This window comes from Azospira oryzae (assembly GCF_004217225.1).
Taxonomy (GTDB): domain Bacteria; phylum Pseudomonadota; class Gammaproteobacteria; order Burkholderiales; family Rhodocyclaceae; genus Azospira; species Azospira oryzae.
On sequence record NZ_SHKM01000001.1, the window covers coordinates 840112 to 897782 of the forward strand.

Below are 57671 nucleotides of genomic sequence, written 5' to 3' on the forward strand. Positions count from 1 at the left end.
TCATCGGCCCCAACGGTGCCGGTAAATCCACCCTGTTCCGCATGATCACCGGCAAGGAAGCCCCGGACAGCGGCGAAGTGAAGATCGGCAGCACGGTGAAGATGGCCTTCGTGGACCAGAGCCGGGAAAACCTTTCCGCCAACAAGACCGTCTTCGAGGAAATCGCCAACGGCGCCGACATCCTCACCGTGGGCAAGTTCGAAATGCCCAGCCGGGCCTACATCGGCCGCTTCAACTTCAAGGGCGGCGACCAGCAGAAGCAGGTCGGCACCCTCTCCGGCGGCGAGCGTGGCCGCCTGCACCTGGCCAAGACCCTGCTGGAGGGCGGCAACGTCCTGCTGCTGGACGAACCTTCCAACGACCTGGACGTGGAAACCCTGCGGGCCCTGGAAGACGCCCTGCTGGAATTCCCCGGCTCGGCCCTCATCATCTCCCACGACCGCTGGTTCCTGGACCGGATCTGTACCCACATCCTGGCGGCCGAAGGCGATTCCCAATGGACCTTCTTCGACGGCAACTACCAGGAATACGAAGCCGACAAGAAGAAGCGCCTGGGCGAAGAAGGCGCCAAGCCCAAGCGCATCCGCTACAAGCCCATCAGCCGTTGAGGGCTCAGGCAGCCCCCCCGCGACGTTGCCGTCCGGAATGGCCGCCTGTCAGCACGACCCCAAGCCCGCCTTTGGCGGGCTTTTTCCATCTAGATAACTTTCATGCCCCTTTACGCCACCTTGCGCCGCCTCGACCTGCACCTGGAAAACCGGCAGGAACGCCCCGCCCTGAGCGGCTGGCGGCGTTTTGTGGCGGAATTCTGGTGGTTCGGCATCAAGGAAGCCCGGGCCTGCATCTTCGCCGGACTGTTCTTTCTCGCCCTCTTCGTCGTGCCGCGGGGGGGCTGGCTGGGCATCGCCCGCTACGACCTGCTCCTGCTGATCGCCCTGGCCTTGCAGGCATGGCTGCTGTGGCGGCGCATTGAAACCTGGGATGAAGCCCGGACCATCCTGCTCTTCCACCTGGCAGGATTCGCCCTAGAGGTCTTCAAGGTATCCGCTCCCATCGCCTCCTGGAGCTACCCGGACCCCGCCTTGACCAAGGTGTTGGGCGTACCACTGTTCTCCGGCTTCATGTACGCAGCTGTCGGCAGCTATGTCATGCAGGCGTGGCGCATCCTCCATCTGCGAATCGAACGCCACCCGCCTTACTGGATGAGCGGCGGCCTGGCCCTGCTGCTCTATCTCAACCTGTTTACCCACCACTTCATCGGCGACTACCGCTGGTATCTGGCCGCCCTCGCCCTGGGGCTTTACGCCCGCAGCAGCATCGTTTTCACCCCCCTGGACCGGGAACGTTCCATGCCCTTCCTGCTCGGCTTCATCCTGGTGGGCTTTTTTATCTGGCTGGCAGAGAACATGGGCACCTTTCTCGGCGTCTGGCGCTATCCCAACCAGTTGGGTGCCTGGGCCACCGTGCATCTGGGCAAATGGTCATCCTGGACCATGCTGGCCCTGATGAGTTTTTCCCTGATCAGCGGCCTCAAGCAGGTCAAAGCCCGAATTCAGATTTCGCCCTAGCCATCCCTGTCGGGATGGCCGGCAAAAAAATACCCGCCTCAAGGACGGGTATTTTTGGGAATCTTTGGTGGCCCTTTACCTAGGCGGCCCGCTTAGTGGCGGGGACGCAGGCTGGCTTCGAACGCGGCTTCGTACTGCTCGGGAAACTGGTAGGCGCTGAAGGCGTTGCGCACCACATCCAGATTCTGGCTGGCGCCCTGATCTTCAAAGCGGATACCGATGGAACGGCCATTGTTGGCCAGGGTCATGAAAGCGTAACGCCAGCTTTGGGCTTCGGCCAGGCGCTCGCGCAGTTCATCTTCGCGGGTGATGGTGATTCCGGCCCGTTTCAGGGAATCCAGGAATTCTTCGAAGGATTCGTTGCTCAGACTGCCCATTTGATACTCTCCTTTGAATGACCGGGACAATTTCTTGCCCCATGAGGCCAATAACGCAGGAGAGATTTAATCGGTTGACTTAAAGTTTCACTTTAATTGCCAGGCCCGGAATCAGGCCTTGGCAGTGCGCCGCCACAGGGTTTGCAGCATTCCGGAGAGGTTCCACTGGCGGCTTTCCACATAGAAATGGAAGGCCGTGCCCGCCACGATGCTGCCCAGCCAGGCCAGGACCATGCCCGTCAGCTGCAGGGCAGGCTCCGCCGGGACGAAGCGGTCAAAAGCGCCATTGACCAGCAGGCAGACCGGGAAATGCACCAGGAAAACGGAATAGGAAACCCGGGAGAGGAAGGTGATGGCCGTCTGGCCCGGCAAACCCAGGGGCCAGCGTTCCATCCAGCCGCTGCGCCGGGCCAGGCCCAGGGCCAGGGCAGCGCACAGGGCCACGGCGATGCGCAGGCGGAAATCCAGAAACAGGGCCACCAGGGCCACCGAGGCGATGATGGCCAGCCAGACGGGGGACTGCCCCCGCTCGGAAGCCCAGTAGGCCATCACACCCATGCCGTAGGCGCCGAAGAAATAGACGGCCCAGATATCCAAGCTGGCGTCCCGGTTGAAATGGAACAGGGAAGCCAGCACCAGGGAAAACACCAGAATCATGCCCAGGCTGTGCACGCCGCGGCTGCGACCGCCGGCCATGGCGGGAATGCGTTCCCGGCCCCAGCGCCCCAGCCAGAGCAGGCCGACCAGCAGGGCGAAGAGCTGGAAGTCGATGGCGATATACCAGACCCCGGCGGAGAGGGCATCGAAATCCAGGATGTTGTGCAGCAGGAAGGCGTGGGCCAGCACCTGCAGGGCCACGGGCTTGTCCGGGATGGAGTCGTGATCCATCCACAGGCGGGCCACATGGGCGCAGACCACGGCGATGGCCATGGCGGCGAGGAACGGCGGCACCAGGCGCAGGTAACGCCGCACCAGCATATTGACCGGCTGCCGCGTCAGCAGTTGGCCCTGGGGCGCCAGGGCGCGAATGGCGAGAAAGCCGCCCACCACCAGGAACACCTGGACGGCGATACGGGCATATTCGCTGAGCCAGCCGATGAGGCCGGGAACCAGCTCCTGGGCGGCATCGGACATGGGGCCGTAGAAGGCCAGGTGGTGCAGAACGATCAGTTGGGAAGCAAACGCCTTGAGGACGTCGATGAATACCAGGCGGGATGGTCCGGAGGACATGGCAGCTTGAGCAGGGGGTCGCCATCGCCGCGGGCGATGGTGGCACGGATTCCAGGTTGTAAATTGCGGTTGAGAGAACGGCCCGGGGACAACGTCCGGGGCCCGCCGTCAGGCAAACCCCGGAATTGTAGCAAAATCAAGCCTCTTTGACGCGCTTGGCAATATGCTCCAGGGCTTCATCCACCTGATCCACCAGGATCAGGCACAGGTCGCCCGGGCTCAGCCGGGCCAGGGCCGTGTCGATGGCCAGGAACTCGCCCCGCACCTCCTCCACGTTCCGGGTGCGGCTGGCGCCCTGCAGGCCTTCCCGCAACAGGCCCAGCACTTCACCGTCGGCGCGGCCGCGTTGGCAGGCATCCTGGTACAGGATGACCTCGTCGAAGGCACCGCCGAGGATGCGGGTCTGCTGGCGGATATCCTCGTCGCGGCGGTCGCCGGCACCGCTGATGACCACGGAACGGCGCTTGGCCGTCATGGTGGCGATGGCGTTGGTCAGGGCCTGGATGGCATCCGGATTGTGGCCGTAGTCGGCGATCAGGGTGGCGCCCTTGTAGTCGAACAGGTTGAAACGGCCGGGAGCGGTGGAGGCGTCGCTGACGAAGGTGGCCAGGCCCTGGCGGATCACCTCCCAGGAGATGCCGATGGCCCAGGCGGCACCGGTGGCCGCCATGACGTTTTCCACCTGGAAGCCGATGCTGCCGTTACGGGTCAGGGGCACGCCGGAGAGGGGAATGCGATGGACCACGGTGGAACCTTCGGCGGCCACGATGTCGCCGCCTTCCACATAGAGGCCGCGACGGCCCTGGGCGAACTGGGTGGCCATCACCGGATGGTGCGGATCGGCGGCGAAGAAGGTGACGCTGCCCGGGCAGGACTCGGCCATGCGGGCGACGATGGGGTCGGTGGCATTGAGCACGGCGGTGCCGTTGTTGGCCACGTTCTCGACGATGACCCGCTTCACCACCGCCAGGTCTTCCACGGTATTGATGTAGGCCAGGCCCAGGTGGTCGCCCATGCCGATATTGGTGACCACGGCCACGTTGCAACGATCGAACCCCAGGCCCTCGCGCAACACGCCGCCCCGGGCGGTTTCCAGCACGGCCGCATCCACATCCGGGTGCAGCAGGACGTTGCGGGCGCTCTTCGGACCGGAGCAGTCGCCGGTGTCGATGCGCTTGCCCTGGATATAGACACCGTCGGTGCCGGTCATGCCGGTGCGCTGGCCATTGCAGGTGAACAGGTGGGAAATCAGGCGCACCGTGGTGGTCTTGCCGTTGGTGCCGGCCACGGCCACCACCGGGATGCGGCCGTCGTCGCCGTCCGGATACATGGTGGAGATGACCGCCTCGCCCACCGCCCGGCCCTTGCCGAAGGAAGGCTGCAGGTGCATGCGCAGGCCGGGGGCCGCATTGACCTCAACGATGCCGCCGCCCTGCTCTTCCAGGGGGCGCTGCACGGTCTCGCACACCACGTCCACACCGCAGATGTCCAGGCCCACCATCTGGGCCGCGGCCACGGCCTTGGCCGCCAGTTCGGGATGGACGTCGTCGGTGACGTCGGTGGCCGAGCCGCCGGTGGACAGGTTGGCGTTGTTGCGCAGGGGCACCCGGGCGCCACGGGGCGGCACCGAGTCGGCGTTGTAGTTCTGCCGGGCCAGGGTGGCCAGGGCGATTTCATCGAAACGGATCTTGGTCAGGGAGGTGGCATGGCCCTCGCCCCGGCGCGGGTCCGCATTCACCTGGTCCACCAGTTGGCGGATGGTATGCACGCCGTCGCCGATGACCTGGGGCGGATCGCGGCGGGCGGCCGCCACCAGCTGCTTGCCCACCACCAGGACGCGGAAGTCCTGGCCGGGCAGATAGCGCTCCACCATGACGTCGTCGCGGAACTCGGAAGCCACATCGAAGGCTTGGCGCACTTCCGCCTCGCTCTTCAGGTTGACCGCCACGCCCTTGCCCTGATTACCGTCCCGGGGTTTGACCACCACCGGCAGGCCGATTTCCTGGGCGGCCGCCCAGGCATCGTCGGCATCGGCCACGGTCCGGCCCCAGGGCACCGGCACGCCAGCGGCGCGCAGCAGTTCCTTGGTCAGTTCCTTGTCCTGGGCGATGGATTCGGCAATGGCGCTGGTGCAATCCATTTCGGCCGCCTGGATGCGGCGCTGCTTGCTGCCCCAGCCGAACTGCACCAGGCTGCCCTCGGTCAGACGGCGGAAGGGGATGTTGCGGGCAATGGCCGCATCGACGATGGAACCGGTGGAAGGACCGAGACGCACGTCCTCGTCCAGTTCCCGCAGGCGGGCCAGCACATTGTCCAGGTCGAAGGGCGTGTTCTCCAGGGCCGCCTGGCACAGGGACACGGCCAGGTCGAAGGCCAGGCGCCCGACGGGCTCCTCGGTGTATTCCACCACCACCTGGTAAACCCCGGGGTCCAGGGTTTCGGAAGTGCGGCTGAAGGTCACCGGGCAGCCGGCGGAAGCCTGCAGGCCCAGGGCCGCAAATTGCAGGGCATGGGCCACGGACGGCAGGGCAGCGGCACCGGCCGGCATGACCAGGCCGATTTCCGGGAAGCGCTCCAGCAGCCGGTCGAGGAAACTTTCCAGCAGGGCGGAAGAGGCGGGGGAAAAGCGCTCGGCCTCGCTACAGGTAACGATGGCTTCGATGGAGGTGTGGCGGCTCCACAGGTTGGGGCCGCGCAGGGCTCGGATGCGGGAGACTTCCATAAAAAATCCTGTTGTGACCGTTTAGTCGGGCCTGCCCGGGAAAGCCCGGGACAGGCGTCTCGTCAGTCGGCAATCATCAAATGGCGGGTGCGGCGTCCAGCACGAAGGTTTCCAGGCCGGCGCGGATCACCTCGGGGGCAATGTCCAGGGCCCGGGCCGTGGCCACGGCGGCCAGCACGTTCTCGGCCTGGAAGGCTTCGCCGCCGGCAGCCATGGGCACCTGGGCCAGGTCCAGCAGCTTGGTTTCCTCCCAGCCCTTGGCCAGGACCACGGCACCTTCCCGCAGCAGCACGGCACGACCGCCCTTGGAGCGGTGCTCGGCCAGTACCGGCAGGCTCGGATCGGCGGCGAAATAGATCACCTCGCCGTCGCACAGCTCGGCCATCTCCACCAGCTGGGGTTCCCGGGCATTGAGCACGGCGACGCCGGTGGGCAGCACCACGTCCACCTGGGTACGCAGGGTGGTGAAGCGCTTCTCCGGGGAGTCCATGTAGTACTTGCTGAGGTCCTCGATGGGCTCGAAATTGGTCAGCACCCCCACCTGGCAACGGTCGTAGGCCAGGCCTTCGGTGACGATGGAAGTGGCGCTGTTCTCGATCACGGCAGCCTGCACCGAACGGTTCATCAGGACGCGGCGGGCCGTATCCCACTGGGCCCGGTCCCCGGCTTCCACCAGGCGGCGGTCCAGGTACAGACCGGTGCTGCAGGCCAGGCCGGTGTAGTGGCCGGACAATTCGAGCAGGCGGGTGACGACGCGGGCCACGGTGGTCTTGCCCTTGCCGCCGCTGATGCCCACCACGGGGATGCGGCCGCTGTCGCCGTTGGGGAACAGGTGTTCGACGATGGCCTTGCCCACAGGCTGGGGCTCGCCGGCAGCGGGCTTGATGTGCATCAGCAGGCCGGGACCGGCATTGACCTCGACGATGGCGCCGCCCTGGTCGGCCAGGGGCTTGGACACGTCCTCCACCACCAGGTCCACCCCGGCGATGTCCAGACCGACGATGCGGGCCGCCAGGGCCACGGTCTCGGCCGTATCCGGATGCACTTCGGCGGTACAGTCGATGGAGACGTTGCCGTTGCGCTGGATCACCACCACCTTGCCTTCCGGCGGCACGCCGTCGGGCTCGAAGCCCTGACGCCGGACCTCCAGGCGGGCGGCGGAATCCAGGCGGACCCGGTTGAGCGGATGATCTTCGCTGTTGCCGCGGCGGGGATCGGAATTCAGTTGCAGCTCGATCAGTTCCAGCACGGTGGATTTGCCGTCCCCCACCACCTGGGCAGTCTCGCCCCGGGAGGCGGCCACCATGCGGCCGCCCACCACCAGCAGGCGATGTTCGTTGCCTGGAATAAAACGTTCGACGATGACTTCGCTGCCTTCGTCCTGGGCCACGCTGAAGGCGGTCTCGATCTCTTCCCGGGTGGTCAGGTTGGTGAACACGCCGCGGCCATGGTTGCCGTCGCTGGGCTTGACCACCACCGGCAGGCCGATGTCCTCGGCCGCTTCCCAGGCATCTTCCGGCGACTTGACGGTGACGCCCTCGGGGACCGGCACGCCACAGGAGGCCAGCAGGCTCTTGGTCAGGTCCTTGTCCCGGGAAATGCTTTCGGCAATGGCGCTGGTGCGGTCCGTCTCGGCCGTCCAGATGCGGCGCTGGCGGGAACCGTAACCCAGCTGCACCAGGTTGCCGGTGGACAGGCGGATGAAGGGCAGATGCCGGCTCTCGGCGGCTTCCACGATACAGCCGGTGGAGGGGCCGAGGCAGTAGTCGTCCACCAGCTCCCGCAGGTGGCTCACCGCCGCCGCCACGTCGAAGGGCTTGTCCTCGATCCCGGCCATGACCAGGTCCCGGGCCGCTTCCAGGGCGTAGCGGGTGACCATCTCGTGCCAGGCCGTCACCACTACCTTGTAGACGCCGCGGATCGGCACTTCCCGGGCGCGGCCGAAGCCGCCGGGCATGCCGGCCAGGGCCTGCAGCTCCAGGGAGACGTGCTCCATGATGTGGCCGGGCCAGGTCCCCTCTTCCACCCGGCGCAGGAAGCCGCCGCGCTCGTCATAGCTGCAGCGGTGTTCCACCAGGCCGGGCAGCCAGGATGAGAGGCGCTCGTAGAAACCGGGGATGGTGTTGGACGGACAGTCCTCCAGATCGCCGATGTCGATCAGGGCTTCGAGGACGGGGGTGTAGGTCCAGACGTTGGGACCCTTGAGATGGGTAATGCTCAGAAATTTGATTGTCTTGTGGCTCATACCTTGTGCCGGAACCGGGGAACCTGCAGGCTCAGGTCAACTCCTTGGGGAAAACTGCGTTTAGCTTAGCTTCCGCGCAATTTCCGATGTAGCCCAAGAAGGGATCAACCTGGCCCGTTTTTCCGGGGGACTCTCCTTTGTAAGGTAAAATCAACGCGCAACTTTTCTTTTGGTTCACCGGCGGGTGCAAAAATTATTTCACAAAACGTAGAACCCTTACGGGAAATTTCCAAGCTGTCCTCCCAATCCGCATCCCTCACCACCACTCTGGAAGAGCTTCCCGGTGCCTGGCTGACGGAGTTGTCCGCCCTCCTGGGGCCGGACGAAACCATCCTGGCCCACCTGGAACTGGACCTGGACAAGACCCTGCGCTTTGCCCGGGGCCTGGTCCTGGTCACCGACCGCCAGCTCATCGCCCGCAGCGGCGAAGAGCCTGCCTGGCAGGCCTTTCCCTACCGGGCCGGCCTCCACCTGCAGCGTCGGGATCATGCCGGCGTGGCCAGCCTGGAGCTGGTGGACGAGCAGCGCCAGCTGGCCCGCTGGCGCCACACCCTGGGCAAGGACACCAACGCCCGCCAGGTGCTGGACCACTTCGAGCAGCAGCGCGACGCCGCCGTCAGCGGCCAGCCCGTGGAAGCCCCGCCCGCCGCCATCTGCGCCCGCTGCGGCGCCCCCCTGGTGCCAGGCCAAGACGACTGCCCGAGCTGCGCCAAGGAGCTGTACACCCCGCCCTCCACCTGGACCCTGTTCCGCCTGTGGCGCTTCGCCCGGCCCTACCGGGGCCAGCTGCTGGCCGGCTTCATCCTGACCCTGATCTCCACCGCCGCCACCCTGGTGGCGCCCTACATGACCATGCCCCTCATGGACGAGGTGCTGATCCCCTACCAGAACGGCCAGCCCCTGGACACCGGCAAGGTCTACTTCTATCTGGGCGGCCTGCTGGGTTCGGCCCTGCTGGCCTGGGGCCTGGGCTGGGCCAAGACCTACATCCTGGCCCTGGTGTCGGAGCGCCTCGGCGCCGACCTGCGCAGCCAGACCTACGAACACCTGCTCAAGCTGTCCCTGGAATACTTCGGCGGCAAGCGCACCGGCGACCTGATGGCCCGCATCGGCAGCGAGTCGGACCGCATCTGCGTCTTCCTCTCCCTGTACCTGCTGGACTTCTTCACCGACGTGCTGATGATCACCATGACGGCGGTGATCCTGGTCTCCATCAATCCCTGGCTGGCGGCGGTGACCCTCATTCCCCTGCCCTTCATCGTCTGGCTCATCCATGTGGTGCGGGACAAGCTGCGCCACGGCTTCGAGCAGATCGACCGGGTCTGGTCCGGCGTCACCAGCGTGCTGGCCGACACCATCCCGGGCATCCGGGTGGTCAAGGCCTTCGCCCAGGAAAAGCGGGAAACCAGCCGTTTCAAGGACGCCAACCAGCGCAACCTGGAGGCCAATGACCGGGTGAACCGGCTGTGGTCCCTCTTCTCCCCCACCATCACCCTGCTCACGGAAGTGGGCCTGCTCATCGTCTGGGGCCTGGGCATCTGGCTGGTGACCAAGAACCAGGTGACCGTGGGCACCCTGGCCGCCTTCCTGGCCTACATCGGGCGCTTCTACACCCGCCTCGATTCCATGAGCCGCATCGTCTCCCACACCCAGAAGGCAGCTTCCGGCGCCAAGCGCATCTTCGACATCCTGGACCACGTTTCCAGCGTGCCGGAACCGGTCAAGCCCCAGCACCTGACCAAGGTGGAAGGCGGCATCACCGTGGAGCGGGTGGGCTTCCGCTACGGCAACCGCACCGTGCTGCGGGGCGTGGACCTGAAGATCAACCCGGGCGAGATGATCGGCCTGGTGGGCCACTCCGGCTCCGGCAAGAGCACCCTGGTGAACCTCATCTGCCGCTTCTACGATGTGGGCGAGGGGGCCATCTGCATCGACGGCGTGGACGTGCGCAACATCCCCGTGTCCGAATACCGCAAGCACATCGGCCTGGTGCTGCAGGAGCCCTTCCTCTTCTTCGGCACCATTGCCGAGAACATCGCCTACGGCAAGCCGGACGCCAGCCGGGAGGAAATCGTTGCCGCCGCCCGGGCCGCCCATGCCCACGAGTTCATCCTGCGCCTGCCCCACGGCTACGATTCCCTGGTGGGCGAACGGGGCCAGGCCCTTTCCGGCGGCGAGCGCCAGCGCATCTCCATCGCCCGGGCCCTGCTCATCGACCCCAAGATCCTGATCCTGGACGAAGCCACCTCCGCCGTGGATACGGAAACCGAACTGGAAATCCAGGGCGCCCTGGACAACCTGATCAAGGGCCGCACCACCATCGCCATCGCCCACCGCCTGTCCACCCTGCGCAAGGCCGACCGGCTGGTGGTCATGGATCGCGGCGTGGTGGTGGAAGAAGGCCAGCACGACGAACTGATCGCCAAGGAAGGCGCCTACTACCGCCTGTACACCGCCCAGACCAAGCAGCTCGACGAGCAGCTGGCCGAGCGTGAGAGCGAGGAATGAACGCCATGACGCCCTGCAATTTCACCCTGATTCGCAATCCCTTCGGCCAGCTGGTGTTCACCGGCGCAGAGGGCGACGTCCACGAAGGCGTGGTGCCGGTGCGCGCCTTCGGCATCACCGCCCCGGACGAGGGCCTGGCCCTGGTCAACGCCCACGGCAAGGAACTGCTGTGGATCGAGCGTCTGGCCGACCTGCCGGAAGGCCCGCGGCAACTGGTGGTCGAAGAACTGGCCAACCGGGAGTTCATGCCGGTCATCTCCCGCATCGTGCACGTCTCCAGCTTCGCCACCCCCAGCACCTGGGACGTGGAAACGGACCGGGGCAACGCCCGCCTGGTGCTCAAGGGCGAGGACGACATCCGCCGCCTCAACCAGCAGGCCCTGCTCATTTCCGACAGCCACGGCGTGCAGTACCTGATCCGCAACCGCCAGGCCCTGGACAAGCCCAGCCGCAAGTTTCTCGAACGCTTCCTGTAAGAACCTTTGCCACAGAGGGCACAGAGAGCGAATACCTGCTGGCCGGAGAGGTAATATTGGCGCCATTCTTCACCGCTGCACCGCGAAGAATGTCATCCCTCCTGCCTCTCCGGGCAGTGTCATTTCCAGCGGCCAGCTGAAATAATCTGAACTCCTGTCGCCCGCGGCGCACCAAGTAACGCCTGCCCGACCCCATGGCGTTACGGCTTTCCCCCTTTTACTCTGTGTTCTCTGTGCCTCTGTGGCAATAAAAGATTCCCCCATGCCCCATCCCCTCGCCCACCCGCTTGAACTCCTCGCCCCCGCCAAGAATGCCGACTTCGGCATGGAAGCCATCGTCCACGGCGCCGACGCCGTCTATATCGGCGGTCCGGCCTTCGGCGCCCGGGCCAATGCGGGCAACAGCGTGGCCGACATCGCCCGCCTCAGCGAATTCGCCCACCGCTACAACGCCCGGGTATTGGTAGCCCTCAACACCATCCTCAAGGACGAGGAACTGGAGACCGCCCGCCGCATCGCCTGGGAATGCCACGACGCCGGCGCCGACGCCCTCATCATCCAGGACATGGGCCTGCTGCAGCTCGACCTGCCGCCGATCCAGCTCCACGCCAGCACCCAGACCGACATCCGTTCCGTGGACAAGGCCCGCTTCCTGCAGGACGTGGGCTTCTCCCAGATCGTCCTGGCCCGGGAGCTGGACCTGGAACAGGTCCGCCAGATTGCCGCCCAGACCGACATCGCCCTGGAGTTTTTCGTGCACGGCGCCCTCTGCGTCAGCTACAGCGGCCTGTGCAACATCAGCCACGCCCACACCGGCCGCAGCGCCAACCGGGGCGAATGCTCCCAGGCCTGCCGCCTGCCCTACGACCTGGAAAACGAACAGGGCCAGATCATCGCCAGCGACAAGCACCTGCTCTCCATGAAGGACAACGACCAGAGCGCCAACCTGCTGGCCCTGGCCCAGGCCGGCATCAGCTCCTTCAAGATCGAAGGCCGGCTGAAGGACCTCTCCTACGTCAAGAACATCACCGCCCACTACCGCACCCTGCTGGACGGCATCATGACGGAACACCCGCAATTCACCCGTTCCTCCGCCGGCCGCAGTACCTTCTTCTTCACCCCCCAGCCGGAAAAGACCTTCAACCGGGGCGCCACCGACTACTTTGTGCACGGCCGGGGCCACAGCGAAGTGGGCGCCTTCGACACCCCTGCCTTCTCCGGCCCGGCCATCGGCAAGGTGAGCCGCCTGGGCAAGGGCTGGTTCGAGGTCGAGACGGCGGAAGCCCTGCACAACGGCGACGGCCTCTCCTATTTCGACGGTCACGGCGAACTGGTGGGCCTGCGCCTCAATACGGCGGAAAAGGCGGGCGCGGCCTGGCGCTGCACGCCCAACGAAGTGCCGGAAGACCTGGCCGTGGGCACCGCCATCCACCGCAACCGGGACCAGGAATTCGAACGCATCCTGGAAAAGAAGTCGGCGGAACGCCGGGTGGGCATCAGCATGGTCTTCGCCGAAAGCGGCGACGGCTTCGCCCTGACCCTGACCGACGAAGCCGGCGTAGCCGTCAGCGTGCCCCTGGCCCACGCCCGGGAAGCCGCCCAGAACGGCGAACGGGCCCTGGCCGGCCTCCGGGAGAACCTGGCCAAGCTGGGCAACACCCAGTATGTGGCCGACGGGGTGGAGCTGCAGCTGTCCCAGCCCTGGTTCCTGCCCGCCGGCGCCATCAACGCCCTGCGCCGGGAAGCGGTGGCAGCCCTGGATGCGGCCCGGGCCGCAGCCTACCAGCGCCCGCCCCGGGCCAGGCCGGTGGAGCCGCCGGCCCTCTACCCGGAAGTGGAACTGACCTACCTGGGCAATGTGTACAACCGCAAGGCCCGGGAGTTCTACCTCAAGCACGGGGTGGAACTGATCGCCGCAGCCTACGAGGCGGACGAGGAAAAGGGCGCCGTTTCCCTGATGATCACCAAGCACTGCCTGCGCCACAGCTTCAACCTGTGCCCCAAGGAAGTGAAGGGCTTAAAGCCCGATCCCCTGACCCTGGTGAACAACGGCGAGCGCCTGACCCTGAAGTTCGACTGCGTGAAGTGCGAAATGCACGTGGTGGGCAAGATGAAAGGGAACAGAAGTATTAATTTAAGGGTGATTCAAAATTGAACCAAATATTAAAAATATCCAATTTATACTACTTACGGCTACGCCAAAACGAAAAAAACAGCAAAACCATAGAAGCGTGGCCATTTCTATTTATTGCGTCATTATTATGCTTCCTATTTTTCTTATCCGAATTTTTTTCGAACACTAAAAATCCGGAACACAACTCGCTTATCACCGGAATATTAATGCTTGCAACAGAAGCAAGTACTTTAGTTATTCTAATGGTTGCAAAAGAACTAAATAACAAGAAAAATTTAAACTATTTATCAAAAAAATATAGCCGAAATTTTTCAACAAAAACAGAAGCCAAAATCTTCTTAATCAACAAGCTCACAAAATCAAAACAAAAAAATTACCACACAATAGCTATAAAAATTAAAAATATATTAGACGAAAGAAACTCGAAATACTATATAGGGAAGCAAAAAAAATTTGAAATCTCCAAAAAAATATACGACCCCGAATCAAAGCAACGAATATATTCCCTATCTCTCGTTTTGATTGCGCCATTATTTGCCCTTTGCATAAATTATGGAGCAAACATTGAGACCATCTTTGAACTATTCAATCACGACCAAAAAACAACACTAATAATCATATGGCTTATACCGTCGTTTTTGTTATGGTTAGGCGCACTACTTCTCATAACACTGATGGAAGTTATATCAACAACTTTTCAAGCCACAAAATTTATGACAAAAAAGCATAAAGCAAAGTCAGATCTTTCGATGCTGGTTTTTTACTCTGATCTTATTGAACTTTCCAGGCCCTTGTAACCCCATCAATAATGGGGCGGAATCTCGTCCTGCAGGGTGCGCTTTTCTTCCGGCAGGCTGGCCAGCATCTGCTGCCGCAGGGCCCGCAGGTCGTGCTGCAGTTGTTCGATCAGCTGCTGCTGGCGGAAGACGGTGCGATTCAGTTCGTCGATGGCATCGTCGGCAAAGCTGAGCTTGATTTCCAGTTCGTTCAGACGCTCTTCCATGGCGGTTCCCGGTCGTTGAGTGAGGGCGGATTCTACGCCTGCCGCCCCATGGCTTACACTACGCCCCTCACGCCTGCTCCCTCCCTGCCTTGACTACCCAGCCCCCCGCCCCGCCCCGCCACAGCCTCTTCGAAGACCTTCAGGCCCTCCTGGTGGCGCCCCTGGTGGTCGCTTTCGCCGTGCTGCTGTTCCGCCATGCCGGTCTCCTCACCGGCGGCACCACCGGCCTCGCCTTCCTCGCCCATTACGGCCTCGATCTGCCGTTCGGCCCCGCCTTCTTCCTCATCAACCTGCCCTTCTACTTCTTCTCGGTGCGGGCCCTGGGCTGGAACTTCACCCTCAAGACCTTCATCGCCGTGGCCCTGCTCTCCCTCTATACGGAGCTGCTGCCGGCCCACGTCGCCTTCGCCAGCCTGGAGCCGGTCTTTGCCGCCCTCATGGGGGGCTTTCTCACCGGCATCGGCCTGCTCATGCTGGTGCGCCACCGGGCCAGCCTCGGCGGCCTCGGCGTCATGGCCGTGTATCTGCAGGAACGGCGCGGCTGGCGCGCCGGCCACGTGCAGATGGCCGCCGACGTGGCCATCCTCTCGGCCGCCCTGCTGGTGCGGGATCCCTACCACGTGCTGCTCTCCATCCTCGGCGCCGTCGCCCTCAACTTCGTCATCGCCGTCAATCACCGCCCCGGCCGCTACGCCGGCACCTGACCCATGGCCCGGGACGACGACTACGAACTGCGGCAGAGCGTGCCGCCCGAGCGCCTCAGCGGCCGCCCCTACCTCAAGGACGAGGCGGACGAACTGGCCCTCCACTTCGACTTCCGCACGGTGCAGAGCACCATGTCCAAGGCCGACCCCACGGCCCTCACCCTGGGCTACACCCGCTCCATGATGGGCTTCCTCCTGCTCCATCCGGAGCCGGCCCGCATCGCCATGATCGGCCTGGGGGGCGGTTCCCTGGCCAAGTACTGCCTGCAGCGCCTGCCCGGGGTGGATTTCACCGCGGTGGAGATCGACCCGGCGGTGATCGCCCTGCGCGACGAGTTCCGCCTGCCGCCGGACGGCGACAACTTCCGCGTCGTCTGCGCCGACGGGGCCGACTACATCCGGGCCATGGAGGACAGCGTGGACGTGCTGCTCATCGACGGCTTCTGCCTCGACGGCCTGCCGCGCCAGCTCTGCACCACCGCCTTCTACGACTACTGCTACGCCCGCCTCAAGCCCGGCGGCGTCATGGTGGTCAACCTGTGGGCCGGCGACGACCTGCTGCAGCTCTACCTGGGCCGCCTGCGCCAGTGCTTCGACGGCCGGGTGCTGCTGATCGACGCCCAGGAGGAAGGCAACCAGATCGCCTTCGCCTGCAAGCAGGAGGACTTTCCCCCGTCCCTGGAGCAGCTGCGCAGTCGCAGCAACGACCTGGCCCCCGCCCACCCCATCGACCTGCCGGACACCGCCGCCCGCCTGCGCCGGGCCCTGGAAGGCCGGCGCAAGCAGCGGGGCCGCGGCCGCTCCGCCTGAACCTCGGCAAGAGGCTGCAGCGGTGGCCAAGCTGCTGTTTCCACGGCACTGTTTGCAGCGATAGGCCAGCACCGCGGCAGGCCTTCCGCTACAATGCCGGCCTGCCCGTCGTCGGGGCCGGCCGCCGGGCACCAGCCCGCCGCCGCTCCGCCGCTCCGCCGCACCCCTGCCGAACGCCGCCCGGGCGCCGGCCTCCCCCTCAGCAGCACCGGAGTCCCCATGTCAGACCTGCTCAGCGACCGCCTGGCCGCCGCCTATTCCGCCCGCAGCGAACTGCTGCCCCAGCTGCACGCCGAAGGCACCAATGCCTACCGCCTGTTCCACGGCAGCGTCGAAGGCCGCTCCGGCCTCACCGTGGACCGCTACGGCGACCTGCTGCTGGTGCAGAGCTTCCACACGCCCCTGGAAGCCGGCGAACTGGCCGAACTGGAAGCCTTCTACGCCGGCGTCCTGCCCGGCCTGGACTGCATCTACAACGACCGCAGCCGCGCCAATTCCCGCATCGCCAACGATCTGCCGCCGGAAAAGGTGGAACCGGCACACCGCCCACGCCAGTTCAGCGAACTGGGCGTCAATTACCTGATCCAGGCCCGCCACGCCGGCCAGGACCCCTGGCTGTTCCTGGACCTGCGGGCCGGCCGCCGCCGCATCATGCAGGAAGCCGTCGGCAAGTCCGTGCTCAATCTCTTCGCCTACACCTGCGGCGTCGGCATCGCCGCCGCCAAGGCCGGGGCCGCCTTCGTCGTCAATGTGGATTTCGCCGAAAGCAGCCTGGCCGTGGGCAAGAGCAACGCCGCCCTCAACGAACTCAATCACCGGCCCCGCTTCATTAAGAGCGACGTTTTCCCCGCCATCCGCCAGCTGGCCGGCATCGGCCAGCCCAAGATGGTGCGGGGCAAGCGCATGCCCCCCTTCATCGAACTGGAGCCACGCCAGTTCGACCTGGTGTTCCTCGACCCGCCCCGCTACGCCAAGAGCCCCTTTGGCGTGGTGGACCTGGTGAACGACTACCCGGCCCTGTTCAAGCCGGCCCTGCTGGCCACCGCCGAAGGCGGCACCCTGGTCTGCTGCAACAACGTGGCCGAAGTGCAGCGCGACGCCTGGCTCGACCAGCTGCAGCGCAGCGCCCGCAAGGCGGGCCGGGAAGTGCGGGCGGCCGAATGGATTCTCCCCGAGGCCGACTTCCCCAGCCCGGACGGCCAGCCGCCCCTGAAGACGGTGCTGCTGCGGGTCTGACCTCCGTCTGCCGACCAAGCCGGAAAAAGCGGCGCTCCTCCGGGAGTGCCGCTTTTTTTATGGATGAGGCCGACACGGCGACGACCGCACTCGTCCAACGGCGCCAGGGCGCCATGCGGCAAAAGCCGCGGTCACGTTGCCCGCCCCACTGGGTGACGCACCACCGGCATCGCCGCTGCCACGACTAACCCCGCGCCGCACGGCGGCAGGCGGCGACGTTTTCCCGCTTGGGATGCCCCACTTGGCGTACACTGCGAGGCCTGAAGATTTCCACGGCCCCACCATGACCCGCTCCACCCTCAAACTGCCGAGTAAAAAAGCCGGCGACGCCAACAGCGAACCCTCCCGCGATCCGGCGCGCAAGCCCATCCGCGGCGGCAACCGCGCCACCCGCAACCAGCCCCGGGCGGAAGCCCCGGCCCGGGACGAGGCGCCCCGCCGCTCCGCACCGCGTAGTGAAGAGTCACCCCGCCGCCGCAGCGAAGGCGAACAGCCGCGCCGGGAAGGCAGCGACCATGCCCGTCCGCCGCGGCGCAGCGACGCCCCCGGCAAGCCGGCCTACGGCCGCGATGGTCGCGATAGCCGCAATGAGCGGAATGGTGAAGCACCGCGCCGCCCCCGCCGGGAAGACGGCGAACGCCCCTACAGTGACCGGGACCGCCCGGCCCGGGGCAAGCCCGCCGGCCGCGATGAGCGGCCACCGCGCCAGGCCGATGGCCGCCCGCCCCGGCGCAGCGATGGACCCGGCAAGCCCGCTTACGCCCGCGACGGCCGGGATGGGGATGCCCCCCGTGGGCCCCGCGCCCCCCGCCGCGAGGACGGCGAGCGCAGCTACGGCGAACGCAAGCCCGGCGCCCCTTTCGGCAAGCCCCGCAGTGAGGACGGTCGCCCGCCCCGGCGTGGCGACGCCCCCGCCCGCCCGGCCTACGCCCGGGACGGCGAACGGGCGGAGCGCCCCCGCCGCGAAGGCGGCGAACGGACCTACGGCGACCGGGAACGGCCCTTCCGCGGCAAGCCGGCGGGTGACTTCGCCAAGCCGGCCCGCCGTTTCGACGACGCCCCCCGCCGCCCTGCGCCGCGGCGCGACGATGCGGCCACGGGCGAGCGCTCCGCCGATGCCCGGCCGCCCCGGGGCGACCGCGGCAATCCCAGCGAACTGCCGCGCCTGTCCAAGGTGATGTCGGAGCAGGGCCTGTGTTCCCGCCGCGAAGCGGACGAATGGATCGAGGCCGGCTGGGTCAAGGTGGACGGCAAGGTGGTGAGCGAACTGGGTTCCCGTATCGTGCCCACGGCCCGCATCGAGGTCGATCCGGAAGCCCGCAAGCACCAGGCGGAAAGCGTCACCATCATCCTGCACAAGCCCATCGGCTACGTCTCCGGCCAGGCCGAGGACGGCTACGAGCCCGCCGTGGTCCTGGTCCAGCCGGAAAACCGCTGGGAAGAGGACAAGGGCGGCACCCGCTTCAAGAGCGCCCACCTGCGCCGCCTGGCCCCTGCCGGCCGGCTCGACATCGACTCCACCGGCATGCTGGTGCTGACCCAGGACGGCCGCGTGGCCAAGCGCCTGATCGGCGAAGACTCCACCGTGGAAAAGGAATACCTGGTGCGGGTCGAGGGCGAACTGATCGAAAACGGCCTGGCCCTGCTCAACCACGGCCTCAGCCTGGATGGCGTCAAGCTCAAGCCGGCCCACGTCTCCTGGCAGAACGAGGAGCAGCTGCGCTTCGTCCTGCGCGAGGGCCGCAAGCGCCAGATCCGCCGCATGTGCGAGCTGGTGGGTCTGAAGGTGGTGGGCCTGAAGCGCATCCGCATCGGCAGCGTGGTCCTCGGCAAACTGCCGCCGGGCCAGTGGCGCTACCTGCGCAGCGACGAGAAGTTCTAGCCTCCTCCCCCTTTTCCCCGGGGATGTAAAGATATTCCGACGTCCCCGGGGGAAATGCAGTACACTGCTGCACCTTGGCCGAATAGCATCACCTCGGCCAACGTGATGCCCCCTCTGCCCTCAAGCCCTCCGCCCTTGCGGTACCCTCGGCGCCCCGCGCCCCGAGTCATCCCCAGATGCATTCGTGCTTGTTGCCGGCCACGCCCCAGGCGCTGCCCCGGAACTACGTCCAGAAGAGATCGCATCAGCCCCCGGCCGGCTTGCGCCATGTGTTTGTGCGCCCGGCTCTGATCCACCTCGCGCTGTTCCGCCTGTCCGACAGGAATGGGGCAGACCAAACGGAGAACTGAATGTCCAAGGAAGAAGCCCTCGAATTTGAAGGCACCGTCATGGAAGTGCTGCCCGAATCCCGCTATCGCGTCACCCTGGCCAACGGCGTGGAAATCCTCGCCTACGGTTCAGGCAAAATGAAAATGCACCGCATCAAGGTGCTCATGGGTGACAAGGTCACCGTGGAAATGTCCCCCTACGACCTGACCAAGGGTCGCATCACCTTCCGCCACCTCGGCGAAGGTGCCCGGGGCCCCGCCCCCGCACGCCGCCGCCGCTAGGCGCGCCACGGCACCCTGCGCCATCCCCGCCGACGCGGAACTTCGCAGGGTGCTGATCAACTCAAGGAAACAAAGCTTAGTGAAAGTAAAAGAACTCATGCCGGGCGACCGGATTGTCGACTTCTGCAAGGGAGACGACGAGCATTACGAAGTCATCGCAGTACGCCCCCTGGGCCACCGTTTTGAAGTCACCTTCCGCTCCCACCGGGGCGAGGCCTCTGCCCACTACAACGGCAACGCCTACATCTCCGCCTTCCGCTGAGGCCGGCGCCGCCGTCCTCCCAGCGCCACCCGCTGCGGCGCTCCTTTCCTGTAATACCTGCCTGAAAACCTGCCCCGTAGCAACGGGCAGTTTTGCTACACTCGACGCCACCGGATAACCGTTCCGGCGTTGCAGAGTCCCCTTTCAGGCAAAGGAGCCGCCATGCCCTCTCCCTTCCGTCACCCCCTGGCCCTGGCCGTCTGCTCCGTCCTCGCCGGCAGCCTGTCCCTTTCCGCCTGGTCCGCCGAGCTGCCCAAGCGCAAGTCGGGTCTGTGGGAAATCCACACCCAGATCGTCGGCGCCCCCAGCCCCGGCCCCATGAAGATGTGCGTGGACGCCAACACGGACAACCTGATGCAGGAGCAGCCCGGCCAGAAGCCGGACTGTAGCGCCATGGACGTCAAGCAGAGCGGCAACAAGGTCACCATCCATACCGTCTGCCGCATGGACAAGACCACAGTGACCACCGATGGCGTCCTCACCGGGGATTTCTCCAGCGGCTACAAGAGCGACATGACCATGCGTTACAGCCCGCCGCTGCAGGGCATGAAGGAAACCAGGATGACCCAGGAGACCCGTTGGCTGGGCCCCTGCGCCAAGGGCCAGAAACCGGGCGACATCATCATGCCCAACATGGGCACCTTCAACCCGGCGGAGATGATGAAGGATCCCCGCTTCAAGGAAATGATGCAGCAGCATCAGCACTAGCCCGGCCAAGCGGGCGCAAAAAAAAGGCCTGTCGCTGACAGGCCTTTTTTTCTGGTGGCGGCTGTTATTCGTCCGCGCCCGGCGCCTCTTCCGGCGGCGCCAGTTGGCCCGCGGCAGCAGCCTGCAGCAGGGCGGCCCGGCTTTCCGGCGTCTCCAGGCTGATGCGGCCCAGGGTGCCGTTGCGGTAGTCGTTGAGCAGGATCAGGGAGGCCTTCTCCAGGTCCAGCTCGCCGGCCCGGCCCTTGATGATGCAGCCCCGCTTGCGGGCCACGGTTTCCACCACGCCCACCGCATCGGTCTCGGCCGCCTTGAGGCCGTAGCGGGCCTCCAGGCATTGGGGATAGCGCTGCAACAGCAGTTCCGCCAGATACACCCCCACCTCCTCGTCGATGTAGGCATTGGGGCCGACGGCATGACTGGCGGCCAGCATCAGACCGTCGCTGGCCAGCTCGATCTTGGGCCACATCAGGCCCGGGGTATCGACGATGGACAGGCGCGGGCCCAGGTCCATGCGCTGCTGCTGCTTGGTCACCGCCGGCTGGTCGCCGACCGCCGCCACCTTGCGCTTGACCAGGGCGTTGAGCAGGGTGGACTTGCCCACGTTGGGGATGCCCATGATCATCAGCCGCAGGGGCTTGACGTTGCTGTTGCGGTGGGGCGCCAGGGTCTGGGCCAGGGCCGGGATGCGGGCCACCTCGCCGGGCTTCTTGCAGGAGATGGCCACGGCCTTCACGTCGGGCTGCTGCTTGTAGTAGTCGAGCCAGGCCTGGGTCACGGCCGGGTCGGCCAGGTCGGACTTGTTCAACAGCTTGAGGCAGGGCCGCTGGCGGTGCTTGCGCAGTTCCTCGATCATGGGGTTGCGGCTGGCTTCGGGCAGACGGGCGTCGAGCACTTCGATCACCACGTCGGCGAACTCCATGGTTTCGGCGGCCTTCTTGCGGGCCGAGGTCATATGGCCGGGGAACCACTGTATTGTCATGTCTTGCCTGAAATCTCAAATAGGATGCGACGGGAAGGGGCGTCGGACGCCGGGAAAATCCCGCGAAAGGCCGCCATTATCGCAGGAGTTGGGCGCCCCATCCGTTACAATCGCCCACTTTCAGCCAAATATCCGTTCCGCCATGGCCACTCCCCCCCTCAAAGCGCAAAAAGTCTTCGCCCTGATGCAGGTCATCGGCGGCTTCGTCGCCGCCCTGGTGCTGGGCTACTCCACCATGAACAACCTGACCCCGGGCCAGATGAGCGGCACCCAGCTGCTGCTGGCCGGCCTCACCCTGGCGGCCCTGGCCTACGCCGGCTATTTCACCCAGAAGCTGGGCAAGCTGGTGGAACAGGGCAAGGCGGAAAAGGCCGGGAGCGACACCGGCAAGTAGGGACTCAGTTGCGGGCGTGGGAGAGCTTGAAGCTGTCCACGCCCTCGAAGCCAGCCAGTTCCTCCGCCAGCTGGGTGATGGGCGTGCCGTTGGCCTTGCCCAGGGATACGGCGACGAAGCGCCATTCGGCCTGGCCGGCATCGTAGCCGATGGCAAAACTGCCCGGCGCCAGTTCGTAACCCCGCTTCAGGGCGGCCCGGGCCAGCACATCCTGGCGCGGCGTGAAGCCGGCCCGGAAACGCATGGTGATGGCCACCGCCTGCCGCGACGGCAGCCAGCCCTCCAGCCGGGACACCAGCATCATGCAGGTGGCCGACAACAGGGCCAGCAGGATAGCCGCCGCGTAGAACCCAACTCCCACCAGGATGCCGATGGCCGACGAGGCCCAGATGGAGGCCGCCGTGGTCAGGCCGCTGATGGTGAAGCCCTCGCGCATGATGACCCCGGCACCGAGAAAGCCGATGCCGGTGACGATGCCCTGGATCACCCGGGTGGGATCGGTGGCCGCGGGCTGCAATCCCTGGCCGCCATACCAGTAGCCGGGATAGCCGATGATCACCACCAGGGCCGCCGAGGCCATGCAGACCAGGCCGTAGGTGCGCATGCCGGCCGCCCGGCCGTGGTAGGAGCGCTCGTAGCCGACGATGAAACCCAGCAGCAAAGCCCCCAGCAGATTGACGAAGACCAGCAGATTGGTGGCCACCTCGTCGGCGGACCAGTAGATTTTCAGCGCATCGGGACTCAGGGGAGACATGGCGGACTCCTTATGGGGCGCGGCTCTCGGGGCGGCCGGTTACAATGGGCCCATTCTACGCGCAAAGCCGGACCCCACCATGCCCGAAACCCAAGCCCCGCCGCCCTACGCCAGCCTGACCCCGGACGCGGTGCTCGACGCCCTGGAAAGCCTGGGCCTGCTGCCGGACGGCCGCCAGCTGGCCCTCAACAGCTACGAAAACCGGGTGTACCAGCTGTGGCTGGACGAGCCCCTGGCCGGCCACAACATTGTCGTCGCCAAGTTCTACCGCCCGGGCCGCTGGAGTGATGGCGCCATCCTGGAAGAACACGCCTTCACCCGGGAACTGGCGGAGCGGGAAATTCCCGTGGTCGCCCCCCTGGAAATCGGCGGCCGCACCCTGCACCACAGCGGCGAACACCGGCTCGCCCTGTTCCCCCGCCGCGGTGGCCGGGCACCGGAGCTGTCGGACCCGGACACCCTGGAATGGCTGGGCCGCTTCATCGCCCGCATCCACGCCGTCGGCGCCCTCGCCCCCTACCGGGAACGGCCGGCCCTGACCCTGCACAGCTTCGGCGAGGAGCCCCGGGACTTCCTCCTGGCCGGCGGCTTCGTTCCGCCGGAACTGAAAAACGCCTGGGAAGGCACGGTGAACGTGGCCCTGGACGGCGCCCGCCGCTGCTTCGAGCGGGCCGGCGACGTCGCCAGCCTGCGCCTGCACGGCGACTGCCACATGGGCAACGTGCTGTGGACCGATGCCGGCCCCCACTTCGTGGACTTCGACGACAGCCGCACGGGCCCGGCCATCCAGGACCTGTGGATGCTCCTTTCCGGCGACCGCCGGGAACAGCAGCGGCAGCTGGACGACGTGCTGGCCGGCTACCGGGACTTCATGGACTTCGATCCCCGGGAACTGCATCTGGTGGAGGCCCTGCGCACCCTGCGCCTGGTCCATTACAGCGCCTGGCTGGCCCGCCGCTGGAACGACCCGGCCTTTCCCGCCGCCTTCCCCTGGTTCGGCAGCCAGCGCTACTGGGAAGAACGCATCCTGGAACTGAAAGAACAGATCGCCCTGATGGACGAGGGGCCCCTGGAACTGTTCGGCTAAGGGGCTTGCGCACACCCACCGCCGCCATGACGTTAGACTGACAGCCTCGTCACCCAAAGCCTTCCCCATGCCCAAGCTGTTCCTCATCCTGATCCTGGCCGGCGCCGTCCACCTGGGCTGGCGTCACTATGCCGGCACCGATGTCGCAGGGGCCGCCACGGTTGCGTCCGGCACCTCACCCAGTCTCGACGAACTGCAGGCCCTGGCCCGCGGCGTCGGCCCCGGCGAAGTGGTGATGTACACCACCAGCGAATGCCCCTACAGCGCCCAGGCCCGCTCCTGGCTGAGCCAGTACGGATTTGCCTACACCGACTGCAACATGAGCATCGACCGCCGCTGCGAGCAGGAAATGCAGAGCTATGGCGGCAACGGCGTGCCCTACCTGATCGTGCGCGGCCACCACATGAAGGACGGCTTCGACAGCGACGAATTCATCGCCGCCCTCAGGCGCTGAAACCAAGGCCCCGCACCAGGCCGCCCCATCCCGGCTTTATGCCGCCAGGGTGGCGGTGCTATCCTCGCCATCGACCATCTCCCTCGCCCTCCCCGTACCGACTGCTGCCATGACCCGACTCAAGCGCTGGCTCTCCGCCCTCCTCATCCTCGCCGTCACCCTGATCGTGCTCGCCGTCGCCGGCCTCCAGGTCGGCACCCGGCTGCTCAAGGACCAGGTGCAGCAGGCCCTGGGGCCCGACAGCGAAGTGGGGGAAATCCGCCTCGGCTGGAGCGAGGTGGAAATCCTCAAGCTGCGCCTCAAGGCCCCCGCAGGCTGGCCGGCAGCCGACACCCTGCGGGCCGAGCGCATCGTCGTCAGTCCCGACCTGCGCAGCCTGCTGGGCCAGCCCATCCGGGTGTCCTCCATCCGCATCGAAGGCGCCTATGTCTCGGCCCTGCGCAGCGCCGACGGCAAGATGCGGGTGGTGCCGAACCTGCTGGAACATCCGGCGCCGGCGGAGCAGGCCGAGAAGACGCCGCCGCCCCGGGTTCACCTGGGCCGCATCGAACTGACCGGCGCCGTGCTGGAATTTTTCGACGCCACGGTGCGCAAGCCTGCCCTGAAAATCCGCCTGGAACAGCTCGACGCCACGGTGCAGGACATCCAGCTGCCCGACCTTGCCGGCCGCACCCGGCTGGCCCTGGACGGCGTGCTGAAGGGCGTGCGCCAGGACGGCCGCATCAGCATCAAGGGCTGGATGGACCTGGCCACCCGGGATTCGGACATCACCAGCACCTTCCGCCAGGTGGACCTGGTGGCCCTCCAGCCCTATCTGGTGAAGGCCGCCGAAACCGGTGTCAAGAAGGGCAGCCTGGACCTGGACCTGCACGCCGTGGTCAAGGAGCAGCGCCTCAAGGCCCCGGGCAATCTGGTGCTGAACCAGCTGGAACTGGATAGCAACGGCAGCACCTTCATGGGCATGCCGCGCCAGGCGGTGCTCAGCCTGTTGAAGGACAAGAACGGCCGCATCGACATCAAGTTCGTCCTCGAGGGCAACCTGAAGGACCCCCAGTTCCATCTCAACGAAAGCTTCGCCACCAAGGTCGGCGCCTCCATCGCCGACACCTTCGGCATCAGCTTCGAAGGCCTGGCCAAGGGCGTCGGTACCGTGGGCCAGAAAACCGTGGAAGCCGCCGAAGGCGTCGGCAAGGCCATCAAGGGGCTGTTCGGCAAGTAGCAGCGGGGAACAGGCGCTCTGCGAACGGACGGCGACCGCAGCGCCGGTGGCGCCGGCATGATCCGGCATGGAATGGAGCGCCCTCACGCCGCCCTTTCCTCCGCTTTGCCACAACCGACCTGGGGGCGGCGACGCCCGGCAGGCCGCCACGGCTCTCGACCCGGCTACGCCCGCGACAGAGACCGATGCTTTCCCTCTGCCACGCTTGGCATGCCAATTCGCGACTCACGATCGAAGCGATCGTCATAAAATGCGACATTCCCCAGCCACCTGCCCCAAAGGCTCGCCCATGAAAAAACTGGCCCTGCTTGTCTGTAGCCTGTCCCTGACCGGTCTGGTCTCCGCCGCCACCGTGCAGCAGTTCCAGCCCCAGGGCAAGGTCGCAGACCAGACCCGTATCACGGCCCGCTTCAGCGCCGACATGGTGAAGCTGGGAGAGGCCACGGCGGCCGCGCCCTTCGAGGTGGATTGCGCCCGCATCTCCGGCGAAGGCCGCTGGGTGGATGCCCGCACCTGGGCCTGGCAACTGGCACGCGCCCTGCAACCCGGCGAACGCTGCGTCTTCACGGTCAAATCCCAACAGCTTGCCCTGAGCGGGGAGAGCATCGGCGGCAAAACCCGTTTCGAGCTGTTCGGCGCCCCTCCCCGGCCCTGGCGCATCGCCCCCTCCCCCGGCAGCGCCATCGACGAGGAACAGGCTTTCGTCATCAACGGCGGCGGCGAGCTGGATGCCCGCTCCCTGGAAAACAATCTTTGGTGCGAAGCCGACGGCGTCGGCCAGCGCCTGCCGGCCCGGCCGGTGGCGGCCAAGGTACGCCAGGAGGTGCTGCAACGAGTAGGCAATACGGGCGCCGCGCCCCTGGTGGTGACCTGCAGCGAACGCCTGCCCGCCGGCAGCCGGGCCCGCCTGGTCTGGGGGGCCGGCATCCGTGCCGCCAACGGCACGCCGACGGAAAAGGAGGAAAGCTTCGTCTACAAGGTGCGGGAGCCCTTCAAGGCCACCTTTTCCTGCGAGCGGGAAAAGGCCGGTGCGCCCTGCTCCCCCTTCTCGGGCCTCAGCCTCCAGTTCAATGCCCCTTTCGATGCCAAGCAGATCGGCCAGTTCGCCCTCGTCACCCCGGAGGGCAAGCGCAAGCCCCAGGACCCCAACCAGAACAGCAGCAGCAAGAGCGACACCCTGCAATCCCTCAGCTTCCCCGGCCCCCTGCCCCAGAATGCCGAGCTGACCCTGGAAATCCCCGCCGGGCTGAAAGATGACGCGGGCCGCCCCCTGGCCAACGCCGCCAGCTTCCCCCTCAAACTGCGTACCGGCGGGCTGCCGCCCCTGGCCAAGTTTCCCGGCGCCTTCGGCATCGTCGAGCTGCAGGAAGGCGGGCTGCTCCCGGTCACCCTGCGCAACGTGGAGGCCAGCCTGAAGACCGCCGGGCTGACCCTGCCGGGCCGGCACCGCTTCAGCCAGCAACGCCTGACGGAAGATGCGGACGTGATTGCCGCCATGCTGGCCCTGGAGAAGTTCGAGCAGCAGAGCCGCAAGGTCCGCCTGAAGGTGGATGGGGAATGGCGGGAACTGATCGACCCCTACTACGCCCGGGAGCTTTCCTTCCTCCAGGGCCGGGCCGGCGTCGCCCGCCAGGAGTTGCCCAAGCCCGGCGGCAGCAGCGAGTTCGAGGTGATCGGCGTACCCCTGCAGAAGCCCGGCTACCACATCGTCGAAATCGAAAGCCAGCTGCTGGGCCAGGCCCTGCTGGCAACGCCAAAGCCCATGTACGTGCGGGCCGCGGCCCTGGTCACCAACCTGGCGGTGCATCTGAAAACGGGACGGGACAACGGCCTGGTCTGGGTCACCGCCCTGGACAGCGGCAAGCCGGTGGCCGGCGCCGAGGTGCGCATCTCCGGCTGCAACGGCCAGTCCCTCTGGCAAGGCAGCACCGATGCCCAGGGCCGGGCCCGGGTGGATCAGGCCCTGCAAGCGCCCTACTGCCGGGATACCCAGTTCCTCTTTGCCAGCGCCCGCCTCAACGGGGACTACAGCTTCGTCCGCTCCGACTGGAACGAAGGCATCGAACCCTGGCGCTTCGGCGTGGCAACCTGGGGCGAGAGCGGCGACTTCAAGATCCACTCCGTGCTCGACCGCACCCTCTTCCGTCCCGGCCAGACCCTCTCCATGAAGCACCTGGCCCGCAGCCGCAACAGCCGGGGCTTTGCCATTCCGGCAGCGGAGGAACTGCCCACCCGCCTGGTCATCCGCCACGGCGAGAGCGGTACCGAATATCCCCAGCCCCTGAGCTGGGATGCCCAGGGCGCCGCCACCAGCAGCTGGAAGGTGCCGGACTCGGCCAAGCTGGGCAATTACGAAATCGTGCTCGCCGGCGGCAAGCGGGGCGAGCAGTACACCGGGGAATTCCGGGTCGCCGACTTCCGCCTGCCGGTGTTCACCGGCAGCGTGCAGGGCGTGCCGGCCCGCCAGGTGGCGCCGGGCAAGGTGCCCCTGGCCCTGGGCCTGTCCTTCCTCAACGGCGGCGCAGCCAAGCGGGCGGAAGTCCAGGTCTCGGCCACCCTGCGCCCGCGCTGGCCGGTGTACAAGAACTTCGAGGCCTACAACTTCCACATCGATTTCGATGCCGCTGCCCTGGCCGCCTTCAAGGTGGAGGCCAACCGGGAACAGGAAACCCTCATTCTCGATCGCCAGGCCGTGACCCTGGACCAGGCCGGCGCCGGCAAGCTGGAGGTGGTGCTGCCCGCCAAGCCCAAGGGCCCCAGCGAGGTCTATGCGGAAATGACCTTCGCCGACCCCAACGGGGAAATCCAGACCCTGCGGGGCCAGGTGGAACTGTGGCCGGCCAATGTGGCGGTGGGCATCAAGGTGGCGGACTGGGCCTCCGGCAACGGCAAGAACCGCATCGAAGTGGCGGTGCTGGATATCCAGGGCAAGCCCGTGGCGGGCCAGGCGGTGAGCGTCAAGGCCAAGCGGCGGGTGGATTACAGCCACCGCCGGCGCATCGTCGGCGGTTTCTACGCCTACGAAAACCAGCAGGAATACCAGGACATGGGCGAAGTCTGCGCCGGCACCACGGACAGCCGGGGCCTGCTGCTGTGCGAGCCCAAGGCCGGCGAGCCGGGGGCCATCCACCTGCTGGCCGAAACCCGGGACAGCCAGGGCAACGTGGCCCGGGCCAGCACCAGCTACTGGGTCAGCGGCGGCGGCGACCTGTGGTTCACCGCCGGCAACCAGGACCGCATCGACGTCATTCCCGAAAAGCGCAGCTACCAGCCCGGGGAGACGGCCCGCTTCCAGGTGCGCACGCCCTTCCGGGAAGCCACCGCCCTGGTTTCCGTGGAGGCGGGCGGCATCATCGACACCTTCGTGCAGCCCCTTTCCCGTTTCAAGCCCACCGTGGAAATCCCGGTCAAACCCGAATGGGGGCCGAATGTCTATGTCTCCGTGCTCGCCGTGCGGGGCCGGGTGGAGCCCCTGAAATGGACCAGCTTCTTCCAGTGGGGCTGGCGCGAGCCCCTGGCCTGGTTCAAGGAATGGTGGCACCCGGAGCAGCCCACCGCCATGGTGGACCTGGCCAAGCCGGCCTACCGCCTGGGCCTGGGGGAAATCGCCGTGGGCAACGACGGCTTCCGCCTCAAGGTGGAGGTGAGCAGCGACAAGAGCGACTACCGGCCCCGGGAAGAGGCCACGGTGAAAATCCGCGTCACCACGCCGGACGGCAAGCCGGCCCCCGCCGGCAGCGAGGTGGCTTTTGCCGCGGTGGACCAGGCCCTGCTGGAACTACGCCCCAACGACAGCTGGGACCTGCTGCAGGCCTTCCTGCAGAAGCGGGCCTACCAGGTGGAAACCGCCACCGCCCAATCCCAGGTCATCGGCAAGCGCCATTTCGGCAAGAAGGCCCTGCCCCCCGGCGGCGGCGGCGGCCGCGCCCCGGCCCGGGAACTGTTCGACACCCTGCTCAGCTGGCAGCCCCGGGTCAAGCTGGACGCCAACGGCAGCGCCACCCTCAAGGTGGCGATGAACGATTCCCTCAGCGAATTCCGCCTGGTGGGTGTGGCCACGGCCGGGGCCGGCCTGTTCGGCAGCGGCAGCAGCAGCGTGCGCACCCGGCAGGACCTACAGATTATCTCCGGCCTGCCGCCTCTGGTGCGGGAAGGCGACCATTTCAAGGCCCTGGTCACCCTGCGCAACGGCACCGCCCGCCAGATGACGGTGCGCCTCCAGGCCCGCCATGGCAGCCAGAACCTGCCCGAACGCCAGGTCGTCCTGGCCGCCGAAGGGGCCGCCGAACTCAGCTGGGAGACGGACGCCCCCGATGGTGCCAGCCACCAGGACTGGGAATTCACCGCCAAAGAAGAAGGCGGCAAGGCCCAGGACGCCCTGAAGATTACCCAGCAGGTCGCCCCCGCCGTGCCGGTGACGGTGCAGCAGGCCACCTTCACCCGGGTCGACGGCAAGTACGAGGTCGGCGTCAGTCCGCCGGCCGGCGCCCTGCCCGGCAAGGGCGGGCTGGAGATCAGCCTGTCGCCCAAGCTGGCAGTGCCACCGCCGGGCCTGCGTCGCTTCTTCGAGGAGTACCCCTTCTCCTGCCTGGAACAGAAGACCTCCATCGCCGTCGGCCTCAACGACGCCCGGCGCTGGCAGGCCGTGGCCGACAGCCTGCCCGGCATGCTGGACAGCAACGGCCTGGCCGGCTACTTCCCCGGCACCCCGGGCAGCGCCACCCTGACGGCCTATCTGCTCGACCTCACCACCCTGGCCGGCTTCGCCGTGCCGGAGGAGAGCAGGCGGCGCATGGTGCAGGGCCTCACCGCCTACGCCGAAGGCCGCCTGCGCACCGGCGAATGGGCGCCCGCCAGTTACGGCGACCCGCTGCTGCTGCGCCGCCTCAACGCCCTGCAGGCCCTGGGCCGGCAGGGTGTGCAACTGCCGCGCACGGTGGCGGCCCTGGAGGTCGATCCCCTGCGCCTGCCCACGGCGGCCCTCATCGACTGGTATCTGGTGTTGCAGCGCACCGCCGACCTGCCCCAGCGCAGCAAGCGCCTGGCCGAGGCCCAGCAGGAACTGCGCAACCGCCTCTCCTACACCGGCGGCCGCCTGACCTTCACCACGGAACGGGAAGACTACTGGTGGTGGATGATGCTCAACGCCGACGCCAACGCCTTCCGCCTCATCGAGGCCATGCTCGACAACCCGGTCTGGCAGGAGGACCTGCCGCGCCTGGTGCAGGGCGCCATGGAGCGCCAGGTGCGGGGCCGCTGGCTGACCACCACGGCCAATGCCTGGGCCCGGGTCACCCTGGACCGTTTCGCCCGCAAGTTCGAGCGGGAGCCGGTGGCCGGCAAGACCGTGGCCACCCTGGCCAAGGCCGGCGCCGAGGTGGACTGGCGCCAGGCCGGTGCCGCCCAGCCCGCCCCCCTGGCCCTGCCCTGGCCCAATCCGGCCGGCAAGGAGGACAAGCTGCAGCTGAGCCACCAGGGCAGCGGCAAGCCCTGGGCCACCGTACAGGTGCTGGCGGCCGTGGCCGACGGCCCGGCCCGGGCCATGGGCTACCGCATCAGCCGCAAGGTGGCGCCGCTGCAGGAGAAGATCCCGGGCAAGGTCAGCCGCGGCGACCTGTGGCGCGTGACCCTGACGGTGGATGCGGAACAGGACATGACCTGGGTGGCCCTGAGCGACCCCATTCCCGCCGGTGCCCGCATCCTTGGCGACGGCGACGGACGGGACAGCGCCATCGGCACCCTGGATGAGAACCGGGACTCGCACGGCCTGCGGCCCAGCTACGTGGAGCGCAGCTTCAGTGCCTTCCGGGCCTATTACCAGTGGCTGCCCAAGGGCCGCTTCGTCCTGGAATACACCCTGCGCCTCAACAACAGCGGCGACTTCGCCCTGCCGCCGACCCGGGTGGAGGCCCTCTACGCCCCCGACGTGTTCGGCGAAGTGCCCAACAGCCGGGTCAAGGTTGGCGACTAAAGCGGCCGTGCCCCGCTTTTCAGGCTTTGGGGAGCGCCGCCTGCCGCTGCGGCGACGGGCGCTGCTCCCCACCCTGGCCCTGCTCCTGGGGCTGGCCGCGCCTGCCGCCCAGGCCCTGCCGGACTACGCCCAGGTGCGCCGGGAATACCGGGCCTCCGACGCCACCCTGCTGGCCCGGGACGGACAGGTGCTGCAGAGCCTGCGCCTCGACCGCAACGTCCGGCGCCGGGCCTGGACGCCCCTGGCGGAAATCTCCCCGGCCCTGGTGCGGGCCGTCATCGTCTCCGAAGACCGGCGCTTCATGGAGCATGACGGCGTGGACTGGCGCGCCGCCGGCAAGGCCGCCTGGAGCAATTTCTGGGGCAGCCGCACCCGGGGCGCCAGCACCCTGACCATGCAACTGGCCGGCCTGCTGGAGGAGGACGGGCAGCGCCGGGGCCGCCGCTCCTTCCTCGACAAGCTCGGCCAGTCCATGGCGGCGGGACGCCTGGAGCGCACCTGGAACAAGCGCCAGATCATCGAGGCCTATCTCAACCTGGTCCCCTTCCGGGGCGAACTGCAGGGCGTCGGCGCCATGAGCCAGGAGCTGTTCGGCAAGTGGCCCCACGGCCTGGACGAGCGGGAATCCGCCCTGGCCGCCGCCCTGCTGCGCTCCCCCAATGCCTTCCCCGCCGTGGTGGCCCGCCGGGCCTGCCGCCTGCTAGCGGAAATGGGCCGGGAACAGGAATGCAGCGACGCCCAGGCCTTCGCCGCCTATGTGGACTACGCCCTCAGCGGCGCCCAGCGCACGCGCCAGGCCCCCGCCCCCCAACTGGCGCCCCACCTGGCCCGCAAGCTGCTGGAGCAACCCGGCCAGGCCCTGCTTTCCAGCCTGGATGCTGACCTGCAGCAGTTCGCCAGCCACGCCCTGCGGCGCCACCTCCATACCCTGCGGCACCAGAACGTGGAAGACGGCGCGGTGCTGGTGCTGGACAACGCCAGCGGCGAAATCCTGGCCTGGGTCGGCTCCAGCGGCGACCTCTCGGAGGCGGCGGAAGTGGATGGGGTCACCGCCCTGCGCCAGGCCGGCTCCACCCTCAAGCCCTTTCTCTACGCCCTGGCCTTCGAACAGCGGGCCCTGACGCCCGCCTCCCTCATCGAAGATGCGCCCCTGGCTCTGGATACGGGCAACGGCCTCTACGCTCCCCAGAACTACGAGCCCCACTACCAGGGCTGGGTCTCGGTGCGACGCGCCCTGGCCGGCTCCCTCAACGTGCCGGCGGTGCGCACCCTGGTGCGCCTGGGGCCCGAGCCCTTCCGCCGCAAGCTGCTGCAGGCCGGCCTGGCCAGCCTCAACCAGGATGGCGACTGGTACGGCTACAGCCTGGCCCTGGGCTCGGCGGATATTTCCCTGCTGATGCTGGCCAACGGCTACCGCAGCCTGGCCAACGGCGGCCGCTGGAGCCCCCTGCGGGCCGTGCCTGCCACCGCTGCCGGCAGCAATGGCAAGGCCCAGCCCATTCCCTGCCGCCGCGAAGGCTGTGCCGGGGTTTTCAGCGACGTGCCCCGCCCGGCCTTCACCGCGGCGGCGGCCTTCCTGGTGGGAGACATCCTGGCCGACCGCAATGCCCGGGCCTCCACCTTCGGCCTGGAATCCTGGCTCGCCACGCCCTACTGGAGCGCGGTCAAGACCGGCACCAGCAAGGACATGCGGGACAACTGGTGCACCGGCTATTCCCGCCGCTACACCGTGGCGGTGTGGGTGGGCAATGCCGGCGGCAGCCCCATGCACGACGTTTCCGGCATCAGCGGCGCGGCACCGGTGTGGCGGGAGGTCATGGACTGGCTGCACCGGGGCGATCCGGCCCGGGCCCGGCCACCCCAATCCAGCCGGCCGCCGCCGGCCCCCGCCGGCGTGGTGCGCCAGAGCATCCGCTTCGAGCCGGCCCGGGAACCGGCCCGCCAGGAGTGGTTCCTGGCCGGCACGGAACAGACGCTCATCCGCCAGGCCGGCGGCCAGGCCCTGGGCCGCATCGCCTACCCGGCCGACGGCACCATCCTGGCCCTGGACCCGGACATTCCGCCCAGCCGGCAACGCATCGAACTGCGCCTGAGCGGCCCCGCCGCCCCGGGCTGGCACTGGCAACTCGACGGCAAGCGGCTGGCCGCCGCCCAGCCGGCGCCCCGCTGGCTGCCCCAGCCCGGCCGCCACCGCCTGCAGCTGGTGGATGCCCGGCAGCGGGTGATCGACGAGGCCGCTTTCGAAGTCCGGGCCCTGAAAGGGAAAAGCCGGCGCTGACGCTGCCGGGCAGAGGAAGCCCTGGCCCCCATGAAAAGGGGCGAAAAAAAAGGCCGAAAAAAAGGCCGGTGGTCCCGGCCTTTTTTCATTTCCTGCAAATCCCGTTCATTCCTTGTACAGCCACTTCACCGGCTCGATATTCACCGTGCCCTTGTCGCAGCCGACCAGGACATGGCCGTCCTGGATGGTGCAGGAGAGGCGCATGGTGCGGTCGGCCAGTTCGGCCAGGGCGCGGCTCTGGGCTTCGGGGATGAACAGCACGGTGAGCTTTTCCTGGCGCTCCACCTTGCTGGCCAGCTGGGACCACCAGATTTCCGCCGCCCGGCCGCCGTAGGCCATGACCAGCACCTGGGCAGAACGGGAGAGACCCTTCTTGATGCGCTTTTCGTCCGGCAGGCCCACTTCGATCCACTGCTCGATGGCTTCGGTGTAGTCCTTGCGCCACAGGTCCGGCTCGTCGTCGTCGGAGAGGCCCTTGCAGAAGGCCAGACGCTCGTCGGCGTTGAGGGCGAAGGCCAGCAGGCGCACCATCATGCGCTCGTCGGTTTCCGACGGGTGCCGTGCCAGGGTCAGGGAATAATCGGCGTAGTGGTGCCGGTCCATGTCGGCGACGCTGAGGTCGGCCTTGAATACGGTGGATTTGAGAGCCATAGGGCGGGCATTTTACCCGCACTTGGGACAACGGCGGGTGCCGTGGCGCCGCTCATGGCGCCTCAGGGCCGCGGCGGCCGGGTAATGCCGGGGCCCGCTGCCTTGCAGGGCACTGCCCCGGGAGGCAACAGGGACGGGCATGCGCGGCATGCCTGCCCGGAGAATGGCGTCCTTCCTGCCTCCCGGGCCGGCGCCGTTCAGCCGCCTTTCAGCCCTCGCCCCGGGCCCGCCGCTTGCGCCGCACGTAGACGGTCTTGTGCACCCGGGCCACCACCTGCCCGGCCTCATCCACCACGTCGATGTGGAACTCGGGCAGGTATTTGTCGCCGCCGGCGGTGCGGGCCACGATCTCCTCCAGGGTGGCGTCGTCCACCTTGAACAGGGCCTTGACCACGCCCTTGCCCGGGGCCACGAAGTCGATCACGGCCCGCTGGTCCCATACCAGGTAGTCCTTGCCCAGGCGCTGCATGAGCAGCAGCATGTACCAGGGATCGGTCATGGCGAAAAGGCTGCCGCCGAAATGGGTGCCGACGTAATTGCGGTTGTACCAGCGCAGGCGCAGTTCCACTTCCGCCTCCCGGTAGTCGGGGGCGATGCGGGGGCTGCGAATGCCGGTGAACAGGAAGGGCGGCCACAGGTTGATGAGGCGGCGGAAGGTGCTGGCTTTCATGAATCTCTCGTCGGGAATGGGGATGGGCAATGGCCAGCCGGGCCACGGCGCGCCTGGCGGAATCCGCGGCGCTCAGTGCAGACCCATGACCACGGCGCGATGAGCAGAAGCCGGAGCCTCCGGCACTGCTCACGGTCGGCCATCGCCGGCCATTGCGTTAATTCAAACGATCGTTTGACTTCTATTTTCCCCAAGAGTTGCCTGCCCCGGCAAGCCCTTTTTTGCCCCCGACCCATTCTTGCGCCGGGCCGGGAGCCGCGCCCCGCCTGGCGACTGCCGGGGCGGGCGAAAGTCCGCTAATATCCGCCCCCTCGACCGCCATTTCCCGGAGCCCGCCCATGTTCCTCGCCATGAACCGCTTTCGCATCAAGCCGGGCAGCGAAGCCGCCTTCATCGAACACTGGCAGAAGCGGGAAAGCTATCTGGCCGAAGTCCCGGGCTTTCTCGGCTTCCACCTGCTGCAACTGGAACCCCTGGGCGACGACCCGGGCGAATTCACCCTCTTCGCCTCCCACACCATGTGGGCTTCGCAACAGGCTTTCGAGGACTGGACCCAGTCGGAGGCCTTCCGCAAGGCCCACGCCAATGCGGCCCTGACGCCCCGGGAACTCTATGTCGGCCCGCCCCAACTCGAACTTTTCAAGGCTGTAATCTAATGCTCAGCTACCGCCACGCCTTCCACGCCGGCAACCACGCCGACGTCCTCAAGCATCTGGTCCTGCTCCAGCTGCTCGACTACCTGACCCAGAAGGACAAGGCCCTCTACGTCATCGACACCCACGCCGGCGCCGGCGCCTACGACCTGAAGTCGGACTACGCCAAGAAGCTGGCCGAATTCCAGGGCGGCATCGGCCGCCTGTGGGAAGTGCCCCCTGCCGACCTGCCGCCGGCCCTGGCCGACTACGTGGCCCGCATCCGCCAGTTCAACGGCAACGAGGCCAACGGCCCCCTGCGCCTCTACCCCGGCTCCCCCTGGCTGGCCCAGCAGGGCCTGCGGGACATCGACCGGCTGCGCCTGTACGAGCTGCACAGCACCGACGCCCGCCTGCTGGCCGCCAATTTCAAGGATGCCGGCCGCCAGGTCCAGGTCACCTCCGGCGACGGCCTGGCCGGCATGAAGGCCCTGCTGCCGCCCCCGTCGCGCCGGGCCCTGGTGCTGATCGACCCCTCCTACGAGGTCAAGACCGACTACGCCACCATCTACAAGTCCCTGCAGGACGCCCTGCAGCGCTTCGCCACCGGCACCTACGCCGTCTGGTATCCCTGTCTCAACCGCCCCGAATCCCGCCAGTTCCCCGACCGCCTGAAGCGCCTGCCGGCCAAGGACTGGCTCCACGTCTCCCTGCACGTGCGCTCGCCGGACGCGGACGGCTTCGGCATGGCCGGCAGCGGCATGTTCATCCTCAACCCGCCATGGACCCTGGCCGCCACCCTGAAGGAAGTGCTGCCCCGGCTGGTGGAACTGCTGGCGGAAGAAGGGGATGCCGGCAAGGGCGCCCACTTCGTCCTGGAGAGCGGCGCCGGCGGCACCCTGGGCGATACGCCGCTACGCCCCGAGCGGACCCGGCCGACGGTGTTCAACCCCCGGGGCAGCGCCGGTTTTCCGTCTAATACGGCGGGGCGGAAGGCGCCCCGCGCGCCTGCCGCCAGCGCCGGGCAAAAGCCTGGGCGTCCGGCAGGAAAGCCCGGCAATCCGCCGCAAAGCCCGCGTAATCCTGCAGCAACTCCGCGCCCGCCCCGCAAAGGGCCATCCGGGCGCTCGGGCGCGTAAAGCGCTGGGCCATGCGGTCCAGGGCCAGGGCGATGATCTCCGGCTCCCGGTAGGAGGCCAGCCAGTCGTCGCCCCGCATGCGCGGCAGGATGGCCGCCAGCCGCTGCGGCAGGGCCGGCCCCAGCGCTTCCGCCTGGGCGTAGAGGCCGGCGGAAAACTGCGCCAGCCCCCGGGGCAGATCGCCCGCCGCCAGGGCTGACCACTCGGCCCAGTCCCGGGCCAGGAAGTGGTCGTAGAACAGATCCACCATGATCCCCGCCACCCGGCGCCGTGCCGGGCTGATGCGCTCCCGGCTGCGACAGAAGGCGGGATGGGTTTCGGCAAAGCTGTCCAGGCGCCGGTGCAGTTCCACCCCGGCCAGCACCTCCGCCGGCAGGCCGCCCGGAGCATTGTCCAGAGGCCCCTTGACGAAGTCGCCGAGGAAGCCGCCCAGACGGTGCTCCGCCACCTCGCCGCCCAGATAGGCGTGGGCCAGGAAGTTCATGGCCGCTCCTGTCGCCGCCCCCGGACGCCCGCCCGGCTCACTCCAGCTCCGTGTATTTGCGCGAAGAGCCCCGGGCCTTCTCCACCGGATACTTGGCCGCGTTCTTGCCGATCTTGGCCAGGGCCGCCGCCGGCAGGTCGATGCCCGCCTCCGCCGTCAGCAGCAGCAGATACAGCAGCACGTCGGCGCATTCGTCGGCCAGGGCCTCCCGCCCCGCCGGGTCCGCCACCAAGGCGACCATGTCGGCGTCGCTCTTCCACTGGGTCAACTCCAGCAGTTCGGCCGCCTCCAGGTTGAGGGAGACGATGAGGTGGCGCAGGCTGTGGAACTGCTTCCAGTCCCGCTCGTCGCGGAAGGCCAGGATGGCCTCGGTCAGCCGCTGCAGATCGGACGGGGAGCGGGCTTCAGGGTCGGCAGGGACGGGCATTTCTGCTAAGGTCATGGGCTTTTCAATGTTGGACGGGGCGGACCGTGATTATGCCCCGACGCACCGGACCATGACCGACTCTGCCCCCTCTTCTGCCCCCACTGCCGCCTCCTCTGCCTCTGCCGCACCCGCCCTCTCCCCCCGCGTCGCCGCCTACCAGCCCACGCCCGACTTCCCCTTCGCCGACCTGCAGCCCGTCGCCGTATGGCGCCATTTCGCCGCACTCTGCGCCATTCCCCGCCAGTCCAAGCACGAAGCCGCCCTGCGCGACCTTCTGGCGGCCTGGGCTGAGGGCCGGGGCCTGGCCAGCGAGCAGGACGGCGTCGGCAACCTGGTGATCCGCAAGCCCGGCAGCCCGGGCCGGGAACAGGAGGCCGGCGTCATCCTGCAGGGCCACCTGGACATGGTCTGCCAGCAGAACAGCGGCACCGGCCACGATTTCCAGCAGGACCCCATCCGCCCCGTACTGAAGGATGGCTGGCTGCTGGCGGAGAACACCACCCTGGGCGCCGACAACGGCATCGGCGTGGCCCTGGCCCTGGCCGCCCTGGAAGCCGACGGCCTTTCCCATCCGCCCCTGGAAGTGCTGCTCACGGTGGACGAGGAAGCGGGCATGGGCGGCGCCCTGGGCCTGGCGCCGGGCCTGCTGCGGGGCCGCTACCTGATCAACATCGACACCGAGGAATGGGGCCACCTGTACCTGGGCTGCGCCGGCGGCATGGACGTCAATGTGACCTATCCCTACAGCAGCGAGCCGGCGCCGGCGGGCTGGACGGTGGCCAAGATCTCCCTCACCGGCCTCAGCGGCGGCCACTCGGGCATCGACATCCACAAGGAGCGGGGCAACGCCATCAAGCTGCTGGTGCGCCTGCTGGGGGAACTGGGCCAGCAACTCGGCACCGAGGCCTGGCGCCTGCTGCATTTGGAAGGGGGCACCGCCCGCAACGCCCTGCCGCGGGAGGCCTTCGCCACCGTGATCCTGGACCCGGCCTGCCTGGCCGAGATCGAGGCGACCCTGGCTACGGGCGCCCAGGCCCTTGCCCGGGAGCTGAAGGGGGTTGAAAACGGCCTATCCGTGCGCCTCTCCGAGCTGCCCTCCCTGGCCGGTCCGGCCATGGCCCCCGCCGCCCAGCGCCAGCTGCTGGCCGCCCTCAACGCGGCGCCCCACGGCGTCGCCCGCATGAGCATGAGCGTGCCCGGCATCGTCGAAACCTCCAACAACCTGGGGGTGCTCAGCGTTGCCAACGGCCAGGCCCGGGCCAACTTCATGGTGCGCTCCCTGGTGGATTCCGCCGCCCAGGCCCACGCCCGGCGCATCGCCGACCTCTTCGGCCTGATCGGCGCCGACTGCCAGCTCACCGACGGCTACTCCGGCTGGAAGCCCAACCCGGATTCGCCCCTGCTGGCCCTGGCCCAGCAGGTCTATGCCGCACAGTTCGGCGGCAGCGCCCAGGTGGAAGTGATCCACGCCGGCCTGGAGTGCGGCATCATCGGCGCCAAGTACCCGGGCCTGGATATGCTCTCCTTCGGCCCCACCATCCACGGCGCCCACGCTCCCGGCGAGCGGGTCGAGGTGGAAACGGTGGCCAGGAGCTGGCAGTTCCTGGTGGCCCTGCTGGCCGCCCTGCCCCGGGTCTGATAAACCCTTTGCCACAGAGGGCACAGAGAACACAGAGGCAGGCAAAAGCCAAACCGTCTCAGCCGGAAGGCGGGCAGCTACGACTGCCCCTCTCTGTGTTCTCTGTGCCCTCTGTGGCTAAAAAATAGAACCTCCAGGAGCCCCCCATGCCCATCTACAAGATCGACCAGAAAACGCCCCAGATCGCCGCGAGCGCCTGGGTCGCCCCCAACGCCACGGTGATCGGCGACGCCCGCCTGGGCGACAACGTCTCCATCTGGTGGAACGCCGTGCTGCGGGGCGACAACGACCCCATCCACATCGGCGCCAACAGCAACATCCAGGACGGCTCCGTGCTGCATACGGACGAAGGCGTGCCCATGCATATCGGCGCCAACGTCACCGTGGGCCACATGGTCATGCTGCACGGCTGCACCGTGGGCGACAATTCCCTGATCGGCATCGGCAGCGTCATTCTCAACCGGGCGGTGATCGGCAAACACAGCATCGTCGGCGCCAATACCCTGATCCCGGAAGGCAAGGTCTTCCCCGACGGGGTGCTGATCGTCGGCTCCCCCGGCAAGGTGGTGCGGGAGCTGAGCGAGGAGGAAAAGGCCCGGCTGCAAAAGAGCGCCGACCATTACGTGGATAACGCCCGCCGCTACGCCAGCCGGCTGGTGGAGCTGTAGGCCTGGCGGGCTGCGCCAGGCAGCGGCAGAAGGCCGGGAGCGACCCCGGCCTTTTTTATGTCCGTAGAACTACTTAAGTCTTTATTCCTACTACTTTTTTCGTATGTCGCCACCATAGTCTTTTCCCCATAATGGCCTGGAAAATAACCAGAACCAAGGCTGCCACAGCCTGGAGACAAGACCATGACGGCACATCCCCAGCCGCCGCCCCGGCTCTCCCGGGGGCAAGCCCTGCTGTTGCACCCGGCCAGCCCCTGGGCGGTCCTGACCATTGCCCTGGCCCTGAGCCTGTGGTTCTGGCGCACGTCCGTCGCCACCAACGACCGCATCACTGAGGAACGCTTCCAGCGCTACGTGGCCGAGGCCAGCCAGCGCATCACCCTGCGCATGCAGGAGCACGAGCAGATTCTGCGCGGCGCCGTCGGCCTGATCCTGTCCTCGGACGACGTCACCCGGCAGGAATGGCGGGACTTCTTCCAGGCCCTCAACCTGAAGGAACACTACCCGGGCATCCTGGCCCTGGGCTATACCGTCATGCTCAAGGCGGAAGAGCGGGCGGCCTACGAAAAACAGGTGCGCCAGGAAGGCTTTCCCGACTTTGCCATCAGCCCCCGGGGCGACCGTCCCGTCTACAGCAGCATCCACCTGATCGAGCCCTTCTCCGAGCGCAACCAGCGGGCCTTCGGCTACGACATGTATTCGGACCCGACCCGCCGCGCCGCCATGGAACTGGCCCGGGACCGCAACAGTGCCGCCCTCACCAGCCGGGTCACCCTGGTGCAGGAGGACGGCCACGACATCCAGGCCGGCACCGTGCTCTACATGCCGGTCTATCGCCCCGGCCAGCCCCTGGAAACCACCGCCCAGCGCCGCCAGGCCCTGCTCGGCTTCGTCTACAGCCCTTTCCGCATGGGCGACCTGATGACCGACATCCTGGGCCACTGGGGCCGGGAACTGGACTTCGAGATCTACGACGGCGCCCCCTTCAGCGAAGCCAACCGCCTCTACGCCACCCGTAGCGGCATCACCGACAGCAGCGGCATCCGCCGCACCCAGGTGACCCTGGCCCTGCCCATGCGCGAGTGGACCCTGCGCTTCCAGAGCACCCCGGCCTTCGAGGCGGAACTGGAGCAGCATTCCCCCCTCATCATCCTGGCCACCGGCGGCACCATCAGCCTGCTGCTGCTGCAACTGCTGCGCAGCCTGGCCCGGGAAGTACGGCAACAGCAGGGCAACCAGGCCGCCCTGGCCCAGGAGCACCGGCGCCTGGCCAGCATCGCCCGCCTGCGCGACGCCTACATCCGGGGCCACGACGGCCACACCATCTTCGCCCTGGTGCTGACGGAAATCCTCGATCTCTCCAACAGTCAGTTCGGCTACATCACCGAACTGAGCTACCGCCCCGACGGCGAGCCGGTGCAGCGCTTCCTCGCCCTCTCCGACATTGCCTGGGACGAGGCCAGCCGCCAGCAGTACGCCGGGGCGGCGGCGGGCCGCATGCAGTTCGTCGGCCTCAACGGTCTCTACGCCGCCGCCATCGACAGCGGCGCGGCGGTCATCGCCAACGATCCGGCACACCATCCCCGGCACAACGACCGCATCCCGGCCGGACATCCGCCCATGCAGGCCTTCCTCGGCCTGCCCATCTTCCGCGACGGCCGCATCGTCGGCAGCGTCGGCCTGGCCAACCGGCCCGGCGGCTACGACCAGGCCCTGGCCGACTACCTGCAGCCGGTGGTGGACAGCTGCTCCCAGCTGATCGACGCCCTCAAGGACCAGCAGGCCCTGCAGGAAAGCGAGAACCAGCTGCGCCAGCTATGCAATTCCCTGCAGCAGCTGATCTGGACGGCGACGCCGGACACCCGTTGTGACTTTCTCAGCCGCCAGTGGGAGGAATACACCGGCAGGCCGGCAAGCGAGCAGCTGGGCCGGGCCTGGATGGCCCAGATCCACCCGGAGGACCAGGGCCGCCTCAACGCCGCCTGGGAAAGCTGCATCGCCCGGGGCGAGAACCTGCGCATCGACCTGCGCATCCGCCGCCACGACGGCCAGTACCGCTGGTTCGACACCCGGGCCTCGGCCCTCAAGGACAGGGAGGGCAAGCTGATCCGCTGGATCGGCAGCAACACGGACGTGCAGGTGGAGCGGGAAATGATGGCGGCCCTCAGCGAAGCCCGCCGCATCATTTCCCAGGGCCAGCGCCTCGGCCACTTCGCCAGCTGGGCGGCGGACCTCAAGCAGGGCCGCTGGTTCATCCCCGACTTCACCCCCATCGTGGACTGGCCGCCGGGCGAGTACAACTGCGCCCAGCTGCTGCAGCTGGCCCACGCCGAAGACGTGGCGAACCTGCAGCAGGCCTGGCGCGAGGCCGAGGCCGGCACGACCCCCTTCGACATCAAGTGCCGCATCCTGCACCGGGGCGAGCTGCGCTGGGTCCATCTCACGGCGGAATTCGAACGCACCCCGGAGGGCAAGGCCGAGCGCGCCGCCGGCGTGGCCCGGGACATCACCCGGGAAGTGGCGGCGGAAGAACAGATCCGCCAGTTCAACGACAGCCTGGAACGACGGGTGAAGGAGCGCACCGCCGAGCTGGCGGCGGCCAACCACGAGCTGGAAGGCTTCGCCTACGCCGTCTCCCACGACCTGCGGGCGCCCCTGCGGGCCATCACCGGCTTCAGCCAGGCGCTGCTGGAGGACTACGGCGACAAGCTGGAAGGCGAGGCCAGGGAATTCCTCGACGAGATCATCCGCGGCGGCCGCCACCTGGGAGAACTGATCGACGGCCTGCTCACCCTCTCCCGCTGCACCCGGGGCGAACTGCGCCGGGAGCCGGTGGACATCTCCGCCCTGGCCGAGGCCATGGCCCGAGAAATCCGCAGCCACCAGCGGGGCGCCCATTTCACCCTGGAGGTGGAACCCGGCATCCAGGTCCAGGGCGATCCCGCCATGCTGGAAGTAGTGATGCGCAACCTCATGGAAAACGCCTGGAAGTATTCGGCCCACCAGAAGACGCCCCACATCCGCGTCTACGCCGACAGCATCACCGCCGACACCGTCGCCTGGTGCGTCGCCGACAACGGCGCCGGCTTCGACATGAACTACGCCAACAAGCTGTTCAAGCCCTTCCAGCGCCTGCACCGACAGAGCGAATTTGCCGGCACCGGCATCGGCCTGGCCACGGTGCAACGCATCATCCACCGCCACGGCGGCGACATCACGGCCTCCTCGGCGGTGAACCAGGGCGCCGTCTTCCGCATCACCCTGCCCACTTGAAAGGACCCGAACCATGGACAAGAACATTCTGCTGGTGGAAGACAACGACCAGGACGAAAAGCTGATCCTGCGGGCCCTGCGCAAGGTGAACCTGGCCAACCAGGTGGACGTGGCCCGGGACGGCCAGCAGGCCCTGGACTACCTCTTCGCCGAAGGCGAGTTTTCCGGACGGGCCGGCCAGCCCCTGCCCACCGTGGTGCTGCTGGACATCAACCTGCCCCGCATCAGCGGCCTGGACGTGCTCAAGCGCCTGCGCGCCGATTCCCGCACCCACCTGCTGCCGGTGGTGATGCTGACCTCCTCCGACGAAGAGCAGGACCGCCTCGCCTCCTACGAGGACGGCGCCAACAGCTTCGTGCGCAAACCCCTGGATTTCGGCGAATTCGCCGAAACCGTGGCCCGCATGGGGGTGTACTGGCTGGCCACCAACATACCGCCGAAGAACTGAGAGGAGGCTGCCCCATGCTCTCGCCGCTGCACATCCTGGTCATCGAGGACATGGCCAGCGATTACCTGCTCCTGGCCCGCAGCCTCAGCCACGGGGAGATCCCGGTGGAAACCCGGCACGTCGGCAACGTGGACGAGCTCAGCGAGGCCCTGGAGGATCGCCACTGGGATGTGGTGCTGTGCGACTACTCCATTCCCGGCCTCTCCTTCGAGGACGCCTTCCATCTGATCCGCCGGCGCCAGCCGGAGGTGCCGGTGATCGTCGTCTCCGGCTCCCTCATGGACGAGGACGCGGTGGACCTGCTCAGGCTGGGCGCCTCCGACTTCGTCCTCAAGGACCGGCTGGCCCGGCTCATGCCCGCCATCTGCCGCAGCATCGAGGAAAGCGAGGAAAAGCAGCGGCGCCAGCGCATCGAGCGGGAGCTGGAGATCGTCTGGGAACGGCTCGACCTGGCCCTCACCGCCACCAACGACGGCCTCTGGGACTGGGACCTGAGCAGCAACGCCCTCTACCTCTCGCCCCGCTGGTTCACCATGCTCGGCTACGGCGAAAACGAATATCCCTGCAGCCTGGAGACCTGGCGCCAGTTCATCCACCCGGACGACCTGACCCGGGCCATGGCCATCCTCAGCGACGCCACCGGCGCCACCGGCCGGGAGCGTATCGAGCAGGTCCTGCGCATGCGCAGCAAGGACGGTACCTGGCACGACGTGCTCTGCCGCGCCATGGCCATCCGCAACGACGGCCAGGTACGCCGCATCATCGGCACCAACACCGACGTCACCGCCATCAGCCAGGCCCAGCACCAGTCCCTGCAGACGGAAGCCCGTTACAAGGCCCTGGTGGAAGCCTCGGCCCAGATCGTCTGGAGCTGCAACGCCCGGGGCGAAATCTTCGAGGACTCCCCCTCCTGGCAGGCCTACACCGGCAGCAGCATGGCCGACGGCGATCTGCGCCTGGCCTCCATCCACCCGGAGGACAAGGAGGAACTGGCCCGGCGCTGGCGCCAGGCCCTGAGCCAGAACTCCATCCTGGAGATGGACCACCGCCTGCGCCACCATTCCGGCCAGTGGCGCTGGACCCACTGCCGCGCCGTGCCCCTGCGTCTGGCCAACGGCCGCATCGGCGCCTGGGTGGGGATGAACATCGACATCCACGACAAGAAGCTGGCCGAGCTCAACCAGCAGCGCTACGAGCAGCTGGTGCTCAACGCCGGCGACGGCCTGGCCATCTACGACCGGGACCTGCGGGTGTGCCTGTGCAACCGGGAATTCGCCGAATTCCTCGGCCACACGCCGGAGAGCATCCGCGGCCTGGCCCTGCAGGAACTGCTGCCAGCGGACCGCTTCGAGAAAGCCCTGCCCCACCTGCAGGCGGCGCTGCAAGGCCAGTCGGTGCGCTTCCAGCTGTCGGTGGACAGGCCCGGCCGGGGCACCTATCACATCAGCCTGCGCTACCAGCCCCTGATGCAGAACGGCCAGATCGACGGCATCGTCGCCAGCCTCACCGACGTCAGCGAGCTGAAGCAGGCCGAGCAGGCCCTGCGCCAGACCCAGGTGGAACTGGAGCAGCACCGGGACAAGCTGGAACAGCTGGTGGAATCCCGCTCCGCCGAACTGCGGGCCAGCGAGGCCCGCCTGCGCCTGGCCATCGCCGCCGCCGGCCTGGGGGCCTGGGAATACGACCCGGAGCTGGAATGCCATCTGCCGGCCCTCAGCGGCAACACCCTGTTCGACCTGCACCAGGGCAGCTTCGCCGAATTCCTCCAGGCCATCCACCCGGAGGACCGGGAAGCCATGGCCCAGGCCATGGGCCAGGCCCTCCACACCGAAGGGCGCCATCTCTTCGAATACCGGGTGCTGCAGCAGGGCACCTGCCGCTGGGTGGCGGATACCTTCGACGTGCAGCGCCGCCAGGGCCGCCTGCAGGTGGTGGGCACCCTGCAGGACATCACCGAGCGACGCCAGGCCGACGCCAGCCGGGAAGCGGCGCGGGAGGCGGCGGAGCAGCTGGCCCGCATCAAGAGCGAGTTCCTCGCCAACATGAGCCACGAGATCCGCACCCCGCTCAATGCCATCCTCGGCTTCGCCCAGCTGGGCCAGCGGGAGACGCCGGAATCCCGCGCCAGGATTGGCTTTCAGCGCATTCATGACGCCGGCCAGCACCTTCTGGGCATCATCAACGACATCCTGGATTTCTCCAAGATCGAAGCCGGCAAGATGAAGCTGGAGATGCAGCCCACCAATCCCTGCGAGGTGGTGGACCACGTGGTCAAGCTGATGGCCGCCTCGGTTTTCCAGAAGGGCCTGGAACTGCGGGTGGAGGAAAGCGACAACCTGCCCGCCGCCTTCGACGGCGACTCCCTGCGCCTGGCCCAGGTGCTGCTCAACCTGCTGGGCAACGCCCTCAAGTTCACCGACCAGGGCAGCATCACCCTGCGCGAGGAACGGGACGGCCAGGACCTCATCTACAGCATCCGCGACACCGGCATCGGCATGAACCGGGAGCAGCTGGGGCGCCTCTTCCACGCCTTCGAGCAGGGCCACGGCGGCACCTCCCGGCGCTTCGGCGGCACCGGCCTGGGGCTCACCATCACCAAGCGCCTGGTGGAGATGATGGGCGGCAGCATCGAGGTGGAATCCACCCCGGGCCAGGGCACCTGCTTCTCCATCCGCATCCCCATGCACAACGTGGTCGAGGCCCAGCCCTCCCCGCCCCTGCAGGTCGGCCTGCTCGGTTTCGAGCAGGAGGACCGGCGCCAGCTGGCCGCCACCCTGGCGGCCTACGGCATTTCCACCGCCATCATCGGCGGCGACGCGGCCACCACCCCCAGCGGCCTGGCCCTGGTCGTCGCCGACGTCAAGGTGGAGCCCGCCCTCCTCGGCCGCCTGCTGCAACGGGGCGAACGGGTGGCCGTGCTGCACCAGCCCGGCTGCCTGCCCCCTCCCAGCCCCCTGGCGCCGGAGCTGCAATACCTGGAGCGGCCCCTGCGCGCCTGCCATGTGGAATCCCTGGCTCTGGGCCAGTGCGCCGCCGGCACCACGGCGGCGGACCCCCAGCGCCGCCTGGGCGGCATCGCCATCCTCATCGCCGAGGACAACCAGGCCAACCGGCTGGTGCTGCGGGAACTGCTGGAATCGGAAGGAGCCAGCATCGTCTGCGTCGAAAACGGCCTGGAGGCGGTGGAAACCCTGCAACGACGGGGCTCCCAGGACTTCCAGCTGTTCCTCACCGACGTCCAGATGCCGGTCATGGACGGCTACACCGCGGCCCGGGAAGTGAGCCGCCAGTACCCGGAGCTGCCCATCATCGGCGTCACCGCCAACGTCACCCTGGAAGACCGGCAGAACTGCCTCAACGCCGGCATGGTGGACCACGTGGGCAAGCCCTATCAGCTCGACGCCCTGGTGGAGGCCATCCTGCGGGTGGTGCGCAGCGACGCCCGCCCCTCTCCCCTGTGGCAGGCCCCACCCAACCCGCTGCCGGTGCAGGCGGCGCCGGCGCCGGCAGCCCCGGCCCAGGCCGACTCCGGCGAACTGGACTGGCCCCAGCTGCGCAGCCGCCTGGGGGTCAAGCCCGGGCTGATGGAGCGCTTCCTGCGCCTGTTCCTGGAAAGCAACGGCCGCCTGCCCGACGAACTGCGGGACCTGGCCTGCAACCCGGACCTGGAACGGCTGCGCCGCCTCGGCCATGCCCTCTACGGCTCCGCCGCCAACCTGGCCGCCGTACCCACCGCCACCCTGGCCCGCCGCCTGGAATACGCCGCCGCCGCCGGCGAGCCGGAAAGCACGGTCCTGGCCGGCGAGCTGGCGGACCAGCTGGAGCGGCTGTTCGCCACCATCCACCAGTATCTGGACCAGTTGCAGGAGAACGCGCCATGACCTCCCGGCCCATCCTCGTCATCGCCGACGACCAGGCGGAAAACCTCCTGCTGCTGGAGGCCATGCTCCAGGAAGACTACGAGGTGCGCACCTTCCCCGACGGCACCGACGTCCAGCTCTACCTGAAGCAGGGCGGCCGGGCCGACATTTTCCTGCTCGACATCGTCATGCCCCACCTGGACGGCTTTTCCCTCTGCCGCCAGATCAAGGCCAATGCGACCACCCGGGAACTGCCGGTGATCTTCATCACCGCCCTCGACAGCCCAGACGTGGAAGCCCGGGGCCTGGCCCTGGGCGCGGTGGATTTCATCCACAAGCCCTTCTCCATGCCCGGCATCAAGGCCCGCCTGCGCACCCACCTGCAGCTGGCCGCCACCAGCCGCCAGCTGCGGGAGCAGAACGAAAACCTGGAAGCCCTGGTGGCCCAGCGCACCCGGGAATACATGGAGCAGACCCGGGAACTGCTGCAGCGCAAGCAACAGGTCATTTCCGGCCAGGAGGCCACCATCCGCGCCTTCTGCTCCCTGGCCGAGGCCCGGGACAACGAGACCGGCAACCACATCCGCCGCACCCAGAACTACGTGCGCATCCTGGGCCTGGAACTGCAGGACCACCCGGACTTCCGCCGCCACCTGGACGACCAGGTGGTGACCCTGCTCTACAAGTCGGCCCCCCTGCACGACATCGGCAAGGTGGGCATCCCCGACCGCATCCTGCTCAAGCCGGGCAAGCTGGACGCCGCCGAGTGGGAAATCATGCGCGAGCACTGCCGCATCGGCCGCGACGCCATTTCCCAGGTGGCCAAGGAAGTGGGGGAAGACAACGATTTCCTGCGCTACGGCATGGAGATCGCCTACGGCCACCACGAGCACTGGGACGGCGGCGGCTACCCCCAGGCCATCAAGGGCGAGGACATTCCCGTCTCGGCCCGCCTGATGGCCGTGGCCGACGTCTACGACGCCCTCATTTCCCGGCGCGTCTACAAGCCGCCCATGCCCCACGACGAAGCCCTGGCCTACATCGTCGGCCAGGCCGGCAGGCATTTCGACCCCACCGTGGTGGCCGCCATGCAGGCCCAGGAGCGGGCCTTCGTGCGCACCGCCACCGAATTTAGCGACTGAACCAATTCACATCAGCAATCAGTAATCTGCGGGAGGAACCATGAAGATTTTCATCGTCGACGACGACCCCCTGGCCCGGCTGGTCACCACCAACAGCCTGGAAGAACAGGGCTTCACCATGATCGAGCTGGAGGACGGCCAGGCCTGTCTGGGCCGGGTGGAGGAGCAGCCCGACATCATCATCCTCGACGTGGAAATGGACGGCCTCGACGGCATCGCCACCTGCCGCGCCCTGCGCCAGGACGGCCACGAACGGCCCCACGTGCTGTTCATCTCCAGCCACGACGACATGGAAACCCGGCTGGCGGCCTACGACGCGGGCGGCAACGACTTCCTGGTCAAGCCCTTCATGCCCGACGAGCTGACGCGCAAGATCCGCCAGGCCATCGGCCAGCTGGAACTGCGCGACTCCCTCGCCTCCCGCGCCGACATGGCCCAGACCGTGGCCTTCTCCGCCATGTCCTCCATGGGCGAAATGGGCGCCGTGCTCGAATTCATGCGCAAGTCCTTCCTTGCCCTCAGCCCCCGGGAACTGGCCCAGGAAATCTTCAACACCCTGGGCGGCTACGGCCTCCAGGGTGCCGTGGAAATCCGCAGCCCCGACCACGCCCCCCTGCACTTCAGCAGCCAGGGCTCGGTAGCCCCCCTGGAAAGCGCCATTCTCGAATACGCCCGCAACCTGCCGCGCATCGTCCAGTCCGCCGAACGCATGGTCATCAACTACCCCCTGGTGACCCTGCTCATTCCCCAACTGCCCCAGGCCGACCCGGACCGGGTCGGCCGCCTGCGGGACCACCTGGCCATCGTCGCCGAAGCCGCCGAAGCCCGGCTGCAGGCCCTGGGCACGGAAAACCTGCGCCTGGCCCAGGCCGAAGCCATCGTCCAGGCCGTCACCCAGCTCAGCGTCACCCTGGAAGAGATCGAAAAGCGGCAGCAGGAACAGCGCCTGCAAGCCCAGGCCGCCCTGATCGCCCACCTGCACGAAATGGAAGACGCCTTCGTCCGCCTGGGCCTCAGCAGCGAACAGGAACACTCCCTGATCCGCATGGCCCGCGCCGCCATGGAAGACCAGAGCGCCTCCCAGGCCGGCCAGGAGACGCTGGAAATCAGGTTGAGGGAAGTGGTGCGGGCTTTGAATCGGGCGATTCAGGGGAAGGCGGTGAGGCAGTGATGGGGTGGAAAAATGCGGAGAAATAGGTGCTTGTCGGCCAAAACTGTCACCCCACTTCTTCTGTGGATAGGGCAGCTGAAGGCCAAATACCAATCATATGAAAGCACCGAAACCTGGCCTTAGTGCTCGCTTATCGGGCATCCATGGCAACCGCTGCAGCTTCGCCAGCATCCTCTCTAGGAGCGGTACGCCGCGTTCTCTTCCTTTTCCTGCCTTCCTTTTCCGCAGACTGGTCCGCAACAAAGACAAACTCAGCAGGAATGTTCATCAGCTGGAGAGCCTTCATGTTTCGCATAAGGCTAATGCGGGAAAATAACGGCAAATTAAGCGATTTAGCAGTGGCATCCTTCGGTGTGACTATGGCAAAGACCACACAACAGTTCTGTTCCCTGATACACGAAATTAGCGCTTCTGCATACTCCGCGTTGGTCCTGTCACGAATCAGGGCTTCTAACTTCTCCTGAGCCCTGGGTTCCAGACGTAGCAACTCTATAGCGTTTACCCCCTGGTTAAAGAGGTGGCTAAGCTGTGCTGAAAGCGTGGAGAGCTTCACGTGATAGAAGGCTGCCGTATTACCTCTAAGTCTTAGAAGGTCGCATGGTTCAACCTGTTTCTGACCATCCGGACTAATGTTCTCCATGTCGAGGCAAATGAGAGTGTTGTCGTTGTCCGATACTTTCTGGTTGTATTCCCCCTCGCTCGAATAGGTATAGGCGGCAAGATCGCAGTCCGCACAGCGAGAGTCGAGGTAAGCGCTCAGTCGGGCTACGTAGTCTCGATCAACCTTGTACCAACTGCCCTCGCAAAGATGATAGGTCTGCCCCTCCTCTCCCTCGATGCAAGCATCGAAAACAAGGCTCTTGAAGATGGTGTAGTGATTACGAGGGCTGCCATTCTCATCAGTAAGAACTAGGCTATGGCCACGCAACACCTCGATATCTACGGCCTCCCGATCAATCCCCTTCTCATCCAGATAACCAAAATAGTGGTCAATGTGGACGTCGTTGTAGATCAGGCTAGAACCCGCTCCCAAAAACACAGAAAAAACGTTGTCACTATAGTTAACGATATCTGGCACAGTCAGACAGAGGCCTGTATCCCTCTCGCGGAATGCCTGGAGTAGGAGATCATTCAGAACAAAGATCTGTGCAGGATCGCATACTGGGACAATATTCTGGATCTCCGGAAAAGCGACCTTATATTGGTCATCCTCGTAAAGGGCAAGGAGCCGTTCGCACATGCCACACAACTGATCTGCAGAAATATCGGAGCTGATTCTCAGATTACTGCCCCCTGTTGCATGCCTGAATAACTCTCTGCATTCCTCACGTACCTTGCCGGTCAAACTTCTCAGAATCGTGCTATCACGGTCGAAATCAAAGTAGGTCAGTTCGGACTCAACAGGTAACTGAGTCCGCATGCGCTTTGCAGCTCCTGGATCAAGCGTGTCGGTGCTTTTCAACTTCCTCGGATCAAGGCTATTGAGGGTAACGCGCAGGCCGAAATCGTACTCATAACTGGCATCCAAAAGGTTGTGGCTTACATGACCAAATGAAAGCACGAAGCATCGCTCCCTTACTGGAAGGAAGATCAGCGCCCCCTTCTGAACCTGGGTCAACTCCTTGTCGATTGCAAAGTACTCCTTCCACCACGGCGGTCGGGGAACGCTATCCAAGATATACAGAGTTGCCCCATCCGGTAGATTATCTGCGACGACGTTATCTGCCAGTGCATGGCCTAGTCGTAGTGCATTTGCAGCAGAGTAGCCTGGCTTCAACAGATATATCGAAAACGATCGGCTCTTGGCCATTTTTCCTCCTTTAGTCCTTATGATTTTTAATCGTCAGTCATAACTCCGATTTGAAAAGAGCGATATGCATATGTCAACAACACAACCCAGATTGATCTTCTTTTACGTGACAAATTTTGGAAGACAAAACGTCATAAAAGAAAAAGGGGCGCCTAAGCGCCCCTTTTCTTTCCCCATCAACCGCCCTACTTCAGCGACGTCTCCCGCACAAAGCCCACCGGCTGGGTTCTGCCGATGAAGGCTTCGCCCTTGCGGGCCCGGGCGCTGAGGAAGATTTGCACGTCCTTGGGCGTCACGGACATCTGGGTTTCCTTGCCGGTCTTGGAGATGCAGCGGATCTGCAAAGTCTCGTCGGAGGCGGCGACGGCCACGGCGGCCAGGGTATCGCCTTCGTTGAGCTTCATCAGGATGACGCCGCGGCCGCCCCGGGGCAGCTCGTTCACGTCGGCAATGGGGAACACCAGCAGGCGGCCGCCGCTGCTGATGGCGAGCAGGGTTTCGTGGCTGTCGAAGGTCCACGGCGAGAGGATGGTGTCGCCCGGCTCGACGCTGATGAACTGCTTGCCGGCCTTGTTGCGGCCGAGCATGTCGCCGATGCGGCAGGTAAAGCCGTAGCCGCTGGAAACGGCCAGCAGCACCCGCTGTTCGGCGTTGCCGCAGACCATCTGGGCCACCTTGGCGCCGCTGGGGATGGTGATGAGGGTGGAAACGGGCACGCCGTCGCCGCGCCCGCCGGGCAGGCTGGAGACGGGCACGGTGCAGGCCCGGCCGTCGGTGAGCAGCACCACCACGTTGTCCACGGTGCGGCATTCCTGGGCGGCGAAGAGCTTGTCCCCTTCCTTGAAGCCGACGGTGGAAAGGTCGAGGCCGTGGCCCTGGCGGGTGCGCATCCAGCCCTTTTCGGAGAGCAGCACGGTGACGGGTTCATTGACCACCACCTGGGCCACGGCGGCCCGCTCGGCGGCCTCCACCACGGTGCGGCGCTCGTCGCCGTATTTCTTGGTATCGGCCTTGATCTCGCTGATGATCAGGCTCTTCATGGCCTTGTCGTCGGCCAGGAGGTTTTCCAGGCCGGCCTTCTCTTCCCGCAGCTCGGCCAGTTCCTGCTCGATCTTGATGCCTTCGAGGCGGGCCAGCTGGCGCAGGCGGATTTCCAGAATGTCTTCGGCCTGGCGGTCGGAGAGGTTGAAGCGGGCGATCAGGGCGGCCTTGGGCTCGTCCGACTCGCGGATGAGGTGGATCACTTCGTCGATGTTGAGGAAGACGATGTGCCGGCCTTCCAGGATGTGGATGCGGTCGTTCACCTTGCCCAGGCGGTGCTCGGTGCGGCGGCGCACGGTGTCGAAGCGGAAGGCGATCCACTCGGCCAGCAGGTCCTTCAGGGTCTTCTGCCGCGGCCGGCCGTCCAGGCCGATGGCCACCATGTTGATGGGGGCCGAGGATTCCATGGAGGTGTGGGCCAGCAGGATGTTCATGAACTCGTTCGCATCCTGGCGGCTGGAACGGGGTTCGAACACCAGGCGCACCGGATGCTGCTTGTCGGATTCGTCCCGGGCCTTTTCCAGCACCGAGAGGATCAGCTGCTTGGTCTGGGTCTGTTCCTGGGTCAGGGTCTTCTTGCCGGTCTTGACCTTGGGATTGGTCAGGTCCTCGATCTCCTCCAGGATCTTCTGGTTGGAGGCGGAGGGCGGCAGTTCATAGACCACCAGCTGCCACTGGCCCCGGGCCAGTTCTTCCACCTTCCAGCGGGCGCGCACCTTGAGGGAGCCGCGGCCGGTCTCGTAGGCGTTGCGGATGTCGGCGGGGGTGGAAATGATCTGGCCGCCGCCGGGGAAGTCCGGCGCCGGGATGTATTCCATGAGGTCGGCCACCGACAGCTCGGGCTTCCTGATCAGGGCGATGGCCGCTTCGGAGACTTCCCGCAGGTTGTGGCTGGGCATTTCCGTGGCCATGCCGACGGCGATGCCGGAGGCGCCGTTGAGCAGCAGCATGGGCAGGCGGGCCGGCAGCAGGGCCGGTTCCTGGAAGGCGCCGTCGTAGTTGGGCTGGAAATCCACGGTGCCCATGTCCAGCTCGCCGAGCAGCAGCTGGGCGATGGGGGTGAGGCGGCATTCCGTGTAACGCATGGCGGCGGCGGTGTCGCCGTCCCGGGAGCCGAAGTTGCCGATGCCGTCCACCAGGGGATAGCGCAGGGAGAAATCCTGGGCGACGCGGACGATGGCCTCATAGACGGAGGAATCGCCGTGGGGGTGGTATTTACCGATGACGTCGCCCACCACCCGGGCGGACTTGACCGGCTTGGCGCCGCTGGTCAGGCCCAGCTCGTTCATGGCGTAGAGGATGCGGCGCTGCACCGGCTTCTGACCGTCGCAGACATCGGGCAGGGCCCGGCCCTTGACCACGCTGACGGCGTATTCCAGATAGGCCCGCTCGGCGAAGAGGGCCAGGGGGGCGGAATCGGCGTCCGTCGGCAGGGGCGGCAGGGGCGCCAGGTTGTTGCCGCCACCGCTGCCCCCGGAGGCAGCAGCCACGGGCATCTCCGCCTCGGCATCGCCAGCATCGCCGCTGGATGCGGCTTCCAGGGCACCGTCCATTTGCGCCGCCTGTTCGATCAGGTGTTCGGCCACGGCCTCGGCCTGGGCCACTTCGGCGGCAGTCGCCTTGTTGTCGTCGGCGGCGAAGAGATCGCCGCTCAGGGTGTCGTCGTTCTTGTGGGTCATGGTCAGATATCCGCCTCGACTTCGTTACCGTGCACTTCCAGCCATTCGCGGCGGGAGCTGGCTTCGCCCTTGCCCATGAGCATGTTCATCTTGGCGATGGTCTCTTCCATGGGGTAGTCGCCGAATTCCACCCGCACCAGACGGCGGGTGTCCGGGTTGAGGGTGGTGTCCCACAGCTGTTCGCTGGACATTTCGCCCAGACCCTTGAAGCGGGAGATGGAGAGGGCTTCGAGCTTGATGCCTTCCTTGACCAGCTTGTCCTTCACCGCTTCCAGCTCGTTCTCGTCCAGGGCGTAGATCTTGCGCGGCGGCCGGTTCTTGCCCTGGCCCGGCACGTCCACCCGGAACAGGGGCGGCTTGGCCACGTAGATGTTGCCGTTGGCGATGAGCTTGGGGAAATGGCGGAAGAACAGGGTCAGGAGCAGGCACTGGATGTGGCTGCCGTCCACGTCCGCGTCGGACATGATGATGACCTTGCCGTAGCGCAGGCCGTCGATGCTGGTGTCGCTCTCCAGGGTGTGGTGGTCCACGCCGATGGCCACGGCGATGTTGTGGATTTCCACGTTGGCGTAGAGCCGGTCCGGCTCCACTTCCCAGCTGTTCTGCACCTTGCCGCGCAGGGGCAGGAGGGCCTGGAATTCCTTGTCCCGGCCCTGCTTGGCGGAACCGCCGGCGGAATCGCCTTCCACCAGGAACAGTTCGTTGCGCTCGATGTCGTCGGATTCGCAGTCGGTGAGCTTGCCCGGCAGCACGGCAACGCCGCTGCCCTTCTTCTTTTCCACCTTCTGGGCGGAACGCTGGCGGCTCTGGGCCTGCTTGATGGAAAGCTCGGCCAGCTTCTTGCCGTATTCCACGTGCTCGTTGAGCCACAGTTCGAAGGTGTCGCGGAACATGGCGCTGACCAGCTTCACCGCGTCCCGGGAATTGAGGCGGTCCTTGGTCTGGCCCTGGAAACTGGGGTCCAGGATGCGGGCGGAAAGGAGGAAGCTGGCGCGGCCGAAGACGTCTTCCGGCAGCAGCTTGACGCCCTTGGGCAGCAGGCTGTGCATGTCCACGAAGCTCTTCACGGCCTGGAAGATGCCGTCGCGTAGGCCCGATTCGTGGGTGCCGCCGCCGGGGGTGGGAATCAGGTTCACATAGGATTCCCGGGCCAGGGCGCCCTCTTCCGTCCAGGCGATGGCCCAGGCGGCGCCCTCGCCCTCGGCGAAACCGTCGCCGTTGGTCGGCTTGCCGGCGTATTTCTCGCCGACGATCATGGGAATCACCAGGTCGGTGCCGTCCAGCAGCTCGGCCAGGTAGCCGCGCATGCCGTCCTTGTAGGCCCATTCCTTGGTCTCGCCGCTGCGCTCGATGTGCAGGGTGACGGCAACGCCGGGCAGCAGCACGGCCTTGGAGCGCAGGATGTGCTCCAGCTCGCCCATGGGGATGGTGGGGGAATCGAAATACTTGGCGTCGGGCCAGGCGCGCACCCGGGTGCCGCTGGCCTTCTTCGGCGCATCGCCGATGCGGGCCAGGGGCTCCACCACGTCGCCGGCGGCGAAGACCAGGCGGTGCATGCCGCCTTCCCGGGCCACTTCCACCTCGAGGCGGGTGGACAGGGCGTTGGTGACGGAAACGCCGACCCCGTGCAGGCCGCCGGAGAAGCTGTAGGCGCCGCCGGCGCCCTTGTTGAACTTGCCGCCCGCGTGCAGGCGGGTAAACACCACTTCCACCGTCGGCGCGTTTTCCACCGGGTGCAGTTCCACCGGAATGCCGCGGCCGTTGTCGGCCACGGAAATGGAGCCATCCACATGGACGGTGACCAGGATGCTCTTGGCGAAACCGGCAATGGCTTCGTCCGCCGCGTTGTCAATGACTTCCTGGATGATGTGCAGGGGATTTTCGGTCCGGGTGTACATGCCCGGGCGCTGCTTCACCGGTTCCAGGCCCTTGAGGACCGTGATCGACGAAGCGTTGTAATCGGAAGGATTGCTCATGGTGCTTTTTTTCCCCGTTTCGGGCAAAGCGGCAAAAACGCCGCGACAGGCTAAACAAAACGGGCGTCAGATTACCAAATTCGGGCCGGCAACGCCCATCCTGCTTGTATGACAGGCGGGCCGTCCACCGGCACGGGCGCGGCGCCCCGGCCTTGCCGGATCACATTTAATCGTTGAAAAACAAGGGCCATTGCCGAAAACGGGAGCTTGCGTCCGATAATTCCCCGACTATTGCGGTGCAGCGATAAAATTGGCGCCAGGCAGCCGTTCCAGCGCCAGCCAAGAAGTCCGGCCCCGCCCCGCCTGCGGCAAGGGCAGCGGCCAGACAGCGGAAAGCGATCCAGCCCTTGAATCCCCACACCTTCCCCGTTCGCCTCCAGACCCTCCTCCTCGACTACTGGCAACGCCTGCGCCGCCTCGGCTGGCGCGGCGCGCTGCTGCTCCTGGCCCTGCCGCCGGCCCTGCTGCTGGCCTACGCCCTGCTGCTGATCCCCTTCACCCCGGGCATCAGCGACCTGCGCAAGGCCAAGCAGGAGCAGCCGGCCCGCATCCTCAGCGCCGACGGCAAGGAACTGGCCGTGTTCAAGCGGGCCAACCGGGAATGGGTGAAGCTGGCCCAGGTGTCGCCCCGGGTGGTGGAGGCCCTCATCGCCACCGAGGACCACCGCTTCTACCAGCACCACGGCATCGACTGGCGCCGCACCGCCGGCGCCGCCCTCAACACCTTTTCCGGCGACCGCCAGGGCGGCTCCACCCTGACCCAGCAGCTGGCCCGCAATCTCTACCCGGACGAGATCGGCCGGGCCCCCACCCTGACGCGCAAGCTGAAAGAGGCCATCACCGCCCTCAAGATCGAGGCCCTGTATACCAAGGAGGAAATCCTCGAGACCTACCTCAATACGGTACCCTTCCTCTACAACGCCTACGGCATCGAAATGGCGGCCCGCACCTATTTCGACACCTCCGCCGGCAACCTGGACGTGCTGCAGAGCGCCACCCTGGTGGGCATGCTCAAGGGCAACAGCTATTACAACCCGGTGCTCAACCCGGAACGGGCGGTGCAGCGGCGCAACACGGTGCTGGCCCAGATGGTGAAGCGGGAGCGACTCTCCCCGGCCCAGTTCGACGGCCTGAAGAAAAAGCCCCTGCGCCTGGACTTCGAGCGCCAGAGCGAGCCGGAAGGCCCGGCCCCCCACTTCGCCCAGCAGCTGCGCAAATGGCTCATCGCCTGGGCCGACGACCACGGCTACAACGCCTACGCCGACGGCCTGGTGGTGTACACCACCCTGGATTCCCGCCTGCAAGCCTGGGCCAACCAGGCCGTGGCGCGCCAGGGCTACGTGCTGCAG

General features: G+C 66.7%; 42 protein-coding genes and 1 pseudogene (2 of these 43 only partly in view). 29 read left to right on the top strand and 14 right to left on the bottom strand.

The genetic code is table 11. The features are described 5' to 3' along the window. Together ettA and EV678_RS03940 are read left to right on the top strand one after the other, a co-directional pair. Nucleotides 1–608 carry the end of an energy-dependent translational throttle protein EttA gene (gene ettA / locus EV678_RS03935; protein ID WP_130458582.1) on the top strand. The gene continues 1057 nt to the left of window position 1, outside the view, so 608 of the gene's 1665 nt are visible here — the last part of the coding sequence; its start codon lies beyond the left edge, outside the window; its stop codon occupies nucleotides 606–608. Between the two features lie 102 nt (nucleotides 609–710). Next, entirely contained in the window at nucleotides 711–1568 is an 858-nt protein-coding gene (locus EV678_RS03940) for a DUF817 domain-containing protein (RefSeq protein WP_207222161.1), read from the top strand. A gap of 92 nt (nucleotides 1569–1660) precedes the next feature. On the opposite strand, the gene EV678_RS03945 is transcribed toward EV678_RS03940, so the two are convergent. From EV678_RS03945 to EV678_RS03960, 4 genes are all read right to left on the bottom strand, one after another. Next, nucleotides 1661–1945, bottom strand: a complete 285-nt coding sequence (locus EV678_RS03945; protein WP_014237776.1) for a hypothetical protein — start codon at nucleotides 1943–1945, stop codon at nucleotides 1661–1663. Nucleotides 1946–2056: 111 nt separating this feature from the next. Beyond that, nucleotides 2057–3175 carry an acyltransferase family protein gene (locus EV678_RS03950; protein WP_130458583.1) on the bottom strand — a complete coding sequence of 373 codons (1119 nt, stop codon included), beginning with the start codon at nucleotides 3173–3175 and terminating at the stop codon, nucleotides 2057–2059. 136 nt (nucleotides 3176–3311) lie between these two features. Continuing rightward, nucleotides 3312–5897 carry a cyanophycin synthetase gene (cphA, locus tag EV678_RS03955; protein ID WP_014237778.1) on the bottom strand — a complete coding sequence of 862 codons (2586 nt, stop codon included), beginning with the start codon at nucleotides 5895–5897 and terminating at the stop codon, nucleotides 3312–3314. 76 nt (nucleotides 5898–5973) lie between these two features. Further along, complete coding sequence (locus EV678_RS03960; protein ID WP_130458584.1) at nucleotides 5974–8142, bottom strand: cyanophycin synthetase; 2169 nt, start codon at nucleotides 8140–8142, stop codon at nucleotides 5974–5976. A 234-nt stretch (nucleotides 8143–8376) separates the two neighbouring features. Here EV678_RS03960 and EV678_RS03965 point away from each other — a divergent pair, with 234 nt between their 5' ends. The 4 genes from EV678_RS03965 (at nucleotide 8377) to EV678_RS03980 (ending at nucleotide 14057) form a co-directional block, all read left to right on the top strand. Further along, the gene (locus EV678_RS03965) at nucleotides 8377–10650 is read left to right on the top strand and encodes a cyanophycin metabolism-associated ABC transporter (protein WP_130458585.1); all 2274 of its coding nucleotides are present in this window, start codon (nucleotides 8377–8379) and stop codon (nucleotides 10648–10650) included. A gap of 5 nt (nucleotides 10651–10655) precedes the next feature. After that, a complete protein-coding gene (locus tag EV678_RS03970; protein WP_014237781.1) occupies nucleotides 10656–11126 on the top strand; it encodes a cyanophycin metabolism-associated DUF1854 family protein in 471 nt (156 codons plus the stop codon). Between the two features lie 262 nt (nucleotides 11127–11388). Next, the gene (locus EV678_RS03975) at nucleotides 11389–13281 is read left to right on the top strand and encodes a peptidase U32 family protein (protein ID WP_130458586.1); all 1893 of its coding nucleotides are present in this window, start codon (nucleotides 11389–11391) and stop codon (nucleotides 13279–13281) included. A gap of 185 nt (nucleotides 13282–13466) precedes the next feature. Next, entirely contained in the window at nucleotides 13467–14057 is a 591-nt protein-coding gene (locus tag EV678_RS03980; protein ID WP_130458587.1) for a hypothetical protein, read from the top strand. 5 nt (nucleotides 14058–14062) lie between these two features. Here EV678_RS03980 and EV678_RS03985 read toward each other — a convergent pair whose 3' ends face one another. Continuing rightward, nucleotides 14063–14263 carry a SlyX family protein gene (locus tag EV678_RS03985; protein WP_014237783.1) on the bottom strand — a complete coding sequence of 67 codons (201 nt, stop codon included), beginning with the start codon at nucleotides 14261–14263 and terminating at the stop codon, nucleotides 14063–14065. Nucleotides 14264–14352: 89 nt separating this feature from the next. Between EV678_RS03985 and EV678_RS03990 the strand changes: the two genes are divergently transcribed. The 7 genes from EV678_RS03990 to EV678_RS04020 all read left to right on the top strand — a co-directional run bounded on the left by EV678_RS03990 (nucleotide 14353) and on the right by EV678_RS04020 (nucleotide 20476). After that, entirely contained in the window at nucleotides 14353–14967 is a 615-nt protein-coding gene (locus EV678_RS03990) for a YitT family protein (protein WP_014237784.1), read from the top strand. A gap of 3 nt (nucleotides 14968–14970) precedes the next feature. Continuing rightward, nucleotides 14971–15777, top strand: a complete 807-nt coding sequence (locus EV678_RS03995) for a fused MFS/spermidine synthase (protein WP_130458588.1) — start codon at nucleotides 14971–14973, stop codon at nucleotides 15775–15777. A gap of 219 nt (nucleotides 15778–15996) precedes the next feature. Further along, nucleotides 15997–17013: a class I SAM-dependent rRNA methyltransferase gene (locus EV678_RS04000; protein ID WP_130458589.1), complete on the top strand. Its 1017-nt coding sequence runs from the start codon at nucleotides 15997–15999 to the stop codon at nucleotides 17011–17013. A gap of 283 nt (nucleotides 17014–17296) precedes the next feature. Further along, nucleotides 17297–18895 carry a pseudouridine synthase gene (locus EV678_RS16260; protein ID WP_235832401.1) on the top strand — a complete coding sequence of 533 codons (1599 nt, stop codon included), beginning with the start codon at nucleotides 17297–17299 and terminating at the stop codon, nucleotides 18893–18895. Nucleotides 18896–19245: 350 nt separating this feature from the next. Beyond that, on the top strand, nucleotides 19246–19506 hold the full coding sequence (infA, locus tag EV678_RS04010) for a translation initiation factor IF-1 (RefSeq protein WP_014237788.1): 261 nt from the start codon (nucleotides 19246–19248) through the stop codon (nucleotides 19504–19506). A gap of 79 nt (nucleotides 19507–19585) precedes the next feature. Continuing rightward, nucleotides 19586–19768: a hypothetical protein gene (locus tag EV678_RS04015; RefSeq protein WP_043798298.1), complete on the top strand. Its 183-nt coding sequence runs from the start codon at nucleotides 19586–19588 to the stop codon at nucleotides 19766–19768. Between the two features lie 162 nt (nucleotides 19769–19930). Next, nucleotides 19931–20476: a DUF3617 domain-containing protein gene (locus tag EV678_RS04020; protein ID WP_130458591.1), complete on the top strand. Its 546-nt coding sequence runs from the start codon at nucleotides 19931–19933 to the stop codon at nucleotides 20474–20476. A gap of 64 nt (nucleotides 20477–20540) precedes the next feature. Here EV678_RS04020 and ylqF read toward each other — a convergent pair whose 3' ends face one another. Then, a complete protein-coding gene (gene ylqF, locus EV678_RS04025; protein ID WP_130458592.1) occupies nucleotides 20541–21455 on the bottom strand; it encodes a ribosome biogenesis GTPase YlqF in 915 nt (304 codons plus the stop codon). Between the two features lie 142 nt (nucleotides 21456–21597). Here ylqF and EV678_RS04030 point away from each other — a divergent pair, with 142 nt between their 5' ends. Next, nucleotides 21598–21849, top strand: a complete 252-nt coding sequence (locus EV678_RS04030; RefSeq protein ID WP_014237792.1) for a hypothetical protein — start codon at nucleotides 21598–21600, stop codon at nucleotides 21847–21849. Nucleotides 21850–21853: 4 nt separating this feature from the next. Here EV678_RS04030 and EV678_RS04035 read toward each other — a convergent pair whose 3' ends face one another. Then, nucleotides 21854–22603, bottom strand: a complete 750-nt coding sequence (locus EV678_RS04035) for an MgtC/SapB family protein (RefSeq protein WP_130458593.1) — start codon at nucleotides 22601–22603, stop codon at nucleotides 21854–21856. Nucleotides 22604–22682: 79 nt separating this feature from the next. Here EV678_RS04035 and EV678_RS04040 point away from each other — a divergent pair, with 79 nt between their 5' ends. The 5 genes from EV678_RS04040 to pbpC all read left to right on the top strand — a co-directional run bounded on the left by EV678_RS04040 (nucleotide 22683) and on the right by pbpC (nucleotide 33612). After that, nucleotides 22683–23690 carry a serine/threonine protein kinase gene (locus EV678_RS04040; RefSeq protein WP_014237794.1) on the top strand — a complete coding sequence of 336 codons (1008 nt, stop codon included), beginning with the start codon at nucleotides 22683–22685 and terminating at the stop codon, nucleotides 23688–23690. A gap of 67 nt (nucleotides 23691–23757) precedes the next feature. Then, the gene (locus EV678_RS04045) at nucleotides 23758–24144 is read left to right on the top strand and encodes a glutaredoxin family protein (RefSeq protein WP_130458594.1); all 387 of its coding nucleotides are present in this window, start codon (nucleotides 23758–23760) and stop codon (nucleotides 24142–24144) included. Between the two features lie 109 nt (nucleotides 24145–24253). Beyond that, nucleotides 24254–25363 (top strand): DUF748 domain-containing protein, encoded by a 1110-nt coding sequence (locus EV678_RS04050; RefSeq protein WP_130458595.1) that lies wholly within the window; start codon nucleotides 24254–24256, stop codon nucleotides 25361–25363. Nucleotides 25364–25652: 289 nt separating this feature from the next. Then, nucleotides 25653–31334: an alpha-2-macroglobulin family protein gene (locus EV678_RS04055; RefSeq protein ID WP_165397444.1), complete on the top strand. Its 5682-nt coding sequence runs from the start codon at nucleotides 25653–25655 to the stop codon at nucleotides 31332–31334. A 7-nt stretch (nucleotides 31335–31341) separates the two neighbouring features. Beyond that, entirely contained in the window at nucleotides 31342–33612 is a 2271-nt protein-coding gene (gene pbpC, locus EV678_RS04060; protein WP_130458597.1) for a penicillin-binding protein 1C, read from the top strand. Between the two features lie 105 nt (nucleotides 33613–33717). Here the strand turns inward: pbpC and EV678_RS04065 are convergent, their stop codons facing one another. Together EV678_RS04065 and EV678_RS04070 are read right to left on the bottom strand one after the other, a co-directional pair. After that, nucleotides 33718–34263 carry a YaeQ family protein gene (locus tag EV678_RS04065; protein ID WP_014237799.1) on the bottom strand — a complete coding sequence of 182 codons (546 nt, stop codon included), beginning with the start codon at nucleotides 34261–34263 and terminating at the stop codon, nucleotides 33718–33720. Between the two features lie 208 nt (nucleotides 34264–34471). Then, complete coding sequence (locus EV678_RS04070) at nucleotides 34472–34933, bottom strand: DUF4442 domain-containing protein (protein ID WP_014237800.1); 462 nt, start codon at nucleotides 34931–34933, stop codon at nucleotides 34472–34474. Nucleotides 34934–35271: 338 nt separating this feature from the next. Between EV678_RS04070 and EV678_RS04075 the strand changes: the two genes are divergently transcribed. Then, nucleotides 35272–35589 (top strand): antibiotic biosynthesis monooxygenase family protein, encoded by a 318-nt coding sequence (locus tag EV678_RS04075; protein WP_014237801.1) that lies wholly within the window; start codon nucleotides 35272–35274, stop codon nucleotides 35587–35589. After that, nucleotides 35589–36401 (top strand): annotated as a pseudogene (locus EV678_RS04080) (23S rRNA (adenine(2030)-N(6))-methyltransferase RlmJ); the annotation flags it as partial. The gene EV678_RS04075 and the pseudogene EV678_RS04080, both read left to right, overlap by 1 nt. A 139-nt stretch (nucleotides 36402–36540) precedes the next feature. On the opposite strand, the gene EV678_RS04085 reads toward EV678_RS04080, so the two are convergent. Beyond that, the gene (locus EV678_RS04085; RefSeq protein ID WP_130458598.1) at nucleotides 36541–37188 is read right to left on the bottom strand and encodes an acyl carrier protein phosphodiesterase; all 648 of its coding nucleotides are present in this window, start codon (nucleotides 37186–37188) and stop codon (nucleotides 36541–36543) included. A 37-nt stretch (nucleotides 37189–37225) separates the two neighbouring features. Continuing rightward, on the bottom strand, nucleotides 37226–37630 hold the full coding sequence (locus tag EV678_RS04090) for a nucleotide pyrophosphohydrolase (RefSeq protein WP_197739042.1): 405 nt from the start codon (nucleotides 37628–37630) through the stop codon (nucleotides 37226–37228). A gap of 55 nt (nucleotides 37631–37685) precedes the next feature. Between EV678_RS04090 and EV678_RS04095 the strand changes: the two genes are divergently transcribed. The 7 genes from EV678_RS04095 to EV678_RS04125 all read left to right on the top strand — a co-directional run bounded on the left by EV678_RS04095 (nucleotide 37686) and on the right by EV678_RS04125 (nucleotide 49816). Further along, complete coding sequence (locus EV678_RS04095) at nucleotides 37686–39254, top strand: aminoacyl-histidine dipeptidase (RefSeq protein ID WP_207222163.1); 1569 nt, start codon at nucleotides 37686–37688, stop codon at nucleotides 39252–39254. A 146-nt stretch (nucleotides 39255–39400) separates the two neighbouring features. Then, a complete protein-coding gene (locus tag EV678_RS04100; RefSeq protein ID WP_014237805.1) occupies nucleotides 39401–39922 on the top strand; it encodes a gamma carbonic anhydrase family protein in 522 nt (173 codons plus the stop codon). Nucleotides 39923–40105: 183 nt separating this feature from the next. Continuing rightward, a complete protein-coding gene (locus tag EV678_RS04105) occupies nucleotides 40106–43195 on the top strand; it encodes a CHASE domain-containing protein (RefSeq protein WP_130458599.1) in 3090 nt (1029 codons plus the stop codon). Between the two features lie 13 nt (nucleotides 43196–43208). Next, the gene (locus EV678_RS04110; protein WP_014237807.1) at nucleotides 43209–43643 is read left to right on the top strand and encodes a response regulator; all 435 of its coding nucleotides are present in this window, start codon (nucleotides 43209–43211) and stop codon (nucleotides 43641–43643) included. Nucleotides 43644–43657: 14 nt separating this feature from the next. Further along, nucleotides 43658–47524, top strand: coding sequence for a PAS domain-containing protein (locus EV678_RS04115; protein WP_130458600.1), 3867 nt, complete (start codon nucleotides 43658–43660; stop codon nucleotides 47522–47524). Then, complete coding sequence (locus EV678_RS04120; RefSeq protein WP_130458601.1) at nucleotides 47521–48645, top strand: HD domain-containing phosphohydrolase; 1125 nt, start codon at nucleotides 47521–47523, stop codon at nucleotides 48643–48645. The genes EV678_RS04115 and EV678_RS04120 overlap by 4 nt, the downstream gene beginning before the upstream one ends. A gap of 40 nt (nucleotides 48646–48685) precedes the next feature. After that, a complete protein-coding gene (locus tag EV678_RS04125) occupies nucleotides 48686–49816 on the top strand; it encodes a response regulator (RefSeq protein WP_130458602.1) in 1131 nt (376 codons plus the stop codon). 130 nt (nucleotides 49817–49946) lie between these two features. Here EV678_RS04125 and EV678_RS04130 read toward each other — a convergent pair whose 3' ends face one another. From EV678_RS04130 to EV678_RS04140, 3 genes are all read right to left on the bottom strand, one after another. Next, nucleotides 49947–51626, bottom strand: coding sequence for a DUF6119 family protein (locus tag EV678_RS04130; RefSeq protein WP_130458603.1), 1680 nt, complete (start codon nucleotides 51624–51626; stop codon nucleotides 49947–49949). Nucleotides 51627–51811: 185 nt separating this feature from the next. Beyond that, nucleotides 51812–54346, bottom strand: a complete 2535-nt coding sequence (gene parC / locus EV678_RS04135; RefSeq protein ID WP_130458604.1) for a DNA topoisomerase IV subunit A — start codon at nucleotides 54344–54346, stop codon at nucleotides 51812–51814. Nucleotides 54347–54348: 2 nt separating this feature from the next. Beyond that, on the bottom strand, nucleotides 54349–56322 hold the full coding sequence (locus EV678_RS04140; RefSeq protein ID WP_014237813.1) for a DNA topoisomerase IV subunit B: 1974 nt from the start codon (nucleotides 56320–56322) through the stop codon (nucleotides 54349–54351). Between the two features lie 347 nt (nucleotides 56323–56669). Between EV678_RS04140 and EV678_RS04145 the strand changes: the two genes are divergently transcribed. Continuing rightward, nucleotides 56670–57671, top strand: partial view of a penicillin-binding protein 1A gene (locus EV678_RS04145; protein WP_130458605.1) — the start only. The gene runs 1359 nt beyond the window's last position; the window shows 1002 of its 2361 coding nt (coding positions 1–1002); the start codon lies at nucleotides 56670–56672; its stop codon lies beyond the right edge, outside the window.

Bases quoted from the DNA above. Each gene is read 5' to 3' on its own strand.
- EV678_RS03940 (WP_207222161.1), top strand. From the start codon at position 711: ATGCCCCTTTACGCCACCTTGCGCCGCCTCGACCTGCACCTGGAAAAC.
- EV678_RS03945 (WP_014237776.1), bottom strand. From the start codon at position 1,945: ATGGGCAGTCTGAGCAACGAATCCTTCGAAGAATTCCTGGATTCCCTG.
- EV678_RS03950 (WP_130458583.1), bottom strand. From the start codon at position 3,175: ATGTCCTCCGGACCATCCCGCCTGGTATTCATCGACGTCCTCAAGGCG.
- cphA (WP_014237778.1), bottom strand. From the start codon at position 5,897: ATGGAAGTCTCCCGCATCCGAGCCCTGCGCGGCCCCAACCTGTGGAGC.
- EV678_RS03960 (WP_130458584.1), bottom strand. From the start codon at position 8,142: ATGAGCCACAAGACAATCAAATTTCTGAGCATTACCCATCTCAAGGGT.
- EV678_RS03970 (WP_014237781.1), top strand. From the start codon at position 10,656: ATGACGCCCTGCAATTTCACCCTGATTCGCAATCCCTTCGGCCAGCTG.
- EV678_RS03975 (WP_130458586.1), top strand. From the start codon at position 11,389: ATGCCCCATCCCCTCGCCCACCCGCTTGAACTCCTCGCCCCCGCCAAG.
- EV678_RS03980 (WP_130458587.1), top strand. From the start codon at position 13,467: ATGCTTGCAACAGAAGCAAGTACTTTAGTTATTCTAATGGTTGCAAAA.
- EV678_RS03985 (WP_014237783.1), bottom strand. From the start codon at position 14,263: ATGGAAGAGCGTCTGAACGAACTGGAAATCAAGCTCAGCTTTGCCGAC.
- EV678_RS03995 (WP_130458588.1), top strand. From the start codon at position 14,971: ATGGCCCGGGACGACGACTACGAACTGCGGCAGAGCGTGCCGCCCGAG.
- EV678_RS04000 (WP_130458589.1), top strand. From the start codon at position 15,997: ATGTCAGACCTGCTCAGCGACCGCCTGGCCGCCGCCTATTCCGCCCGC.
- EV678_RS16260 (WP_235832401.1), top strand. From the start codon at position 17,297: ATGACCCGCTCCACCCTCAAACTGCCGAGTAAAAAAGCCGGCGACGCC.
- infA (WP_014237788.1), top strand. From the start codon at position 19,246: ATGTCCAAGGAAGAAGCCCTCGAATTTGAAGGCACCGTCATGGAAGTG.
- EV678_RS04020 (WP_130458591.1), top strand. From the start codon at position 19,931: ATGCCCTCTCCCTTCCGTCACCCCCTGGCCCTGGCCGTCTGCTCCGTC.
- ylqF (WP_130458592.1), bottom strand. From the start codon at position 21,455: ATGACAATACAGTGGTTCCCCGGCCATATGACCTCGGCCCGCAAGAAG.
- EV678_RS04030 (WP_014237792.1), top strand. From the start codon at position 21,598: ATGGCCACTCCCCCCCTCAAAGCGCAAAAAGTCTTCGCCCTGATGCAG.
- EV678_RS04035 (WP_130458593.1), bottom strand. From the start codon at position 22,603: ATGTCTCCCCTGAGTCCCGATGCGCTGAAAATCTACTGGTCCGCCGAC.
- EV678_RS04040 (WP_014237794.1), top strand. From the start codon at position 22,683: ATGCCCGAAACCCAAGCCCCGCCGCCCTACGCCAGCCTGACCCCGGAC.
- EV678_RS04045 (WP_130458594.1), top strand. From the start codon at position 23,758: ATGCCCAAGCTGTTCCTCATCCTGATCCTGGCCGGCGCCGTCCACCTG.
- EV678_RS04050 (WP_130458595.1), top strand. From the start codon at position 24,254: ATGACCCGACTCAAGCGCTGGCTCTCCGCCCTCCTCATCCTCGCCGTC.
- EV678_RS04055 (WP_165397444.1), top strand. From the start codon at position 25,653: ATGAAAAAACTGGCCCTGCTTGTCTGTAGCCTGTCCCTGACCGGTCTG.
- EV678_RS04065 (WP_014237799.1), bottom strand. From the start codon at position 34,263: ATGGCTCTCAAATCCACCGTATTCAAGGCCGACCTCAGCGTCGCCGAC.
- EV678_RS04070 (WP_014237800.1), bottom strand. From the start codon at position 34,933: ATGAAAGCCAGCACCTTCCGCCGCCTCATCAACCTGTGGCCGCCCTTC.
- EV678_RS04075 (WP_014237801.1), top strand. From the start codon at position 35,272: ATGTTCCTCGCCATGAACCGCTTTCGCATCAAGCCGGGCAGCGAAGCC.
- EV678_RS04085 (WP_130458598.1), bottom strand. From the start codon at position 37,188: ATGAACTTCCTGGCCCACGCCTATCTGGGCGGCGAGGTGGCGGAGCAC.
- EV678_RS04090 (WP_197739042.1), bottom strand. From the start codon at position 37,630: ATGACCTTAGCAGAAATGCCCGTCCCTGCCGACCCTGAAGCCCGCTCC.
- EV678_RS04095 (WP_207222163.1), top strand. From the start codon at position 37,686: ATGACCGACTCTGCCCCCTCTTCTGCCCCCACTGCCGCCTCCTCTGCC.
- EV678_RS04100 (WP_014237805.1), top strand. From the start codon at position 39,401: ATGCCCATCTACAAGATCGACCAGAAAACGCCCCAGATCGCCGCGAGC.
- EV678_RS04105 (WP_130458599.1), top strand. From the start codon at position 40,106: ATGACGGCACATCCCCAGCCGCCGCCCCGGCTCTCCCGGGGGCAAGCC.
- EV678_RS04110 (WP_014237807.1), top strand. From the start codon at position 43,209: ATGGACAAGAACATTCTGCTGGTGGAAGACAACGACCAGGACGAAAAG.
- EV678_RS04115 (WP_130458600.1), top strand. From the start codon at position 43,658: ATGCTCTCGCCGCTGCACATCCTGGTCATCGAGGACATGGCCAGCGAT.
- EV678_RS04120 (WP_130458601.1), top strand. From the start codon at position 47,521: ATGACCTCCCGGCCCATCCTCGTCATCGCCGACGACCAGGCGGAAAAC.
- EV678_RS04125 (WP_130458602.1), top strand. From the start codon at position 48,686: ATGAAGATTTTCATCGTCGACGACGACCCCCTGGCCCGGCTGGTCACC.
- EV678_RS04130 (WP_130458603.1), bottom strand. From the start codon at position 51,626: ATGGCCAAGAGCCGATCGTTTTCGATATATCTGTTGAAGCCAGGCTAC.
- parC (WP_130458604.1), bottom strand. From the start codon at position 54,346: ATGACCCACAAGAACGACGACACCCTGAGCGGCGATCTCTTCGCCGCC.
- EV678_RS04140 (WP_014237813.1), bottom strand. From the start codon at position 56,322: ATGAGCAATCCTTCCGATTACAACGCTTCGTCGATCACGGTCCTCAAG.